Source organism: Pedobacter sp. AK013, from assembly GCF_014205835.1.
Lineage (GTDB): Bacteria > Bacteroidota > Bacteroidia > Sphingobacteriales > Sphingobacteriaceae > Pedobacter.
In genome coordinates this window covers 1-57,671 of record NZ_JACHCQ010000021.1, presented here as the reverse complement: position 1 = coordinate 57,671, position 57,671 = coordinate 1, and the positions used below count along the sequence as shown (strand labels likewise).

The window sequence follows — 57,671 nt, the reverse complement described above, 5'->3', positions numbered from 1 at the left end:
GCCCCATCCTCCGTTTGGGAATGCAAATATAGCGCTATAAAACTGTTCTGCAAATCTTTTTTTCTTTTTTTTCAACTTAACAAAGTTTCGAGGATTTTGTGCGATTGTACTACCCCGAACGAGGCCGTATGTAAGGTATAGAAAACCAACACCTTATCTAACAAAAATCGACGCTGTATATTACTCATTTTTATTTCGGAAATTTTTTCGAGTGGGGTATGAAAAAGCGAAATAAACCCGATAGCATCTTCCAATTGCAGGTAATTGGAATGAATGGGTAGTCTGGAAGTAAACTCTCCCTCTTGCAGATCGAAATAAATCTGGTCATTTCTTCTTTTCTCGTTAGGAGAAAAACCTAAAAACCGAGTTAGTTTTAATAAAAACGACAGGTGAAAATTCGGATTGATCTCTTCAACTTCATCAAACCAGGCGATAGCATTAAAAATATAATCGAATAAATTCTCATCGGCCGATTGCTGTCTGATACTTTTATACAGTACTTCATTTAAAAAAATAACAATACTGGTTTTAATCATATCATAGGGGATACTTTTAAAAACTGGCGTTTGCCTAACTTCCGATACCCTTTGGATGTTAGTATTTGCTTTATGATAAACCACCATGTCCAACAAATGGAGCGATTGCAGCATATTCATCTTAATTTTCGCCTTTGGTTTTTTAACACCATTGATGAGGTAAGACTGCATGCCAAATTTATCGGTAAGCACCTGCACCACCACACTGCTTTCGCTGTAATTGGTGGTCTTTAAAACAATGCCCCTAACTTTGTGCAACATCCGATTAAAACATTTTTTTCAAAAGTATGTTATTTGTGCAAATTTAATTGTGCAAAAAGTAATCACGTTTTACAAATAAGATTAGTTTTGCCATTAATATTATTAAAACTAAGCTGCACATGTGGGTTAAGCTATCGAGATTTATTCTTCAGAATCGTATCGCAATCATCGTATTTTTCGTATTAGGAACAATTTTCATGGCTTATCAGGCCAAAAATGTAAAACTCTCCTACACCGGGAGTAAAATCCTGCCTGTTACCGATAGCGCCTTCATTAAATACAATGCCTTTAAAAAAACTTTCGGAGAAGATGGAAGTGTGATGGTGGTGGGGATACAATCGCCTGATATTTTTAAAAAAGAAGTTTATAACCAATGGGTTCAGCTTTCGAACGATATCCAGAAATTAAAAGGCATTAAACAGGTTTTATCCTCAGGAAGAATTTTTCAACTGGAAAAAGATACCGTAAACCAAAAATTTATTTTAAAACCGCTACCTGGTGGCCTGGTTAAAACCGATGCTGAGATGGATTCGATCAAGAATACCATTTATAGCAATCCTTTTTTCGAGGGGCTGGTTTACAACCGTCAGAATGCCACTTTAATGGCCATCACTTTCGACACTAAAATTTTAAATACTGCCCAACGTAACCCTATTTTAAAAGAGATTGAAGCAAAGGCAAAGGCTTTCCAGGCATCGACCAAAATACAGGTACACATTTCGGGCCTACCTTATATCCGCACTGCTGTAAGTAAACTGGTAAGTAACGAGTTTGTGTTGTTTTTAGGCTTATCGATCTTGGTTTCTGCCCTGATCTTATTGTTTTTCTTCAAGAAGTTTTACGCTGTGTTCTTCCCTATCCTGGTGGTAGTAATGGGTGTAATCTGGAGTATCGGTACATTGGTACTGTTTGGTTTCGAACTTACTATTTTAACAGGGCTGATTCCACCACTTATTGTAATTATCGGTATTCCGAACAGTATTCTGTTGCTAAATAAATATCAGAATGAGCTCAGAAAGCATGGCGATAAACAAAAAGCTTTAAGCATAACCATCGAGCGGATTGCTATTACCACGCTGATTGCGAACATTACTGCGGCTATCGGATTTGGGGTATTATATTTTACCGGAAGCGAACTTTTGATGCAATTTGGTAGTGTAGCCTCTATTAATGTAATGGTTACCTGGTTAATGTGTTTATGTTTGATCCCGATTATTTTCAGCTACTTACCAGCGCCCAAGCTCAAGGCACAAAACCATGTTGAAGAAGGCTTTTTGCATAAATTATTAGTCAAAACCGACACACTTGTTCAGCACAAAAGTGGATTGATCTATATCGGAACGATTATCATCTCTATCATTGCCTTTATTGGCGTGATGAAAATCAATGTTAATGGCTATGTGGTTGATGACCTACCTAAAAACTCCGAAATTTTAACTGATTTAAAGTTCTTTGAGAAAAATTTTGAGGGTATTTTGCCCTTAGAAGTAAGCGTAGATACCAAGAAAAAGAATGGTGTTTTCAATTTAACCAATCTGAAAAGAATGGAGAAACTGGAAAAGATGATTTCTGCCTATCCCGAGTTTTCGCGTTCTATTTCGGTAAATATGGGCTTAAAATACGCTACTCAAGCCTTCTACAATAACGATTCTACCTTTTTCCGTTTGCCAGATAATTTAGAAAAGAATTTTATTTTGGCCTATATCGCTAATGGCGGCAAAGGAAACGCAAGTTTGTTAACCAACTTTATCAGCAAAGGAAATCAAAGCACGAGGATCAGTTTTCAAATGGCTGATGTTGGCTCGAAACGTTTAGACGCCATAATGGCCGAATTAAAACCACGTATCGATAGTATCTTGCCTCCATCTAAATTTGATGTAGAACTTACGGGTTCGAGCATTATCTTCTCGAAAGGGACAGATTATATGTTAAGGCATTTGGTAGAAAGCATTGCACTTGCCATTGTATTAATCTCTCTTTTAAGGCTCGCACAGTTTAAGAGTTTGGGCATTATGTTTATTTCGCTATTGCCCAACATTGTTCCTTTAATTATTACCGCAGGGATTATGGGCTATTTTGGAATTTCTCTAAAACCTTCAACAATATTAATTTTTACCATTGCCTTTGGTTTAGCATCCGATCAGACTATTTATTTCTTAACGCGTTATCAGCAAGAATTAAATCTGACCAATTTCAGTGTACCAAAAGTAATTACCGATACCATTACCGAAACAGGTGTAAGTATGACACACATCGCCTTAATCTTATTCTTCGGCTTCGGAATTTTTACAGCTTCTACTTTCGGAGGAACAGTAGTATTGGGCTTGCTCCTATCCATAACCTTATTGGTTGCTTTAATTTTTAATTTAACTTTATTACCAGCGCTGGTATTATGGTTAGATAAAAAGAAAGTAAGAAAAGTGATTTCTGATGAGGAATCGGCGAAAAACGTAGGGGAGTTTGACCATTAAGCAATTGGGGGTTTTCAGTTGGCATTTTAGATTTTAAATCCTATAAGGTTTTAAAAACCTTATAGGATTGTTAGGAGTTATAAAACCACCAAGCCCACATTCCAACCCAACCAACCTGTATATCTTAGATCTTTAAAGGTAAAATCACGATGTTTTTCCTGCAACAGTCCAAAATCACCAATTTTCGTATTTTGTTTGGTATGGTACACATTAACCGATGGCCCGCCTTGTATAGCTAGCCATTTATTTAACCTGATGTTTATCGGGAGTTCAAATTTACTCAACAGATTAACATAATCCCAGCTGCCTTGATATACAAATTGGCAGCTGATTTCGGGATTTAAGGAAACGCTACTGAACAATTTCATCTCTTTTCCAAAACCCAATCCACCGGTGTATATTTTTTCGGCAGATTTTTTATTCATACCGAACATCAATATATTGTACAAACGTTTACTACCTCCTTTGTAAGTAAAGCTGTAAGTGGTACTTTCATTGGTACCAACACTAAATTTGTGATAACCCTTTAATGCAACATTAATTAGCCCAATTGAATAGCCATCATTTTGATTTGAAATATTAAAAACCCCAAGCTGAACACCTTTTAAATTTTTAGCGTAATTGAATGTACCTGTTTGTAATCCACTTGCGGTATTTGCAGTATAGTTTCCGAGTCCCGCTATATTTAATCCATTAGATTCTTTATTTAAGTTGGCTATGCCGGCAATCTGCATACCACGCGATTTTCCGTTTACTATATTGCCAGCAAGCCCAACCTGTAAACCCTCCTGTTTTTTGGGAATAAGGTTCAGCGTCCCAATCTGAAAACCGTTAAAATTTTTGCCGATATCATTTAAGCCCAGTGATACCTGCATGCCCCTGAAATCCTGCTTTACTTTATTGTAAATTCCACCTAGCTGAAAACCTTCAAAACTCTTACCTACACGGTTATAAGCTAAAGCAATCTGAGCCGCTCTAACATCGCCAATTACATCATTAAAAAAGCCAGCTATCTGTGTTCCCCGTACATTTCCCCCAACCAGGTTAAAAGCACCGGCAAATTGAAAATATTGGACATTGCTTTTGTTGATATTAAAAATAAAACCAATTTCACCGCCGTCTACCCCTGCGCTATAAGCTCCAATAACATTAAGCGAAAATTTGTTCACCACCTGTCCGCTTAACGAACCGTGTGAGTTTAAACCCGGAATAAGCGAAAATTGAAACGGCGCCTTTGAAATAAAACCACCAATGTTAATCGACTGGATTTTCTGTTGTGCCGTAACCAAAGTATTACCCAACCAGGTTTTTTCTACATCGCCCAAATTGCCACTCAAAAATCTTTCACTGGGCTCTGCCTTTCTATTGGTAATGTTCACTTCAGCCAGGAAATGAGTAACGGTAGACTTATAATTTTCTTTACTTACCGTTAGTGATATAGGCTGTGTGATGTTTTTTAACCGCATCAAAAAATAACCATTCCCATCCGATATTTCGGAAACCAACAGGTTTCGCTCGTAAATACTGGCATCTTGGATTGGTTTATTGGTCTGTTTATCTACAACCTGGCCTGTAATGGTATAATGCTCGGGGTTACCAACCGATTCGTTAACCAACAAAACCAGTTCGAGCGGCGCATACCTGATAATCACAAAATTACCCGATTGGCGGTATTCGAACCTATGATTTAATATTTTATCGAGCGTTTCGGCAATATTTAAGTTGTTTTCGTGAATACTGATCAAACTGTCTACAGGTAATATATTGCTATTGTAAGAAAATCTGAATCCGCCTCGCTCCTCTATCATCGCCAGTACTGAACCTAGTTTTTGCTGCTCGATATTGAGGGAGATATTTCTTGATAAATTGGATTGTGCTTTAATGATGGAACTAAAAAAAAGGAGGAAAATAACAGTGATTTTGAGCGTACGCATTGGTTTTTACTTAAGTTTAATTATGCCCTGTCCATATTCTACCTTGATCTTAAAAGTTTCGGCAATTACATTCAGGATTTCTTTAAGCGATTCGTTTTTAAATGTTGTACTGATTGGAAGCGACTTTAATGCAGGATTTACAATCACAATATTGGATTTAAATTTTTCATTAAGCACAGCCACAAGATCGTTAAGCGGCGTTCCATCGCAAACCAATTCATTCGAATAATAGTAATTGTACAGTTTGCCCTGATTTTCTCCCTTAGATAAATGCCGTTGATCTTGACTAACCTCTACCCGCTCTCCAGCAGTTAAACGCACACTATCATTTTGATTGTTGACCTTAACGATCCCACTTTCTACAATTACTACAACAGCTGCCCCGTTACTTTTCACATTAAACGCCGTACCTACAACAGTTACCCGAACATCGTTAACGCTGATGATAAAAGGCTTCGATTTGTTGGCACTGACTTTAAAAAAAGCCTCTCCTTTTAATTTCACATCACGGGTTTTATTAAAAAATCCTCCCACGAAAGAAAGTGCAGATTGTTTATTCAGTATTGCGGTAGAACCATCAGGCAATACTTTTATTAAAGTGCTTTCGCCACTATTTATATTTATTTTATTACCGATTAAATTGTTGTAGAAAAACAAGCCGGTACTAAAAAATATAAATACCACAGCTACCCAACGTAAAATAAATGTATAGCTGATCGTTTTTTTTTCAGTTTCTAAACGAGCATTTAATCGCGCTAAAGCCTGATGTTCGTCAATTTCAGGATCGATCTGAAGTTTGCTTTTCTCCAGTATTGTCTTAAAATCCTCCAGCTGCTTACGGTTATCCAGGTTTGATGTTGCCCAAGCTTCAACCTGCTCAATTTCGGGCACAGTAGCCTCTCCAAGCAAGTATTTTGCCAGCAAATCATCGTTAATATTTGTATAATTTTTATCCATAAGCTTATTTCAATAAAATAAAAATGAGGATCAGAAAATCTACTACCCTAAGGCGCAAAATCTTTAAGGCTTTCCCCATCTGGTTTTCTACCGTTTTGATAGAAATATTTAGTGCATCAGCAATTTCCTGATATTTCATCTGGTCGAACCTGCTCAACTGAAATACATTTCTGCATTTTTCGGGCAGCTCGTTTATTGCCGAATGGATATTCTTTTCCAGTTCTGTTGCCATGATTTCAGTATTTAAGTTTCCAGTATCATTTTTTATAACATCGGCATAATGAACGTTAAAATTCGATCTCACTTTTTGATGTTTCAAATAATTTAGACTTTCGTTATGCACCGAACGATAAAGAAATGGTTTTAAAAACCCATCCGTTTTAAGTTGCGCTCTTTTCGTCCAGATGCGCACAAATACATTCTGTACAATCTCTTCAGCATTGTCTTTTTCTTTAATTATGGTAAAAGCATAAGCATGCAGGCTTTTGAAATGTTTTAAAAACACTTCATCGAAAGCCTGTTTATTACCGCTTTTAATTAATCCGATAAGATGGGTATCGTTATTTTCCATACTATTAAACCTGCAAGTTTTTATCAAAAACCTTACAGGTCCGGGTTAAAATCTAAGTTGTTAAAATCGATTTCAATTTACGTCTAATTATAATTTCTTTTAAAAAGCCCGGTATAATTTTATCCAACACCAATAAAAAACGATTGGCGAAACCGGGTATAATTTCTTTCTTGCCTTTCAGCATACCGTCCATGGCTATCAGGGCTACGTAATCGGCTTCCAAAATTGTTGCTTTGGCAAAACCTTTCAGCTCATTGTTCATCACCAATAATTCTGGTTTGGTATTAATTCCACCTGGACTAAGCAAACTGATATGCACATTAGTGCCACTTAATTCAAGCTGTAAACAACGGGTAAAATAACCGATAAAAGATTTGGTAGCGCCGTAAACCTGTTTTTTGGGAACGATAAAATGTCCGCCTAAACTACCTACATTTAAAATATAGCTTGCCTTACTTTTATCGATATGGTTTAAAAATAACCGTGTAAGCGAAACCGTATTGGTAATGTTAAGGTCGATCTGTGTTCGATAAAAATCGACATTTTTATCTTCAAACCAGCTCCAGTTTCCTAAGCCTGCATTGTTGATCAAAACATTAACCTCGATCTTGTTTGCCTTTAATTTCTCAAATATTTCGACAGCAGAAGTACTTTTAGTTAAATCTATTTCGATACAGAATACCTTACTGTTAAAGTTTACACGCAGATAATTTGCTAAATGTTCCAGTCCACTATTAGGCAAGGAGACTAATACCAAGCCAAGTCCGCGTCTGGCAGATTCTATGGCGAAAGATTTGCCCAGGCCCTCGCTTGCCCCGGTAATCAATACTGTTAATTGTTTCATTTTTACATTTTTATATCGCTGTCGTTTGTAACGAGGACGATAATTTTAACCTAATTAGATTTAAAGTGATTAATGGTTTTACCCAAACCTATTGCGAAAGGTGTTATCCGATAATTTAGTTCGGTAATGGCTTTATTGCTCGAATATTGTTGATTGCATTTCAACCTATCGGCAAACTCTGGCAGAAAAAATGGAGTAAGATTAAAGAGTTTCGATTTTAAATATTCAAGCAAACTATACGTTTTTATAATGCTTACGGGAATTTTATACAAATTTCTTTTTTTGCCAGTAATCTGTCTTAATGCACCAAAAAAACTATTAAATGATAGATCAGCACCACCCAAAATGTATCGTTCGCCATTCCTGCCATATTGCATGGCCGCAATATGCCCATCCACCACATCATCTACAAAAGCATAGTTGGCAATTGCTTTTCCATCGCCCGGAATAAAATGCCAGGTACCCTTTATATAACCCGTAACCATTTTACTCACCGTATTGCTGTCCGTAATCGGCCCATCGCCATATACCCTTGATGGGTTTACAATCACCACTTCCAGACCTTTTTTCACGAACTCTTTTACCTCTAATTCGGCCAGGTATTTTGTGCGTTCATAACTAATGGGAAAACCAACCGCCCTTGGGTCGTTTTCCGAAACCGGTAAATTTAATGTTGGGCCCCATACACCGCAGGTTGAGGTATGTACTACCCTTTCTACGCCTACTTTTAATGCACAATTGAGCACATTTCTTGTCCCAATTACATTTACATCATAGAAATCCTGTTCGTTTCTGCACCACATTTTAGCCATTGCCGCGGTATGATAAACCTGGTAACAATCTTTCATTGCTTTTTCTAAGCTCTCAGGATTTAAAACATTGCCTTTTACAAACTGGATATTTCGGTGCGGAATAAGAAACGGATGATTTATATCTCTACAAAGGGCCACTACATCATAACCCATTTCTGCCAGGGTAAAACTTAATTTACGGCCAATAAAGCCTGATGCACCTGTAACCAAAACCCTCAGGTATTTATTTGCTACTGTTTCCATATTAAACCCTTTCCATTCTAATGGTGTACAATGAATGATTTACAACAACCAGTTTGCATATTCCATTTTCGAAATAGTAATCGTTATAATTCCCATCTGGAAGATTGACCCTGTACTGGTGGGCTCCATTTTTTTGAATGGGAATAAAACACTGAAAATTATCTGAATAAATTTCGGGGATATTAACAGGTTCTTTCACATATAAGAGCATCATATTATAACTGATGGGCTGGGTTATTATACTGGCTCTATCGCCTGTTTTAAGCTGATAAACACTATTTACCCAACTTGTTTTCTTAGTTTCTTTAGCATTGCCATTTACCACCCTGTTTACATTTGAACTGAGTAGCTTCCCATTCTTAAAATGTGCTAAATCTTCTGTTTCTACATTAATTTTGAACAGAAACCGGGTTTGAACCTTTGAAGTTATTTTGAGATAAACATTATCACCTTCATCTTTCTGCTGAAAATGCATCTGACCAATTACTTCACCATTGCGCTTAATGTTAAATTTACTTTGCTGTGCAAAAGCCGATGAAAACGAACAAACTATAAAAAGAACTGTGGCAACACTTTTTGGATTGACCAGGCTCTTGGATGAGTATGTTTTGTAGGTTTTTGGAGCAAGATATTTCTTGCAGAGCCAAATAATTAATGCAGGAATCATTTTATCTCTATTTGTTAATTTAGAGCTAATACAACTCACAGCAAATTTACCCCTATGCAGATTTTATTTTTTTAAAACATTTAATTGACTTTGGAAAGGAGTACCTTTATTTCCTGCACAGGCCCAAGTAACCTAAACCTCCTATGGTAGTGAACATCCTGATCCTTCATCAGGATAAGGCGTACAGCAGGACGAACATTAAAATAAAATCATTCCAGGCCTTGCTTTCCAAAACCTTTCTCAAACCACATAAGACATTTAAGAACATGTAAGCTCAAAGAATCCTGGCCATTTTGAGAAGATTATTCAGTTGCAGGCTTTTGATCTTCTTCATCTACCGGAACTTCGACTGTTGGATCAGTAATGATTTCTGCATTGCCATCGTTATCTTTTTTGGCAAATAAAATTGGATATAACAGCCACAACGCCCCAACAATAATCAGTACACCAGCCAGCGTTTGGAAATATATACTACCCTTAACCTCGTTGGCATCCAAAATTTTGTAGGCGATAAAAGAAAGTACGCCCGCGATGAGAACGAAAACGGCTTTCTGCAATTTCAACAACTTAATCATGGGTTCTTTCTTTTTAGTGTTACAATATGGATTAAAACAAAAATAAGCCCAATTAGTTCGAGCAAGCCGCAGAAATAAAAAGCATAAAGTACAAAATCCCGGTCTGAAGGATTTATTACCGCAACAATTGGTAAGGCAATTACGGCAACAATCATTAGTGTAAGCCCGATATTAAATAATTTCACATTAAAAGTATTTACATCAAAACTACCAAAATTCAGTCAATTCTGTTAACTTTGCAACCTTAATTTTTTGAGGTACTTGATTGATGTATAGCGAATTTAAACAACTGGAGCTTGCCAAAATAGGGCAAGAAATATTAGATTTTTGGAAAAAGGAAAACATCTTTGAAAAAAGCATTTCTTCGCGTCCTAAATCTAATCCGTTTACTTTTTACGAAGGTCCACCGTCTGCCAATGGCATGCCAGGAATCCACCATGTAATGGCGCGTGCAATTAAGGATATTTTTTGCCGCTATAAAACTTTAAAAGGTTACCAGGTTAAACGTAAAGGTGGTTGGGATACACATGGTCTTCCGATTGAGCTTGCTGTTGAGAAAAAACTGGGCATTACAAAAGAGGATATCGGTAAAAAAATAAGTGTAGACGAATACAATGCGGCCTGCCGTAAAGAAGTAATGCGTTATACCGATGTTTGGAACGACCTGACCGAGAAAATGGGTTACTGGGTTGATCTGGAAAATCCGTACATCACTTACGAAAATGAATATATCGAAACCCTTTGGTGGATCTTAAAACAACTTTACGATAAAGGATTTTTATATAAAGGCTATACGGTTCAGCCCTATTCGCCTGCTGCCGGAACAGGCTTAAGCTCGCATGAGCTCAACCAGCCGGGCACCTATAAAGATGTGAGCGATACCACTATTGTTGCGCAGTTTAAAGCCATTAATGAAACTTTACCCGATGCCTTAAAAACATTTGGTACAATCCACTTTTTAGCCTGGACAACTACCCCCTGGACTTTGCCAAGTAATACGGCATTAACCGTAGGACCGAAAATTGATTATGTACTGGTTAAAACTTTTAATCAATATACTTTCGAGCCGATCCAAGTTATTTTGGCCAAAGCTTTGGTAGGCAAACAGTTTGCCGGAAAATATTTCCTGGCTGAAGGAGATGAAGCTTTCAGCAATTACAAAACAGAAGATAAAAAAATCCCATATACTGTTTTGGCAGAATTTGTTGGTGCTGATTTAGTTGGCATCAAATACGAACAATTGCTGCCGTATGCGCTTCCATACCAAAACCCTGAAAATGCTTTTAGAGTAATTTCTGGAGACTTTGTAACTACCGAAGATGGTACAGGTATTGTGCACACCGCACCAACTTTTGGTGCTGATGATGCAAGAGTAGCTAAATTGGCTACACCTGAAGTACCACCAATGCTGGTTTTGGATGAAAAAGGGAACGCAGTTCCTTTGGTCGATTTACAAGGGAAATTTATTGCCACTTTAGGTGGTAACTATGGTGGTAAATATGTTAAAAACGAATATTACAAAGACGGCGAAGCACCAGATAAATCTGTTGATGTTGAATTGGCCATCCAGTTAAAAGAAGAGAACAAAGCCTTTAAGGTTGAAAAATACGTCCATACTTATCCGCACTGCTGGAGAACCGACAAACCAGTTTTATACTATCCATTAGATAGCTGGTTTATCAAAACCACTGCGGTTAAAGATAAAATGGTAGAACTGAATAAAACCATTAACTGGAAACCAGAATCGACAGGAATCGGTCGTTTTGGAAACTGGTTAGAAAACCTGGTGGATTGGAATTTATCACGTTCTCGCTATTGGGGTACACCATTACCGATCTGGCGTACGGCTGATGGAACAGAAGAAAAATGTATCGGTTCTATCGCTGATCTGAATGCGGAGATTGCAAAATCAATCGAAGCTGGTTTTATGCCTGCAGGTTTCGAACTAAAAGATATGCACCGCCCTTATGTTGACGATGTAATTTTAACTTCATCAAAAGGCGAAAAAATGACACGTGAAACCGACTTGATTGATGTTTGGTTTGATAGCGGTGCCATGCCTTATGCGCAATGGCACTTCCCGTTTGAGAATAAAGAGGAATTCGAAAATGCCTATGCTGCCGATTTTATCGCAGAAGGTGTTGATCAGACCCGCGGCTGGTTCTTTACCCTGCATGCCATTGCTGTAATGCTTAGCGAGGCTAGTGATGAGATTAAAGCCGTAAATACGAAAGTGGGCAACCCTGGTGTAGCTTTTAAAAACGTAGTTTCGAACGGATTGGTGTTGGATAAAAACGGCAACAAAATGTCTAAACGTTTAGGCAATGCGATTGATCCTTTTACGACTATCGAAACTTACAGTGCCGATGCTACCCGTTGGTACATGATCAGCAACGCATCGCCTTGGGATAACCTTAAATTCAGTTTGGAGGGCTTAGATGAAGTGCGCCGTAAATTCTTCGGAACACTTTACAACACTTATGCTTTCTTTGCCCTGTATGCCAATATCGATAAATTTGAAATCGACAAAAATAATTTAAGCAAAGTTGAAGACAGGACGGAGTTAGACCGTTGGATTTTATCGTTGTTGCAGAATTTAATCAGCGAAGTTGATGAAAGCTACAATACCTACGAGCCAACTAAAGCCACACGGGCGATACAAACCTTTGTTGATGAGCACTTAAGTAACTGGTACATCAGGTTAAGCCGACGCCGTTTCTGGAAAGGTGAAATGACTGATGATAAACGCGCTGCTTACGAAACACTTTATACCTGTTTAGAAACCTTAGCACAGCTAATGAGTCCTGTTGCACCTTTCTTTGCCGATTGGTTGTACAGAAATTTAACCGTAACTGATGCCTACGCAGAAGAATCGGTTCACTTAACGCTATGGAAAGAAGCTGATCAGAATTTAACAGACAATGCACTAAACGAAAGAATGGTTTATGCCCAGGATATTTCTTCAATGGTTTTATCGCTGCGTAAAAAATCGGGTATTAATGTGCGTCAGCCTTTAGAAAAAATCTTAATCCCTTCTTTAAATCGCGATTTTGAGCAAAAGATTGCTAAAGTTGCCGATTATATCCTTTCTGAAACCAATGTGAAACATATCGAGTTCATTACCGATACACATGGCATCGTAAAGAAAAAGCTGAAACCAAACTTTAAATCATTGGGTAAAAAAGTGGGCAAGGATATGAGCATCGTAAAAAAAGCGCTGGAGAATATGAATCAGGATGATATTCAGCGTTTAGAGCTTGATGGCTACATTAACGTTTTCGGCAGCAACAACATTCAACATGCTATCGATTTAAATGATGATGTAGAGGTTTTTGCAGAAGATATCCCGGGATGGCAGGTAACCAACCTGGGCAGTTTAACCGTTGCTTTGGATGTTACCATTTCAGAAGAACTAAAACAGGAAGGCATTTCGCGCGAATTGATTAATCGTATCCAAAATTTACGTAAAGAATTAAACTTTGAAGTAACCGATAGGATTAAAGTTTCGTTACAAAATGATAACTTGGTGGCCAGCGCAGTTGCTAAAAACAAAGATTACATTTGCGCAGAAATATTGGCCGATGAATTTGAATTAACAGATACTGTGAATAATGCAAACAAAATCGTTATCGACGATGTTGAGTTAAGCATTTCAGTAACTAAAATATAAATCCATATATTAGAAAACTAAATTAAAAACATGGAAAACAGTAATAAAACACGCTACTCAGACAGTGAACTTCAGGAATTTAAAGAGTTGATCCAAGATAAATTGCGTATGGCGAAAGAAGAACTTAATGCGCTTACCGCATCATTAAGTAATCCAAATGCAAACGGAACAGAAGATACTTCAGGTGCTTACAAAACACTTGAAGATGGTTCTGCAACAATGGAAAAAGAGCAGATCAATCAATTGGCTGCCCGTCAGAAAAAATTTATTGATAACCTGGAGAATGCATTGGTGCGCATCGAGAACAAAACTTATGGTATTTGCCGCGAAACTGGCAAATTAATTCAAAAAGAGCGTTTACGTGCTGTACCTCATGCAACTTTAAGCATGGAAGCTAAATTAAAGCAGAGTTAATGAAAGGCTATACAAAACCTTTAATTGTTATCTTTTTAGTTTTACTGGCCGATCAGCTGGTTAAAACCTGGGTTAAAACACATATGTACCTTGGCCAGGAGTTTCATATTATTGGCAAATGGTTTATTATCCATTTTACCGAAAATAATGGGATGGCTTTTGGAATGGAGTTTGGTGGTGAATTTGGTAAATTAGCCTTATCACTTTTCCGTATTGCCGCCGTTGCAGGAATTGGTTATGGCTTACATTATCTGATAAAGCATAAATTCCACCGCGGATTGATCTTAAATGTAGCTTTGATTTTTTCGGGCGCATTGGGCAATATCATCGATTCGGTTTTTTATGGCAAAATTTATGGCTATGAAAGCTGGTTCCATGGCCGTGTAGTCGATATGTTTTACTTCCCAATTGCCGAAGGACATTTCCCTAGCTGGTTCCCGATTTGGGGCGGCGAAGAATTTGTTTTCTTCAGACCTGTTTTTAACCTTGCAGATGCTGCTATTTCAGTTGGTGTGATACTCATTCTCATTTTCCAGAAAAACTACTTTAAAGAAGATGTAAAGGATGATGTAGGCATCAACAGTGAGATTGTAGAAGATTAAATAAATAACTCATCGTGCTGAGTTTCTTTCAGCATTTTTGCCTATAATATAAAAAAGCCCGTTTCAACTAAGGAATGGGCCTTTTTATGTCCCGTTTGATCATTGCCAGGAGGAAATAAGCGCATCGTTACCGTTTTTCAACTTTTTAAAATATCTTTGAGAAAACCAAATATCATGAAATTTAATTACGCCCTTTTATTACTTATTACATTGAGTACGTCAGCAATAGCGCAAAAAAGCCTTTTTAACGGAAAAAACCTAAATGGCTGGCATGTAGATGTACCTGCAATGGACAAAAAACCTGATACCATTAATCCGTTTATTGTACGCAATGGTATGCTGGTGAGTTTAGGTACGCCAGGTGGGCACTTAATAACCGATAAAATTTATAAAAATTACCAATTAACTGTACAATACCGCTTTGCTGGTAAGCCAGGTAATTGCGGCGTTTTAGTTCATGCATCAACACCAAGAGCATTGTATGGCATGTTTCCAAAATCGCTGGAAGTTCAGATGCAACATAAAGATGCCGGCGATTTCTGGTGTATCGAAGAAGATATTACAGTACCCGATATGATTGCCAGACGTGGCCCTAAAGAAAACTGGGGTATAAATGGAAATAAACTCCGCCGGATTAAAAATTTAACAGATGACAGTGAAAAACCTGTTGGCGAATGGAATACCATGATCATACAATGCCTAAATAACGAAGTTAAAGTTTGGGTAAACGGCACATTGGTAAACTATGGCACCAATTGTACAGCTAGTAGCGGGCAGATTGCCTTACAGGCAGAAGGTAGCGAGGTAGAATTTAAGCAGCTTGATCTAAAACCAATTAAAGCATTATCTAAATAGACTGACCAGCAAGTAAATGGGAGATATCTCATCTCAATCTTTAAAACACAAACAGATCAGGTAACCTACAAAATAAGCGAGCAGATCATAAACGCTAAAAGAAGTACCCAATATGGTGCTCATTAACTTGTTGTTTTCCCAACCAAACCAGGAAACATAATTTGCCTTTTGGAGGAATTCGATTACAAAAGCAAAAATTAAGATGCCTAAAGCTAACTTCTTATTATCGGTTTTAAGGAAAATCCTAAAAAATACGTAAATCAAGATCACAACCAATACATCGCCACCAAATGGACGAATAAATGCATCATGAAAATATTTTGCAATTAAGATTTCAGTTAAGAATATCGCAAGAAAAATAAAGAGGAATTTTGAGTTAAACGTTAATTTCATTTTTCGAGTATAAAAAAGAAGTCAAGTTTTTATAGCACATTAGCTATTAAAACCTGACTTCCTTATAAACATATCTAAGTCTCTTTAGAGACTTAGAAGTCTAGACGCCTAATAATAATCTCGCTGGATCTTCTAAAAGCTGTTTCACACGAACCAGGAATCCAACCGACTCACGTCCATCAATAATTCTGTGATCGTAAGATAAAGCAACGTACATCATCGGACGGATTACTACCTCACCTTTTTCAGCTACCGGACGCTCAACGATGTTGTGCATACCTAAAATAGCCGATTGTGGCGCATTAATAATCGGAGTCGACATCATCGAACCAAATACACCACCGTTAGTGATGGTGAATGTTCCGCCAGTCATTTCTTCGATGGTTAATTTGCTATCGCGTGCTTTTAAAGCTAATTCTAAAACTGATTTTTCAATCTGAGCTAAAGTCATGCTTTCTGCATTGCGGATTACCGGAACTACCAAACCTTTTGGTGCAGAAACAGCAATCGAAATATCAGCAAAATCATTGTAAACCAATTCTTCGCCTTCGATACGACCGTTAACTGCAGGGAAATCTTTCAAAGCTTCGGTAACTGCTTTAGTAAAAAAGCTCATGAAACCTAAACCAACTCCAAATTTTTCTTTAAACTGATCTTTATATTTTCCGCGTAAATCCATAATTGGTTTCATGTTAACCTCGTTAAAAGTGGTTAACATTGCGGTTTCATTTTTAACGGCAACTAAACGTTTTGCAACGGTTCTACGTAGTGGAGACATTTTCTCACGACGCTCGCCACGGCTACCTGCAGGGGCAGCAGCTACAACCGGAGCACTCGCTTTAGGTGCTTCTGCTTTTTTACCAGCCTCTGCTTTAACAGCATCATCTTTGGTAATACGGCCATCAACACCGGTACCTTTTACAGCACTGGCTTCGATGCCTTTTTCTGCAAGAATTTTACCAGCCGCAGGTGAAGGTGTTCCTGTAGCATAAGAGTCTTTAGAAGCAGCTGAATCTTGAGCCTTAGGTGCTTCAGCTACCGCAGCCGGAGCCTGTGCGTCAGACTTAGGACTTTCTACTTCTGACTTAGGACTAGCAGCTGCGCCACCGTCCTCAATTTTACAAACTACTGCACCAATGGCTAAAGTATCGCCTTCGGCTGCTATAGTTTTTAAAGTTCCAGCTTGTTCTGCAGTTAATTCGAATGTCGCTTTATCCGATTCTAATTCGGCAATAACTTCATCCATTTCAACAACATCGCCATCGTTTTTTATCCATCTTGATAAAACAACTTCGGTTATCGATTCACCAACAGGTGGAACTTTTATCTCTAAACTCATAATGTAATATATATCTTATTATCTTCTAATGATCAAATTTCAATAATCAATTATCAAACGCTATGCGCCAAACGCATGGCCCTATACTCTTAATCTATCTGAACTAATTTTTTTGTTGCTTTTTTGGCAATATCCTTTACATCATCCGTTACCGAAATCTCTAAAGCTTTTGCTAAAATATAAGCCTGTTGATTAGCATGTTGTTTTGCAAAACCTGTTGCGGTACTGCTGCTTTCTCTCCTCGAAATTACATCAATGCCCTTTAAAGCCGTTTTGTACAACTTGCGGAACAGATATGGCCATGCACCCATGTTCTCTGGCTCTTCTTGTACCCAGAAAACTTCTTTAGCATTTTTATATTTCTTCTGAATGGCCTCCATCTGATCAACCGGAGTTGGGTACAATTGTTCTACACGAACCAAGGCTACGTGTTTCAATTTATCAGCCTGTTGTTTCTCCAATAACTCGTAGTAAATTTTACCACTACAGAAGACAATACGTGTTACATCTGCAACTTTAACATTTACATCGTCAATTACTTCTTTAAAACCGCCTTCGGTAAATTCCTCTAATTTAGAAACGCAAGCCGGGTGGCGTAATAAACTTTTAGGTGTAAATACAACCAATGGTTTACGGAAATCGCGTTTAAACTGGCGGCGTAAAACATGGAAGAAGTTTGCCGGAGTTGTACAGTTGGTTACCTGCATGTTATAATCGGCACAAAGCTCCATAAAACGCTCAATACGTGCTGATGAGTGCTCTGGTCCCTGACCCTCGTAACCATGAGGCAATAACATCACCAAACCGTTTTCGCGTTGCCATTTGGTTTCGGCACTAGCAATATACTGATCGACAACAATCTGTGCCCCGTTAAAGAAATCTCCAAATTGTGCTTCCCAAATGGTTAATGCGTTCGGGTTTGCCATGGCATAACCATACTCGAAACCTAAAACACCGTATTCTGATAAGTGTGAATTGTAAATATCAAATGATGCCTGTTGATCAGAAATGTTGGCCAATGGTACGTATTCTTCCTCGCTATCTTCAAGCGTTAAAACAGCATGACGGTGAGAGAAAGTACCACGTTCCACATCCTGACCGCTTAAACGAACGCGTTTACCTTCTGATAACAAAGTACCATAAGCCAACTGCTCGCCCATTGCCCAGTCGAAAACATGCGTTTCGTTAACCATTTTGGTCCGCTCAAGAAATAATTTTTCAATTTTCTTGAAGAACTTTTTATTTGATGGCAACGTAGTAATGCGCTTGCCAATTTCCAATAAAGTAGATTTTTTAACCGCAGTAACAGGTGAAGATTCGAAATCTTTAGGTGTAGCCATACGCAAATCTGCCCATGCACCGCCAAATTTAACTTCGGCATTACCCGCAACAAATTCTTTAGCTTCGTTTAAACGTTCCTGCAAAATACCGCGGAAATCTTTTTCCATTTCTTTTGCTAAACCGGCTTCCAACTTACCTTCTTTGGTTAACTGATCGATATAGATTTCCCTTGGATTAGGGTGTTTTTCGATGGTTTTGTATAATAATGGCTGCGTAAACTTAGGCTCATCAGACTCATTGTGACCGAAGCGACGATAGCAAAGGATATCAATAAAAACATCGTTTTTATATTTCTGACGGTATTCCATTGCCAGGTTAATTGCATAAACCAAAGCTTCAGGATCATCACCATTTACGTGGAAAACCGGAGATAAAGTTACTTTAGCAATATCAGTACAATAGGTACTGGTACGGGCATCTTTATAATTGGTGGTAAAACCAATCTGGTTATTGATCACAAGGTGTATTGTTCCACCGGTTTTGTAACCTTCAAGACCTGCCATCTGAATTACTTCGTAAACAATACCCTGACCTGCAACTGATGCATCACCGTGAATCAAAATTGGTGCTAAGCGACTGTTATCGCCTCCATATTTGAAATCGATTTTAGAGCGGCTCATGCCCTCTACCACACCGTCAACCGTTTCTAAGTGCGATGGATTAGGACATAAACTTAAGTGAACGCTTTTACCTGAACCGGTAGCAACATCTGTAGAATAACCTAAATGATATTTTACGTCGCCTCCAAATGGGGTATCTGGGTTGTAGCTTTTACCTTCAAACTCAGCAAAAATATCTTTATATGTTTTTTGCATGATATTGGCCAACACGTTTAAACGACCGCGATGCGCCATACCAATTACAAATTCTTCAATTCCCAGTTCAGCACCTTTTTCAATTACTGAATCTAAAGCAGGAATTAAAGCTTCTGCACCTTCTAATGAAAAACGTTTTTGGCCCAGAAATTTTGTACCTAAGAAATTTTCGAAACTTACCGCTTCGTTTAATTTCCGAAGAATACGTTTTTTCTCATCGATCGAGAAATTAGGGGTATTACGCGCACTTTCCATTTTTTGCTGAATCCAGTTCAACACTTCAGGTGTACGTAAAAACTTAAATTCGGCTCCGATAGAACCTGCGTATGTTTGTTTTAAAAAGGCTACAATATCCTTCAATTTTGCTGCACCGATACCAATTTCCACACCAGAGTTGAAAACGGTTTCCAAATCCGCATCTGATAATCCAAAATTTGCCAGATCTAACGTTGGTAAATGTTTACGTCTTTCGCGAACCGGATTGGTATGCGTAAATAAGTGACCGCGGCTACGATAGCCATCAATCAGATTTAAAACATTAACCTCTTTTAAAAATTGTTCAGGAGTTTCTGCTGATACTGCAGGAGCTTCCGATCCTCTTCCAAAATCGAAACCTTCGAAAAATTTTTGCCAGCCAAATTCAACAGACTCAGGATCTTGTTGATATGATTGATATAAAGACTCTATATATTCGGCGTTTGCGCCATTAAGATAAGATAATTTATCCATTATTAACTGTTTACTATAAGCATTACAAAATTAGAATTTTACCTTATATAAATGGCAAAAATCTCGATTAAAATAAATGAGCAGATTTTATATTGAAGAATGAGAGAATGGCACAACTTAACAGATAAAAAATGGGCAAACTTCGTTAAAATTTAATTACTTAAAACGCCGTCATCCAATCCTTCCAAACCAGCTCACTCAACACTCCATCATTCTACCATTCGATCCTTACAATTATGATGCCCAGGTTAGGGAATAATTGCCTTTTGGGTCGAGATTTTTGATATTTTTATCAAGGTCGAAAACACTTTTTGATTTCTGATCGTTACCTACACCGGCTACATTAGCCCAGTTCCCCCAATTACTTGCCGGATTGTAATCGATCAGCTTTTCCTCGAAATATGCTGCACCAAAAACCCAGCTTACCTCTAAATTATTAATCAGATATAAAGCTGCAGTTTGCCTGGCGATATTCGAAATGAAGCCGGTTTGATTTAGCTCTGTCATCACCGCATCTACCACAGCAAAACCTGTCTGCGCATTCTTCCATTTATTAAAGTTATCCTGCTCATTTACAACATCAATCAGCCCCTGGCTGCCAAATCCGTCCGGACTAAAAAAAGTATTGCCATATTTCTTAAACATGAAACGGAAGTAATCTCTCCAAAGCAGCCCTAATAAAATATGATTGAACATAGCCTTGGTATTGGGCACACCTTCCATCTTTTTAATTTCCCAGTACACTTTTCGTGGCGATAAACTGCCCATGGCCAGCCATGCCGATAGTTTTGAAGCCAGAATTAAATTCTTTGTTGTTGCAGCCTGTTGCATGGCCGCAATCACCTTTTGAAGATGGGCCAAACCCTCGGCCTCGCCACCAACAAATTCAAAATCAGCACGCTGGTCTTTTTGTTGCGGCAAAAGATTAAGTTCTTCTAACGATGATAATACCCCCCAATCAATCACTTCAGCTACGTTAATCCGGTCGGGTGCTGCAAAACAAGGTTTGATCATCGAATCGCGCTCAATCTTTTTCTTAAACTGGTTAAAGGCATCAGGAATATCTTTGATCGGAAAAGGTAAATCTTCTTTATTATATAAGGTATGGCCAATAAAATGTTTCAGATTGATGCGCAATTTCCAAAGCGCATTTTCTACCAAAGTTGAAACATGCGTTTCTTCCCTTGCCACTTCCCTGTGATGGTAAACTTCGGTAATCTCATATTCCTGAGCGAGTTGCGGAATAATATCTTCAGGATTACCTTCAGCGATAAGCAAGTTACCGCCAATCTGCTTTAATGAACTGCGTAAACCTAAAACACTTTCTAAAATAAACTGCGCTCTAATATTACCCGTTTTTAGCGTACCGTATTTTGTTTCGCCAAAAGAACGGCGATCGAGAATGTAAACAGGTAAAATCGAATCAGATTTAGCAATCGCCTCAACCAGCATTTCGTTATCATGCAAGCGAAGATCATTTCTAAACCAGACTAAAATTTTTTTGGACATCTTTTATCGAAAAGGGTGTAAGAACGCGTTTACAAATTTATCTTATTTTTCCTCTTCATCAAACCCCTGAATAATTCTTTACAAATAGGTAACAAAAGAATTAGAACAGAATTAATATCGTTTTAAATGGCACCATAAAAACCCTTTTGTATCTTTAGTGTTTTAAAAAGATGGCAAAGAAAATTCTTATTACCGGGGCTACAGGACTTGTGGGTACTGCATTGAAAAAGCATTTGCTAAGCAAGGGCTACGAGGTGAATACACTTTCCCGAAAGAAAGATAATAATCCGAATAATTTTGTGTGGGATGCTTACAATGGAACAATTGATGCTGATTGTTTGAATGGTGTAGATGCCATTATCCATTTAGCGGGAGAACCAGTGGCAGATAAAAAATGGACCGATGAACGCAAAAAACAGATTATCGATAGTCGCGTAAAATCAACAGAATTACTCTTTAAAACCATTAAATCCAAACCCGATCATCAGCTAAAATCGTTCATTTCTGCTTCTGCAGTTGGTTTTTATGGCGATTGTGGTGATGAAATTTTAACAGAAGAAAGTCTAAACGGTTACGGATTTTTAGCCGAATGCTGTAAACTTTGGGAAGATGCTGTAGATCAGGGTAAAAAACTAAGCCTCCGGATTGTAAAACTCCGTACGGGAATCGTTTTAAGTAATCATGGAGGGGCTTTACCACAGCTTGATAAACCGATAAGGTTATTTACCGGAGCCGCTTTAGGTACGGGTAAACAGTGGACGCCCTGGCTGCACATTGATGATATGGTAGAAATGTACATTGAGGCCATTGAAAATCTTAAAATGGAGAATTCATATAATGCTTGTGCGCCTTTTCCGGTCACCAATAAAGCGTTAACCAAAGCCATTGCCAAAAGGCTGCACCGACCTTTTTGGCCTGTTAAGGTCCCTAAAAAAGCATTGGAATTGTTATTAGGAGAGCGTGTTGAAGCCGTATTAATGAGCAATAATACTTCAGCCCAAAAAATTCTTGATGTGGGATTCAAATTTAAATTCACACATTTAGAAGATGCGTTGAAAGATCTATATAAGCAGGGTTAACTGGTTAATTGTTCAAATTGGTTAATTGTTGTTAACTGCCAATTGAAAACTGTATTATTGATTAATCAGTTAATTGACGCCAAACGCCCGGCTCTAAACGCTTAAAATCATCCAGATTCTTTAACAACCTGTACATAAATGATTCCAATATCCATTCTCTGGTTCCGCCGCGATTTACGTTTAGCAGATAATGCTGCTTTATACCATGCGCTAAAAAGTGCCTATCCCGTTCTACCCCTTTTTATTTTTGATAAAAACATACTGGATAAACTGCCAAAAGATGATGCCCGCGTAACTTTCATTTACCAAACCATTGAAGATTTAAAGAAAGAACTTCAGCAGCTGGGATCAGATTTATTGGTAAAATACGGCGAACCGGAAAAAATATGGCCTGAAATTTTAAAGCAATTCGACGTTAAAGAAGTATACACCAATCACGATTATGAGCCTTATGCCCGCGAACGCGATGATAACATGGCCGAATTTTTAACCAGCGAAAAAATAATCTTCAAAACATATAAGGATCAAGTTATTTTTGAAAAAAACGAAATCCTAAAAGCCGATAAAACACCTTACACTGTTTTTACTCCTTTTTACAAACAATGGCATGCCAAGCTGAATGATTTTTATATAAAGGCTTACCCCACTAAAAAATACTTCAAAAATCTATTGCAATGCAAGCATATACCCCACCCAAGTTTAAATGAAATGGGTTTTGAAAAAAGTAAGCTGGATTTTCCGAAAATCAGTTATAAAAACAAGCTTGATAATTATGCAAAAGAACGCGATTTCCCGGCAGAAGATGGCACTACCCATATTGGTCTGCATTTACGTTTTGGCACTTTAAGTATTAGAAAAGCAGTGCGCGATGCTATAAACGCGAAATCAAACGTCTGGCTTTCGGAACTGGCCTGGCGTGAATTTTATATGATGATACTATGGCATTTCCCTTACTCAGCTTCCAATTCGTTTAAAAAACAATACGATAAAATAAAGTGGCGCAACAACGAGGATGAATTTAAGGCCTGGTGTGAGGGCAATACTGGTTACCCTATTGTAGATGCCTGCATGAGGCAGCTCAACCAAACCGGCTGGATGCACAACCGCGTACGCATGATTGTGGCAAGTTTTTTAACCAAACATTTACTCGTCGATTGGCGCTGGGGCGAAGCTTATTTTGCAGAAAAGTTATTGGACTACGAAATGGCCAGTAATGTTGGCGGCTGGCAATGGGCAGCAGGATCGGGAAATGACGCCGCTCCATATTTTAGGGTATTCAACCCTGAACTGCAGACCAAAAAATTTGACCCAAAATTTGAGTATATTAAAAAGTGGGTACCCGAATTTGGAACAAAAAAATATGCCCAACCTATAGTTGAGCATACTTTTGCAAGGGAAAGGGTTTTAAAAGTTTTTAAAGAGGCTTTAAGTTAAATCGACTAATTAACATTAAAAGAAGGAGCATTAGGTACGCCACCTGAGAAAAAGCGGCCTGTGCCAAAAATCCCAAGCGCGACACCTTCCTGCGTTCCAATATCTATAATAATTGGACCTGTTGCATTACCCACGCTATAACTAGGCAAATTAAAGTTGTATGATGTTGGAGTTGGGCTTACAAAGCTCTTGAAGCTATAAGTGTAATTTAAATTACTAAAATAATAATCCGTCTCGTTTGTTCTCCATCCACCAAAGGTTTTTTTTAACTCCTGTCGAGAGGTAAAATAATAATGGACTATTGATGGCAGTTCTGGCGGTGTCCAAGAACCGTCAGTTCTTGGGGTATTTTCTTTCCACAAGTCCACAAACAACCTCCTTTTACCATCTTCATTATAATACAATTCAGATTTTATAGCAGTGGTTGTAGTTGGTCCATAAGTATTCTCTGTAGTCGCAACAGAAATTTTATTCAAAATATCAGATACAAATACTCCCTGTTTAGCATCTGTAGTTTTAATATTATTAACTTGTTGTTCATTCTTATGATTTCCTTTATAAGAAACCATTCTCTGATCTTTTGTATAAACCGTTGTAAAATCACCAATTTTTACCTCTCCATATCTATTAGTAAATAAAGCAGAAAGTGGTGTTCCAAATTTATATGTTAGTGAGCTATCGGATTTAATAGCTACAAGATCGATATATTTATCCTTAAAATCATTAAATGATTTGCTGCTATTTACAGCCTCATATTCTTTTTCTATTTCAAGAAAGACATCTTTATAAGACTTAAAGTTTTGTAATTCTTTTGGTATCGAATTAAGATTTCCAGGTTTTATAAGAACACTGAGTAATGAGTCAAAAGCTTTTTGATCTCTGAATTTTAGATATCCGTTTTCTATAATCACAGCATTTGACAAGTTTTTTTCTTCTGGATTTCCAATATTGGGTTCCTTTTTACATGAAGTAATTGAGACAACACCTAACACAAGTAGTATTAAGCAGCGTAAATTGATTTTGTTTTTCATATATTAGTTGTATATTTTTCCCTACAAAACAAACATACAACTAAAAATTAAGTTAAAAAAAACAATTATAATTTATTATCACTGAGGGCAAATTTATAGTAAAAAAATGCCTAACTAATTAGTTAAGCATTTTTTGATATTTTCATTTTATCTAATTTGTAACCTTTACAATTTCTATGTCGAAATCCAATATAGCGTTAGGCGGAACAGAACCTCGTCCACCGGTTCCATAAGCGAGATCAGAAGGAATGAAAAGTCTAATTTTTGTTCCCTCTTTAAATTTAGTAAGCACCCCCCATCCGGCTATTACACCATTCAATGTTGTTGAAAAGGTTCCATCTGTTGAAGAGTCAAAACTGGTACCGTCTAAAAATCTTCCTGTATACTTAATTATGAGTGTACTTTCGTTAGTGATTACATCCGAACCTGTCCCTTGGGTTCCTACAATATAGTACACTCTGCTTAAATCTTTAGTTGCTGTTAGATTTTTAGCAGTTAAATAACTTTGTATTTTCGAATCATCAAATAACCATTGCTTACGGTATGGATAAGTTTTAATTATAAAATCAAGATTCTCGTTTGAAGGAATCGGGCCTGTGCCATTTCTACCAAACCCCAAATATGATGGCAACAAAACCCTAGCTGTACCTCCTGGTTTTAATTTAAGTACAGCTGTTCTTAATGCAGGTATATTATAGGTAATAGTTGTTGATAAAGACGATTGAAAAAAACTATTTAAATATCCAACATAGGTACCTAAATTACCATTTAACGGAGACTGGAGATAAGTTGTTCCATTTGTCATAGATTTAACTGTAACATCATATAATACTGAATCTGTATTTAAGAAAAGTGTACCATCAGTAGGATTTGTAACCTGATAATAAAATCCAGTTTTAGCAGAATCAGGTACCATTTGTGTTAAATTATTCTTTGATATATATGCCTTTATAGCCGCATCGTCTATAGTTTGAGCAGTATCGTACTCTTTTTTACATGAGCTAAAGATTGTAGTAGCCAGTAAAATTGCGAATAGGCTAAGTTTAGTAAAATTGTTCATTTATTATTGTACGTCTGTAAGTGTTATAGTAAAATCGAGTATTGAATTTGCTGGCACCGAACCTGCTGCACGAGTTCCATAAGCATAATAAGATGGAATAATTAATCTAATTTTACCACCTTTTTGTATCTTCTGAATTCCGATCTGCCAGCCTACGATCACATTTCCCAATGTAAATGATATTGGAGTACCATTAGTACTATCGAAAACAGTACCGTTTAATAACTTACCTTCATAATCGGAAGTAATTTTTGTAGATGCTGCGTATACTACGCTTCCTGTTCCAGGTGCTAATATCTGATAAAATATACCGCTGGCATCTTTCGTAGCCTGGATATTATTTGTCTTCACAAAAGCGCTTATTGCAGCAGTATCGGCCTTAAATTGTGGCGTAGGATCGTAATCATCTACAGGCACATTTTTTTTACAGGCTGCTAAGCATCCTGCAAGGCATATTATAAGTATAAAATATTTAAACTTAACCATCATCCGCAAAAATAAGCTTTTAATACGGATGCTACAATTTTTAACCTATTTTAACAATTTTAAGGAGCCTAAAGATAAAAGTAAAAAGACTAAAGAAGCAGTTTGACCTGGAGGATTTAGCCTTTAATCTTAAAACTATCGCCTTCACGCTTATTGAGTGTTAGACAGCTGTATGGTAAAATCTAATACAGAGTTACCAGGGATAGGGCCTACGGCGCTACTTCCATAACCCAGGCTTGGTGGAACGATCAACCTGATTTCACCACCTTTTTGAATTTTAGGAATACCTATCCTCCAGCCTTCAATCAACTCAGCAAGATTAAATGTTTGTTCTTTGCCACCGCCATTATCAAATACACTACCATTTAATAATTTTCCCTCATATTTAATGGTGATTTTAGTATTGTTCGGATAAGTAAACGAACCCGAACCGGGTTTAATGATCTGATAATATAAGCCAGAGTCGTCTCTAACGGCATTAATATTATTTTTTTTGATAAAATCTGTAATTTGTTTTTCGGCATCTTCATCTTTTTTACAAGATGAAACAACAGCTACACATAAAAAGAGTATGGTAAGGAGTCTAAATTTAATCATCTGCGAAAATAAGATTTTAATGCTGTAAAGCGCTAAAAGTTGTGTATTTTGAATCTGTCATGCTGAGGCACGAGGCATCTTTACTATTGATTGCAGATGCTTTGTATCTACATATATCCTAAAGAATGGTTGTCTTTGCGAGGAACGAAGCAATCTTAATGCGCCTACTAATAGCGATCGTTGCAAGATCGTTTCGTCAGCTGAAAAGTTCTCAGCAACGACGATTATTCGAGAATTTTCATCATGTATTTCGACAGGCTCAACATGACAAAATGAGATAAAAACAATTATGTATTACAAACCAAAAAAGGTTTAGCGCTTGAGTTAATGCACTCAAACCCTAAACCTTAAGCTCTACACCCTAAACCTACCTTAAAAAATGTATTTATTAGCTTCAATAAGCTGTTGCGCAACTCTTTGGCGGGCATCCTTAACATTAAATGGCTCCACTTTTGTAAAGCGGCGTAAACCAACCAACATCATACGCTGCTCATCTCCTTCGGCGAAAGCCCAAAGTGCTTCTTTACCAGCTTTAGCAATACCATCAACAGCCTCTACCAAATAAATGCGTAATAAATCCAGCTGACCTGCTGATGCTTCTTCACCATGGGTGTGTACTAACTTTTCTGTCCTTAATAAAGCCGATTCAAGCACATAAACATAACTGGCCATATCGGCGATGTTCATTAAAATTTCCTGTTCTTTGCTTAAGGTCATCATCAATTTTTGAACCGCAGCACCAGCCACCATCAGCGTTGCTTTTTTCAAATTAGAAAGGACCTTTTTCTCTGCAGCAAATAAGGTAGTATCTTCTTCGCCAAAATCAGGAATGCTCATTAATTCGGCAGCAACTGCTGTAGCTGGGGTCATTAAATCCAGTTCGCCTTTCATGGCACGTTTCAACATCATATCAACCGTTAACAAGCGGTTAATTTCGTTCGTACCCTCAAAAATCCGGTTGATACGTGCATCGCGGTAAGCCCTGTCCATTGGCGCATCGGCACTAAAGCCCATGCCACCGTAAATCTGCACCCCTTCATCCACAGTATAATCTAAAGCTTCAGAACCCCATACTTTTAAAATGGCACACTCTACCGCAAATTGTTCAACAGATTTTAACCTCGCTTTACCAGATTCCATTCCACCTGCAACCAGTTGATCGTAAGTATCATCAATATTTTGCCCCGCACGATAGTTTGCTGAATCAACAGCGTAAAGCTTGGCGGCAATTTCCGCAATTTTAAAACGGATAGCACCGTATTTAGAAATCGGGCGGCCAAATTGAATCCGTTCGTTCGAATAATTAATCGCCGTATTTAAAGTTGCTTTTGAAGCCCCAATAGCTGCCGCTGATAATTTGATACGGCCAATATTTAAAATGTTAACCGCGATCTTGAAACCGTTTTCCCTATCACTCAACATATTCTCAACAGGTACCGGGCAATCGTTAAAGAAAACCTGACGGGTTGAAGAACCTTTAATACCCATTTTATGCTCTTCCGGATTCATGGTGATGCCGCCGAAATCTTTCTCCACAATAAATGCAGTTAAGTTTTTATCATCATCAATTTTTGCAAAAACAATAAAAACATCGGCAAAACCACCATTGGTAATCCACATTTTCTGTCCGGTAATGATGTAGTGTTTACCATCGTCACTTAACTTGGCCTTCGTTTTACCAGAGTTTGCATCCGAACCGGAGTTTGGCTCGGTTAAGCAATAAGCAGCCTTCCATTCACCCGAACCGAGTTTAGGAATATATTTTGCTTTTTGTGCTTCATTACCATAATATAAAATCGGTAACGTCCCAATTCCGGTATGAGCGGATAGTGCAACGGCGAAAGAGTGGCCTGCACCTACTACATCTGCAACCAGCATGGAAGTATTGAAGTTTTTACCAAAACCGCCATACTCTTCCGGCACCGAAACGCCTAAAATACCCAGTTCGCCAGCTTTGGTTAAGAGTGTTGGCATTAGTTCAGGATCTTCCTGCTTGTCAATTTTATCTAAATTGGGATAAACCTCAGCCGCCAGAAAATCGCGACAGGTTTGTGCAATCATCTGCTGTTCTTCATCAAATTCTTCAGGGATAAATACTTCCTGATAAGTGGTGTCCTTAATTAAGAATTCACCACCTTTAATTGTCTTTTTTTCAGTTGTTTCCATTGTTTTAGTATCTAGTAGCGAGTATCAAGATTTGAGTATCGAGACATCAGTATCAAGACAAAGTTTAAATCAGAAATTTTCATTTTACATTTCTTATTGTGCAATTCAATCTTGATACTTGATACTCATATCCTTCTTCCTAATACCCACATCAAATTAATTTTCTTTCCAGGGCATAAATCATCTTTTGAACCTCAGTAGTTTTTTCAATCAGATCAATAGTAAGCGGATCATCCAATAATCCCAGTCTATTTGAAATAATTACCTGAGTTTCCAGTTCAAAAGCAGAGCCCTGACTTATGGTTAAAAAATATTTAAACTGTGCACTGGTTCCCCTACCGGCCCCCTCAGCAATATTGGAGGGTATTGAAACAGAGCATCTTTTCATTTGAGAAATCAAACCGTATCTCTCATCAACAGGCAAAAACGAACTAGCCTTGTAAACATCAACTGCCAGATCAATTGATTTTTGCCAAACCTTTAATTCTTTAAAATTGTGCATATATTATTAGTATTAATGATTGAGTAATATGTCGGGATGACTTTATAACCTGGTTTATTCACCTGCTATTAAATCTTGATACTACATACTCATATCTTGATACTAATTTAAAGCAACTCAAATATCCCCGCAGCGCCTTGCCCGGTTCCTACGCACATGGTTACCATTCCGTATTTTTTGTTTTGTCTTTTAAGTTCGTTCATAATTTGCACCGTCAGTTTTGCACCTGTACAGCCCAGTGGATGCCCTAATGCAATTGCACCACCGTTTACATTAATTACTTCAGGATTCAAATCCAATGTTCTGATTACGGCTAACGATTGCGAAGCAAAAGCTTCATTAAGCTCAATTAAATCGATATCTTCTTTTTTCAAACCAGCTTGTTTCAATGCTTTTGGAATCGCCTCAATCGGACCAATCCCCATAATGCGTGGCGGCACACCTGCAATACCATAACTTACCAACCTGGCAATGGGTTCTGCATTTAATTCTTTCATTTTCTTTTCAGATACCACCAAAACAAAAGCTGCTCCATCAGATGTTTGTGATGAGTTACCCGCAGTTACACTTCCAACCGCATCGAATACGGGTTTCAGTTTCGCCAACTTATCTAAGGTAGTATCTGCCCGCGGACCTTCATCAGTATCAACTATGTAAGAACGGGTTTTCTTTTTCAGGTTGGCATCAAGATAATTTTCGTTTACCGTGATTGGCAGAACACCATCTTTTAAATGGCCATTTTTTATTGCGTGAATAGCTTTCTCATGAGATTTTAACGAAAAAGCATCCTGGTCTTCGCGGCTCACATTATACTCTTTAGCTACTGCTTCGGCGGTTAAGCCCATGCCCCAATACCAGTCTGGATTGTTTTTTGCAACTTCTGCATTCGGCACGAGTTTCCATCCGCCAAAAGGCATTCCACTCATTACTTCTACACCACCAGCAATAATACAATCGGCCATGCCTGCTTTAATTTTAGCAACTGCAGTGGCAATGGTATCTAAACCCGACGCACAATAGCGGTTTACGGTAACCCCTGGTACTTTATCGGTATCCAAGCCCATCAATGAGATCATACGGCCAATATTCAGCCCCTGTTCTGCTTCTGGTGTAGCATTACCTACAATTACATCATCAATTTGTTCGTTATCTAAATTCGGAACCGAAGCCACTAAAGCCCTGATTACTTCTGCAGCTAAATCGTCGGCCCTTGTGAAACGGAATACACCGCGGGGTGCTTTACCCACTGCTGTACGGTATCCTGCTATTATATATGCTTCCATTTTTTTAGTATTTTTATGGCAATGGCCAATATTATCTTTTTAATTTTTCGCGTTCGTCATGCTGAACCTGTTTCAGCATCTATCCTGTAAAGACCCTGAAATAAATTCAGGGTGACGCCCTGCAGAAATTCTATTAGTTCCTCAATGGTTTCCCTTTTGTAATAATACTCTGAATCCGCTCTAACGATTTCCGCTCACCTGCGAGTGATAAAAATGCTTCTCTTTCCAGATCCAATAAATATTGTTCGGTTACTTCTGTTGGAGCGGATAAATCGCCGCCGCACATTACATAACCTAATTTCTCGGAGATTTTTTTATCATGCTCAGAAATGTAATGCCCGGCATACATGCTATTTGCACCTGCATAAACAATTCCTAACCCCTGCTTCCCTAAAACTTTGATATCGTTCCGTTGTACAGGTTTTGTATAACCGGCATCAGCCAGTTCTATTGCTTTCGCTTTTGCGTCGGCTAACAAGCGGTTCCGGTTCATCGAGATCGAGAATTTATCTTTTTGCAGATAACCCAGCTCATATGCTTCGTAACCCGAAGTCGAAACTTTTGCCATTCCAATGGTTAAGAAACGGTCTTTCAAAGCATTTTGCACAATCTGATCATCTTTATATTCATCAGATGCACGCAAAGCAAACTCTTTGGTACCACCACCACCAGGGATAACGCCTACACCAAATTCAACCAAGCCCATATAGGTTTCGGCAGAAAGCTGAACGTGATCGGCATGTAAACTGAACTCGCAGCCACCGCCTAAGGTTAAATTATGTGGCGCAACCACCACCGGAATAGAAGAATAACGGATGCGCATTGAAGTATTCTGGAACATTCTGATCGCCATGTTCAATTCGTCCCACTCCTGCTCTACCGCCATCATAAAAATCATCCCCACGTTAGCACCGGCAGAAAAATTTGCCCCATCGTTGCCGATTACCAGACCACGGTAATCTTTTTCTGCCATATCAATTGCTTTATTGATCCCCGAAATCACATCACCGCCAATGGTATTCATTTTGGTGTGGAACTCTACATTTAGAATGCCGTCGCCCAGATCTATAATCGAAACACCTGAATTTTTCCAAAGGGTTTTATTTTCGCGAAGGTTATCCAAGATGATAAACTCATTGGTTCCGGGTAAAGCTTTATAACTTTTAGAAGGAATATCGTAATATTTTTTAACGCCATTTTCTACTTGATAGAACGAAGTATTTCCGGCATCGAGCATTTCCTGCACCCAGGCTGCGGCTTTATTGCCATACTGCTCCATTCCTTCGATAGCTTCTTTTACGCCAACGGCATCCCAAAGTTCGAAGGGGCCAAGTTCCCAGCCAAAACCCGCTCGCATAGCATCATCAATACGATATAGTTCGTCAGAAATTTCAGGGATTCTATCTGATACATATTCAAATAAACCAAATGAAGAATGGCGGAACAATTCGCCTGCCTTATCTTTTCCTTTGGCAAAAATCTTCATACGCTCACGAAGATTCTCCACCGGCTTGGTCATTTCTAAAGTAGCCGATTTTACTTTTTGCTGAGGCTTATATTCCAGGGTTTTTAAATCTAACGCCAAGATTTCGGTTTTACCATCGGCTGTTTTCGTTTTTTTATAGAAACCCTGCTTGGTTTTATCGCCAAGCCATTTGTTCTCTTCCATTTTTTGCACGTACGCAGGAAGTTTAAACAAATCGTGTGCTTTATCATCCGGACAGTTGTCATAAAGCCCTTTAGCCACTTTAATCATGGTGTCTAAACCTACCACATCCGATGTGCGGAACGTAGCAGATTTTGGTCTACCCAATGCTGGCCCTGTAAATTTATCAACCTCCTCTACAGTTAAATCTAATTTTTCGACCAAATGCAAAAGTGCCATAATCGAATAAACACCTACCCTGTTTGCGATAAAAGCTGGGGTATCTTTACATAAAACGGTTGTTTTTCCTAAAAATTTATCGCCATACTGCATCAGGAAATCGACAATTTCTGGCTGTGTATATGGCGTAGGAATAATTTCCAATAATTTTAAATAACGCGGTGGATTAAAAAAATGTGTTCCACAGAAATGTGATTTAAAATCTTCACTTCTTCCTTCAGCCATTAAATGAATAGGAATACCAGAAGTATTTGAAGTGATTAAAGTACCAGGCTTACGGAATTGCTCTACCTGTTCGAAAACTTTTTTCTTGATATCAAGATTTTCGACCACGACTTCAATTACCCAATCATAACCAGCAATTTTCGACATGTCATCGTCGAAGTTTCCAGTTTTGATTTTATTTAGTACTTTTTTGGTATAAACCGGCGATGGATTTGTTTTCACAGCCGTTTGCAAAGCTGTATTCACAATCCGGTTTTTTACAGCTGGGTTATCCAGTGTTAATCCTTTTGCCTGCTCTTCAGGGCTTAAGTCTTTTGGGGCAATATCCAACAGCAAAACCTCTACACCAATATTCGCGAAGTGGCATGCAATACGCGACCCCATAATACCCGAACCTAAAACAGCAACTTTATTAATGCTTCGTTTCATTACTTTATATATTTTTCTTTAGGCCTGATTAAACCTGTACAAAGTGAATTTATTTTGCCTCAGATTACATCCTGATTAATCAACAGTATAGGCTACCGTGATCTCATTTAGTTTTATCAATAGATTAATGAATGTTTCTTTTTCTTTTTTGGTAAAGTGCTCATCCAGATATTCATTAAATTTTCGAACAACCCCTTTGGCCAATTGTTTTTTCTCTTTACCAAAATCAGTCAGGAAAACTTTTACCGAACGTTTATCACCTGCAGATGTTTCACGGTAAATGAGGTTAGCCTCTTCCATATTGTTTAACATACGGGATAAACTGGTTGCCTTAACTCCAAGCAAGCCAGCTAAATTTGAAACTGCAGTTCCCTCGGCATCATCTATATTAATAAGCATGTAACCAATGGCCTGTGTAATCCCAAAACCCGATGCCATTTGATTGTACTTATTGAACATATTTTGCCAGGCAAACTTAACGTGGTAATCTATGGTTTGTTGTTGTTTCATTTTCGCTAATTTATTATGCTTGCATAACAAAGCTAATGAATGTATTTTGTTAATGCAATAGAAAAATTCAAAATATTTGTCAAATTTTTCTTATCATAGTCATACACAAAATGAAAACACTCGATATGTTAACAGTAAAACAAATACTCTTGTTTAGTCTATTTATTTCATGGGCTATGATTTGCCAAAGTCAGGTATCGTATTTCGGGGCTGCCCTTTTAAACAGTCAAAAATTAGAGGTTTTCAAAAAAACAACTACCTTATTTACATTACAGTATACTGATTATGCCGAATTGGAGAAGTTTGATCAAGCCATTAAAAAAACCTGGACAGTTACACCTTATAAAATTATTAAGCCCGAAGAGCTTGCACGTTACGACACAGTAAAAAATTATTCTTTTTTTTATTTCGACAGTTATGCAGAGAAGTTAGATAGTACAACCAACGTAAATGTGGTTTATGCACTAAAATTAATAACCCCATCTAAAAAACCGAAGCTAAAAGAAGAAAGTATATTGGCAACAGTTGCACTTTTTGCTGACCCTAACACCAATCTACTGGTCAGAACGCAAGATCAACAATATGGCACCAAAAGAAGTGTAAGAAACAATATTTTATCGTATTTCTATAACAAGTCTAATTTCTTCAACTGGTCGCCAGGCTTTTTAACAGGTTATTTAAAACAGATTAATGATGGATTGCTTGCAAATGAAAATTGCAATGTAGACTACCAATTTTATAATAAGGTACGCCTGCCCGAGCTGGCTAAGGAAACGCTATATATACCTGAATACATTAAACAGGTGTTTTCTTCGAGATTAGCACTTTTGCCACAATCGGGTATAATTTCCGAACCTTATAATTACAAACTCAAATTTGTATCATACAAAGTACTCGATAGTTTAATTCTGAACAAAGTCACAAATGTTAAATATGTGGTTTACACCCAACGATCTGGCGATAAAATAATCAGTGTATATGATAGTAAAGACGATAAAATTATTTACCAAAGGTTTTATCCTCAATCACCAAATTTTGAAATGAATGATTTAAGCGAAATTAAAAAGGTAATTGTTTCTATTAAATAAGGTTTTTTATAGGGGGATCATCCCGATTTGCGAAAAAAAAGTCGTCATCTCGACTGGAACGCAGTGGAATGGAGATAACTAGCTCGAGATAGATCTCTCGGCTATGTTGCACTTCGCTCGAGATGACGTATCGGGGGATTTAGCTTAATTTTGACCCCTTTGCCAATAATATTGACTTTTTTTAATAAATTATTCCTCGAAATAACGACAGAGGTCCATAAACCAAAAGTCCCGATTTTCATCGGGACTTTTTGGTAATATATTTAAAATAGACTAGTAAAGTGTAAACTCTACACGACGGTTTTGTTGACGACCGGCCGCTGTTTTGTTAGTAGCAATTGGTTGGCCCATGCCATAACCTGTTGCCTCAATACGTGATGCATTTGCACCTTGAGAAACTAAATAAGCTTTTACAGATTCTGCCCTATCTTTTGATAAACGCAAGTTTAATTCTTTTGAACCTGTATTATCTGTATGACCAGCTAGTTTTAAGCTAAAGTTTTTCTGAATCAACAATGCTGCAACTCTATTTAAAGAAGCATAAGATTTAGAACGGATGGTTGCTTTACCTAAATCGAACTCTAAGTTTTTAATCGCTTCGTTAACAACTTTACGATCTTCTTCTGTTACGATTACTTTTTCTACAACTTTTTCTGGAGTTTTTAACGGACAACCAGAACCATCAACAACAGTACCTGCTGGTGTATCTGGGCATTTATCTAATTTATCTGCAACACCATCACCATCTGAATCTTTTAAGATATCATTTAGTTCTGAACGTAGTTTTGCATTATCGGCTTTTTGGGCATTTAATTCAGATTTTAAACCTTCTGCAGTTTGTTTTGCTTTTAAAGCTTCATCGTAAGTTAAAGCTACAGGATTATGGAAAGCCAATTGTTTTCCGCTACCTAAGGCAAACTCTAAACCAGCATAAGCGTAGTTGTATTTATCGTTTCCGTTTCTGTAATAACCATCTAAATTATCACCATCAACAAAGTTGATAGTCCAACCTAAATCGAAATTAACCGCATCAGAAATTTTAAATTTTGCACCTAAACCTACAGGAATAATTAATTCGTGGATGTTATCGCCACCACCAAATTTTGAAGTTCCTGCTGCTGTAGTAATAGTCGGTTTATAGGCTGCAATACCTGCTCCGGCAGAAGCATAAAGCTGTAAAGTGTTCTCTTTTTTAAACATATCGATGTTGAACATGTTTACAACAGCATTTAAACTTCCTGAATAAGACAAATCTGTATCGAAGGCTTTTACTGGAGAATTGTTTACCACTCCGCTTTCATAAGGCTCGGTATTATCTCCTTTTAATTTACCACGAACTCCATCTAAACGAAGAGAGAAATAAGGCGTAAATTGTTTTTTAATGTAAAGGCCATAACCTAAACTTGATTTGTTATTACTGAAATCATTTTTTCCACCTAACGGAGACAGTGGAGTAAGTACACCGGCGTTTACACCGATAGACCATGTTCTTAATGTTGTTGATGAAGTTGCCGGGCTTTCCTGAGCTGAAGCAACCGACCCGATGAGTAAACCAGCGAGTGCAACCGGGAGTGTTTTAAATAGTTGTAATTTCATAAATTTTCTATTAACGTTGAATAAGCGTTTTCCAACTAATACAATAGCCATACCAAAAATACAGGCTTGTAAAAATACTTATCAACTTTTCAACACTAATACCTGACGTAAACACCTGAAAAACTAAAAAATACGTTATAGCATAGTAAGCGCATCTCTTTTTATCCGTTTAAGCTCATTCTTCCAAAATCAGAATTTTTAGGCTTGGGCTTCAATATACTTTTTCATGTTAATATTTGTGAATGAAAAAATTGTCAGTATTGCTCTTTAAAATAGATCAATGCCAAGTTATCAGATTAGATAAGCCCTTCTTGCAAATCATGGGAAAAGCCCTCCTTTTTGATCATCCATTTGCTAAGGTTACAAGCACATTTGCCCAATATTATACTACTTAATATCTCCGGCGAATTTCCAGCGGGTGCTGAAATTTTCTGACAATATTTGGTTGGTTAACAAGGCTCTTACCATTTCTACAGGCATGTTATTTTCGTGCAATATGCGATTGTGAAACTGAATATTCGTCATCTTGCCGCTTTCTACCAGCTCTTTGTGCAATGCCCTAAACTGCAATCCACCCAACATGTACCCAATTTGATACAATGGGCCATAACCTCCGGTAAACGACCTACGAACCTCTGCTTCTGCGTTAGCACGCTCAAACCCCACCCGATCTACCAAAAAGTCTATACACTGCTTGGGTGTCCAGTTCCCTAAATGGTAGTTCAATGAAAAAATAATACGCGCACAACGGTGCATGCGCCAAAAAAGCATTCCAATTTTATCTTCCGGAGATTTCGCGAAATTCTGGTCCCACAATAACATCTCCCAGTACAACGACCATCCCTCTGTCCAGAAAGGTGTACCAAATACTTTGCGGTAAGGTTTGTAGCGGCTTTGCATAAAATATTGAAGGTTATGTCCTGGAATAAGCTCGTGAAAAACTACAGCTCTGGAAAAATGCCTGTTATTGCCTCGTAAAGTCATCATTTTGGCCTCCGCTGTCATGTCTTCTGTTGGATAGGCAATTAATACCGATTCACCACCCAGAAAAAATGGTGCAAATAATTGTTCCTGCGGACTTAACATCCGCATACGCCAGCCTTCTTTGGCAAGGGGCGGAATAGCGATGAGTTTATTTTTCTCTACAAAATCTATGGCCTCATTGGCTAATTCATAAACCAGTTCGGGCTGTTTTCCCAATTCAGGGTAATCGGTTTTAACCTTTTCTAATGCTTTTTTCCAATCGTTGCCAAAGCCCATTTGTTGTGAGGCTTTAAGCATTTCGGCATCACACCAGGCAAATTCCCGCATGGCAATAGCTTCAATCTGCTCAGGCGTATAGGCAATCATTTCATCATTTAAATTGCTCAGCAAGGCAGTTCTTCCTATCGGATTACCAATAATGCCACTTCCATCGTCTTTCGCAGTTGATGGTTTAGCTATTTTGCCCAGTATAGCAGCATAATCCTTTATTGCACCTACTACATCGGGGTAAACTGCTTTTGTGGCTTTGGTAAATTGCGGATCATAACCATCATAAAACTTATAGGCCTCGGTAAATACAGCCAGGTATTGATTAACAGTTTGTTGTGCCCAGGAAGCCTGTACTGGTGTAACAGCTAAATCTTTGTTTTCTACTGCCTTTGCGGTTTTCTGAATATTCTCTTTAAGCTGTTCGAATTGTTGTTGAGTGATTTTACCATCTTGTTGCTGGCCAATTCTGCGCTTTGCCTCAAAATCTAATAATGTTTTGGCAAAAGGCAGCGTAAAAATGTTGTTTTTAAATTCGGCGTATTGCTGTTGTAAACTTGCAGAATCTGACCGGATATCACGTTTAAGCAAAATATAATCTACCCTTTCATTTACAGTTAGCTTGTTAAAAGTCAATGCCTTTAATTGTTTTTGCCAATCTGTATAAAAGCGTTCCATCCGTTTAAAATATTCCTCAGATCGCTTGAGTGTATATTTGCGGTTAAGCATAGTCTCGTCCGATTGGTACTGATTAATCATGGGACTTACGAGGCTGGCTTCATTAGTTTGAGCGTGTAATTGTACTGTAACTGTTAGCAACAAAAACAGCGAAAATAGTTTATACATAGCAATTGGGGCATTTGAATTAGTTGACGCAATATAGCTAACCGTTAAGTATTTGCCGTAGGATACCTGTGTAACTTATTGAAGATATTAGATTAAAGGTAGCTTAATTAAATATTTATAAAATAGTTAAGCGCAATGCCTTTAATCCACTTAACCCCTGTAAATCTTCCAAATCAAGATCCTCGGTTTCTGGCTTCAATACCCCTGTTTCCTGCAGATATTTTACAAATGGAAGGTAATCGTCAATATCTCTTTTATTGAAATAAATCAAGGCCAGTTTATCAGGTTGGGTAAGGCGCTCCTGTGAATTGCGAACAAGTATCTTATCAATTCTTTTTTTAATCATCTGATACCTGATATTGTAAGCGCCTTCCACATCAAACTTTCGTTCATCGATCCTAAAACTAATATCGATTGGATGATTATGAATAAAGATGAGTTGTGTGGTGGCCAGCTTAACGGGCATATCGGGCTGGAGCAGCTGTACCATTTTGGCAATCTCGGCCATTGACGACAGCTGCCATAATCTTAGGTTTTTGAGATGAAAGTGATTAAAAATCCGATCGGGTGCAATAGACTGCCCAATATAAATATCGTATTCAACACCATCTGTTCTGAACTTCTCAAAATAACAGGGATAAGAATCTTGTAGTTTTTCGCGCTCAGCTTCAAAATAATTGTTAATGGCCGTATTAATTAGCTGCATGGATGTTTCCAAAGCCTGCCGGTGCTTATATACCTCACCATGAGGTGCTGAAATGCGATCGAGATAGTTATAGATTATCTTTTGAGTATCAGGATGCGATTGGGAAATGAGCCTTAGGTAATCACTGGTTTCTTCTTTAAGGAAAATATTAAGGCTGTTTTCATCAGTTGTATTTAGCTCGTCGCCCTGTAAAATATTGCTCCATTTATTGCAGTTATAAATAATTTCCACCAGCAATGCATCGCTATAAGTTTTACCCAGCTCTTCTAGCGTTTCACGAAACAGGCTTAGGTGAAAGCTTAGATCGGCCTTACTGGCTACATTGCGTTCTGCAGTAGAATTTCTAATATCTATTGCGCCATAAAAAGGGTAAACATCCGCAAAACTGATATCCTCATTACGCTGTGGCAAATTCCTTTTCTTATTATAAAGATGATGCCAGGCTGCTTCATTAAACTTCCACTGTACAGCTGGTTGGATAGAGGTATATTTTTCTTTAATGATGTTTTCGATCTCGAGATTAAACTCATCTATATAGACCTGTAACAGTTGGGCAATAGGTGCTAAAACAGGTTCCAATAAGGTAATTTTCTTTTCATCGAAAGTTTCTCCAACCCAGGTATGCATGCCCAATACACCAACTAAAACCTGGTTATGGAATACCGGTATAAGCGCCATCGATTTTACGTTTAACTCCCTAAACCTGTCCAACCAGGGAAACATTTCTTTGCTTTCTGCCCAAATATCGGGCGAGTAAAAAGAATTAGGATTTGCGGCGTAACCTTCGGCAATCTGCTGAAAGGCTTCGGGACTTAAGGTTTCTTCGCCCCACACGGAAAACAGTATGCCACTGCCTCCTTTTACGTAGCCATAAACCATTTTATTATTTACCCTTACAAAAGGGAAAAGGTCGAATTGAATATTGGCATTTTGCACCAGCACTTTAAGCGCTTGTATCACTTCTCCATAAGCAGTACCCTCGTCGCCAGGCACACGGCTCAACCTTACACTTTTAATATTTTCTACTGCCTGTTTAGCAGTAACATCGGTAATGGTAAGCACAGAAATACCACTCAGCTCAAAAAGCGATAATGGCAATACCTGTTGAAGTTTATTCAATCCAGATTCTTCACTCAAATATTGCTGTAACTCGCGATAGCTAAGATCTGGTAAGGGCTGCTTCACCTTAACTTCGATGAAACTGGCGTTTACACCAATATGGAAATAACCCGGTAAACCGGTATCTGCATTGATACCTGAATGGTATTTTTCTTTTAAAGGTGAGTGGAACGCGTATAATTCAGTAAGAATGAAGGAATAGATAAAATAAAGGCGTTCATATTCATGTTGTTCCAATGTTTTTGAACCAACAAAACTGCTCTGGTCTTTTTCTTCACGTTCTAGTAACTCATACATCAGCTCCGTTCCATAAAAAGTAATGGGCTGCATTGGTGCACAGAGCCCCCAAGCCTGATGATCTTCTGTTAAAAGCGCTGGCGAAAGGCAGGCATACATATGCTCCAGCAGCAACTCGTGCTGGTCAATATCATCTATAGCGATAGCCTGATCACCAATTCCCTGTTTCTTAAATTCTTTTAAGGCATTCTTATAAAGGATTGATTTTACTGTCTGTTCTTCTTTAATTTTTCGTTGCAGGTATTTGATAAAAGGGCCAAAAGAGATTGCTGAATTTACCTTTGGTAAATCTGGATAATTTTGGGCAAGATTAAATATGCGCTTCTCCATCTCTTTAAACTTTGAATTAGAAAAACTAATTGAATGGCAAAAGATTGACTACTGCTAAGATAAAAAATAGATTGAGAAATTGCTACCAGCCGATGGCCTTATCATCCCCCCTTGGGTCGGCGCCCCCTTGATAATTGCCCCATTTAGTTTTTAAGATGGCATCTACCCTACCTATTGGGCCTCTAGGTACTATTTTATAGCCTTTTGCTTTTAATTTTTCTATTGATAAGCTATCAATGGCATCTTTTTCTATATATACTTCATCTGGCAACCATTGGTGATGAAACTTTTTAGCCGCTACCGCCGACTGCATAGACATGTCAAAATCGATTACATTAATGATGGTTTGAAATACAGATGTTATGATGGTTGAGCCGCCCGGTGTACCTACCACCATAAATAATTTTCCATCTTTCTCTACAATACTTGGTGTCATAGAGCTTAACATTCGTTTATTGGGTGCAATGGCATTGGCTTCGCCACCAACTAAACCGTACATATTAGGTGCACCAGGTTTAACGGAGAAGTCGTCCATTTCGTTATTCAACAGAAATCCAGCTCCCTTTACTGCAACTAATGATCCGTAAGAACCATTTAAAGTAGTGGTAATTGAAACAGCATTTCCATCGCGGTCTACAATAGAGAAATGCGTGGTTTCTTCGTGCTCTGCTACTTTTATTTCGCCAGCCAAAACAGTACTACTTGGTGTTGCTGCAGCCCAGCTAAAGTTTGCCATTCGGTTTTTATTATAGTCGGCATTCAAAAGCTGTTGTTGTGGAACAGCATAAAAATCAGGGTCGCCTAAATGTGTTGCCCGATCGGCATATACTCTTCTCTCGGCTTCTACAAGTACCTGAACTGTTGAATCTGCATTATGCCCCCATTTTTTTAAAGGATAAGGCTCTACAGACTGGAGCAATTGGATCAGAGCAATACCTCCACTTGAAGTAGGTGGCATGGTAATAATTTTGTAGCCCCTGTAGTTACCTGTTATGGGTTTACGCCAGGTTGCGTGATAATTTTTTAAGTCTGCTCTTGTAATAAGCCCTTTGCCCCGCTGCATTTCTGCTACAAGCGAATCGGCCACAGCGCCTTCGTAAAAACCTGCCCTGCCTTTCTCCTGGATCAGTTTTAACGTATTGGCCAACTCTTTTTGAACTAAAAGGTCATTTTCCTGCCAGGTACTTTCTAAATTTACGAAAGCCGTTCCATTTGGATTAAAATCCATAAACTTTCTGTGCAGGCCATTCAGCTCGCCAGCTTGCCGTTTGGTAATTTTAAAACCATTTTGCGCTAAATTTATTGCTGGTTGCAATACCTGTGCCCAAGAAAGCTTTCCGTATTTTTTATGAGCCTCTACCATACCATCTACTGACCCAGGCACGCCTGCAGCTAAATGGCCATAAAGGCTTTTATCAACAATTGGATTGCCAGCAGCATCCAGATACATATCTCTGCTGGCCGCCGCTGCTGCTTTTTCTCTAAAATCTAAGGCACTTATTTCGCCATTTGTACCACGATATACCATAAAGCCGCCCCCACCAATGTTCCCCGCATTAGGATAAACCACAGCAAGCGCAAACTGAACCGCAACAGCAGCATCAACAGCATTCCCACCCTTTTTTAAAATATCTATTCCTACTTGCGACGCTTCTGGATGGGCAGAAACCACCATTCCATTTTTATATTCGCCACTGTTGTTTTTTCCCAATTGTCCGGTTACGCAACCTGCCAATAACAGTACAACATTTAAGTATATTAACGATTTTTTAAGGTTATTGAGGGACTTTATAGTTTTCTGCATCTTTATATATTTTTTCGATTACCTCATTATTTTTTTCGGTAATCAATTTCTTTTTAAGGTTAATTTAAAGATAGAAAAACACTTCTTTCTGGCAGCTATAAAAATTTACTAATTTGTGCATATAATTTTTCTTTATCACTTGGCCTTAAAGCATCTGCAACAACTAATTTTCCATCTTTTATAATTAAATAGCGCGGTATAGCATAGCCCTTTCCTTCCCACAATCTGTCAATTAAGTCTTTCTGCAAAGCATTATTTGTTCGGATATGACTACCTGAAAGTTTATAATATTTTATCATTTCTTTCCATCTTTGGTCTGCCACATCTTTATCCATAGAAATAAATAACATTTCAACACCCTTAGCTTGCAGAAATTTTTCCAGTCCTGCACTATATTCAAATTCGGCCTTACATGGCCCGCACCAGGTTGCCCAAATATCTACAAATACCGTTTTGCCCTTAAACCTGTTCATTAAACTGTCTAAGCTATTAATTTCATAATAGTTGGCCACAAATTTCTCATTGGCTTTATAATCCTTTTTTATATCCTTTTGGTAAGCCAAAATTTTGTCGGCGAATGGTTGTAAAAAAGGTGAAAAATTGCTTTTCGGGTAGCTCGACTTAAAGCTAGTAAACAAATCAACCAAAATTCTTTGATACTTACTCTGTAACATTTCATCATAAAGAAAAGTTGCCAAAAGATATTCTTTTGTTTTACCACTAAAATTATCTTCGAAGCTTTTATAGCAGTTTTTAAGGTTTTCGTCTTCGCTTTTTTCTAATGGTTTTTTCCCCTTTTTTAAAGGAAGGTAATAATGGAGATAGGTACTGGCATAGTACCTTGCATGGTGATAAAAATCAGGATAAAAGGCATCTTTAACATTATTTATCGGATGTTTCTTATATGCATCTGCCCACATCTTATCCAAGTCGCTATTTATTTTTTGCTTTGTACTTAAAATTATCATCGGGATAGCAGCTTCCAGAATTACCTCTTCAGTTGAAAAGTACCTTTTTATTTCGTTATAGAAGTTTGCCGAAATCTTTTGTTTCGAAAATAGCTCGGTGTAAGGCTTTACTGCTTCATTCTTATCATTTTCGAGTAATTGATATAAACCCGCTGTAGTGCTATCTTTTTTATAATAATCTCTGGCCCTGTATTGATAAAACTCGGTATTCCTCTTGTTAAAAAGCAACATTCCTTCGTTATTTTTGTTGCTGTGTACCAAAATGCCTTTATCGAAAACTAAACGTGTAGTACCTGGTTCTATTAATACTGTATTATTGTTAATTCTTAACCAGGCAATTTTGTTAATCTTTAAAGAATAGTTTACCGTACTGTCAGCATCGAATTTAATTTCCTTTTTTGCAGGATAAAACCATGCGCCATCTACAGGAATTTGGATAACTACTGTATTATTTTTAGCATTTAAACTTTTGATATTAAGTTTTGCTTCTTGCGCAAAAGAATTTATTCCAACTGTAATTAGTAAAATAAATAAAATTATCCTTTTCATAATTTTGACTGGTATTAAAGCCGTTTTGTCTTCAGCTAGCCTTATTTAGAAACCTTTTTACGGCTTATAGCCCTCTGCATCTTTATATATCTTTTCTATTATTTCGTTGTTTTTCTCGGTAATTATCTTTCTTTTCAAGCTTAATTTTGGCGTAAGTTCGCCGCCATCTATGCTCCACTCTTTAGGTAGTAGCGCAAATCTTTTTACCTGCTCCCATTTACCGAAGCCCGCGTTGGCCGCCTCAATTACTTCGTTATATTTGGCTAAAACCTGTTCGTTTTTAATCAACTCCTCTATTGCTGAAAAACTAATGCTTTTCCGGCCAGCCCAGGTTTTTAAGGTTTCGAAATTTGGAACAATCAATGCAGAAGGGAATTTTCTATTTTCGCCCAAAACCATAATCTGCTCAATAAAAATCGATTCTTTATATTTATTCTCCAGCATTTGCGGGGCAACGTATTTACCACCAGCAGTTTTAAACATTTCTTTTTTACGATCGGTAATTCTTAAAAAGCGGCCATCAACCAATTCACCAATATCTCCTGTATGAAACCACCCTTCTTTATCTACCGCTTCATCCGTTAAATCGGGCCTGTTGTAATAACCTTTCATTACCTGGTGCCCCCGGGTTAAAACTTCGCCATCTGGTGCAATTTTGACTTCTACACCTTTAATTACTTCGCCAACGGTACCGAACATGGTTCCGCCGAAATGATTAACCGTAATTACAGGTGAGGTTTCGGTAAGTCCATACCCCTCAAAAACAGGCATACCCGCAGCCCAGAAAATTCTGGCTAAACGTGGATTTAGCGCCGCACCGCCAGATACAATCACTACGATTTCGCCTCCCAAAGCTTCCTGCCATTTTTTGAAAACCAGTTTACGGGCTATCCCCAGTTTGAAGTTATACCAGGCACCCGCATCAATGGTATATTTTTCAGCTAAAGCTACCGACCAGAAGAAAATTCCTTTTTTAATGCCTGTTAATGCTTTCCCTTTCTCCATTATCTTATCGTACACTTTTTCCAGAAGCCTTGGAACGGTAGAAAATACATTGGGTTTTACATGCTGAATATCGGCTACAATGGTTTCCATACTTTCGGCATAATAAATTCCTGTATAATTAAACAGATATAAATAAATGATCATCCGCTCAAAAATGTGCGAAAGCGGCAAAAAGCTTAAGCCTTTTTTAACGCCTTCGGGTATTACCACAGCAGAGTTAACAAAATTTGCAACCAGGTTATGATGTGTTAGCATTACACCTTTTGGCGTACCTGTAGTTCCAGATGTATAAATTAGGGTTAATACATCTTCAGGGGCAACTTTAGCACGATGTTCTTCCAAGTCAATATCTGTACTTGCTTTGCCTAATTCAATTAATGTATTCCAATTTTCGGCTTCTGTAATTTCATTAAAACTGTAAATCTTAATGGCCGGATTAACTGCATCGGCACAAGGCTTAATTTTTTTATACAAATCTTCGTCGGCTACAAAAATAATGGCGATTTCTGCATCTTTTAGAATAAACTGGATATCGTGCTCGGCCAAGGTTGGATATAAGGGAATCTGGTAAGCGCCAATCTGGTTGGCTGCAAAATCGGCAATATTCCATTCAGGCCGGTTATGCGACATTACCGCAACCCTGCCCCCTTTGCCTATGCCTTGCTTAATTAATCCACGACTTAGGTTATCTACAGCGGCACAAAAATCGGCTGTACTATAATTTATCCATTTTCCGTTAATTTTTCCGCTGATGAATTCTTGCTTAGGATTTTCGAGGCTGTATTTCAAAAGATCAAAAACCCGTTTAATTTCTGCCGCCATATGAATTGTATATTATTTGGTTAAGTTAAAAAATCAAACATAAAGATTAACATCTATATGCCTTTTTAATGAAAATAATACCTCGTAGTTAATAAAACGCTGTATTTACTTTCTGTAAAAAATATTTAAATAAACTTAGTGATTACAAAATTACTATGCAAGCATTGTTTTTTTATCCTAGCAGATTTTTACCCAAAAAACAGAAACGGCATTAAAGTTGTTAGGCTGATAATTATTTTACAAAACATTTAAATTATGAAAAAGTTATTTACAATTTTAGGATGCATTGCATTGTTTGCCCTTACTACAACAACCGTTAAAGCTCAAAACTATAAAACCGGACTTGGTTTAGGTATTGACTTTGGTGATGGCGCTACCTTTGTTGGTCCTTCTATCAGACACCACTTTAGCCCAAAAGGTGCTATTCAAGGAGATGTATTATTTGGTGGAAACTCTACCCTTATCCAAGGCTTCCTTCAATACAACTCATCAATTCCAGGTGCCAGAGGTTTAGATTGGTATCTTGGTGGTGGTCCGTCGATTCAATTGTATAAAGGAGGTTCTAACTTTTTCCTGGTTCCGATGGTTGGCTTAGATTATAAATTTAGTGGTGCGCCATTGGCTTTGGCTTTTGATTGGAGACCAAGAATTTATTTAGGTAGCAACGATAGCGATTTTAACGCTGGAAGATTCGGCTTAGGCTTTAGATATACTTTCTAAGCGGAGGGCGTAGAGTGCTGAAAGACTAAAGTCTAAAGCGGAAAGACCAAAGCTAAAATATCAGGCACAAAAAATCCCGTAAGAAATTCATCTTACGGGATTTTTTGTGCCTGAACTATAGACTCAAGACTGAGGACTTAAGACTCCAGACTTAAATCCCCGTCCATTTTTTTAACACTGATTTTTGAACTGGTGTTGCATTTTCGTTCACAGTTGCTTTTAAGCGTACACTTGGATTTTCTTTCAAGCTTAAAGAAATTTCTTTTTCAAGTCCATCGCGAATTACCTTAACGGTTAGCTGATCGCCGATTTTTTTATCGGTAATGATCGGTAAAATATCTAATGAAAACTTAGGTTCTTTTAGTTTCACACTTTTTAAAGCATCACTCAATGTCACCCCATCAATCAGTACAATTACGTCATTAACATTTAAACCACTTATCCAGGCGGCCGAGTTTCTGGTAACTGAAGTTACTTCTAAGCCTTTGGTAGCCAACTGAACTGCTGCACCAGTAACCGGTTTACCCGGAGTTGCATTTTCTGTAGAAACATCAACACCTGCATATGCGAAATATTTTACATAGTCTACATCATCCACGCCGTTAACATACTTTTCCCAAAAGTTAGTAAAGCTAATTCCTGATATTTTTTCAACCATTGCCTTAAATTCTGCATCGGTATAACCGCGTTTTAAGGTTTTGCACTGCAAATACATGGCTTTCATTACGTCATCTAAACTTTTAGCACCTTTGGTGGCATTTATGATTTCGAGATCCATTAAAATACCAATCACTTCTCCTTTATTATAGTAAGAAATGGAATTGTTTTTTGAGTTTTCATTCGGACGGTAGCCGATAATCCATGCATCATAACTAGATGAAGCAGCAGACTGATATTTAGCCCCAGGGGTATTTAACACCGTAGCCACTCCACTGGCCAGGTCTTTCAAAAATTCGTTTACATCAGTAAAACCGGCTCTATGCAAGTATTTATTTTCGTAATACGAAGTAAATCCTTCTGCTACCCAAAGGTTGGTCGTGTAATTTTCGTTATCATAATCAAAAGGGCCTAATGCTACGGGGCGCAAACGCTTAACATTCCAAAGGTGATGATACTCGTGTGCAACCAGACCTAAGAAGCCTTTATAACCTTCGGCAGTATTGTAAGCATTTCTTGTAGCACCTAAAGTTGTAGAGTTTAAGTGCTCTAAACCACCGCCGCCTTTTAAGAAATTATGAACAATGAAGAGGTAATATTTATTAGGATTTTCGCCATAAACCGCAGTTTCTTTTTCTACAATCTTAGCCATATCAACTTTTAGCTTCTCTTTATCGTAATTACCCCCACCGTACATGGCTACTTCATGGCGAACGCCAGCAGCTGTAAATTCGAAAATATCCTGATTACCCACTTCAATAGGGCTATCGTAAAGAATATCAAAATCGGTAGCTTTATAGGTAAACTGCTCACCGGCAACCGCGGTTAAACCGGTAGAAACCTTACTCCAGGTATTAAAAGGAACAATTTTTACAGTACTTGGCGATTTGATCATGCCATCGGGATGCATAAAAATTCCAGTTGGAGATAAAAAAGCATGAGATTCGTCGATAAAAGGTGTACGCACCGAAATTTCAAACGCATAAACACGGTAGCTGATCTGGATATTGGCTGCCTTTGCTGAGAAAATCCTCCAGGTATTTTTCCTTACTTTTTCAACTTTTACGGCTTTACCTGCAGCAGTAGCCTTAAATTCTTCTACACTTTTTTCAAACTCACGGACCAAATAAGAACCCGGCGTCCAAACTGGCATTTTTACATCTACATAATCTTTTACCAAGCCAGAAATATTCATCTGAACTTCAGCATAATGTGCCTGCGGTTCTTTAAAAGAAACCTCAAAGCCTATTTTTACCTGCGCTTTCGCCATAATACACGTTAGTAGTAAAACTAAACTTAAAATTGTTTTTTTGTTAAACATATTGATATTGACTGTGTTTTGCTGCAAATTTAGGTTTATTGATGGTGTTTTGGAACAAAATGGCTAAATGTGGTGTAAAATAGTTGTTTCCGTTTTATTGGTTCATTGCTTGATGGCTAATGGTTTTTACGCCAACTAAACACTAAAAATCAATTTGCTTTAGCATCTTTAATTTAGTTATGAGGATATAAAAGCTAATTATATTGTATCTTCAGGTAGATTCGCTAAAAATTGAAAACTGCCCACTCCAAACTGAAAATCGGTAACATCCTTAATACAACAAATTTAGGAATAAACTATTTGAATATTTTTACGCTCTAATTCTGAACATTAATTTCATTTTAATGTTGGAATACGCACAACACAAATAATAACATGAAGAAAAGGTATATTATCTATGCTGTTTTAGCTATAGGCTTAGCTTATTTAGTCTATTACAGAATTAACGCAAATAAAAAACTCGAAGGAAAAGGTGGCGCATCTGCCGGGGCAGGAAAAGGCAAAGGTGATGGTAAGGGAAGCGCTTCTGCTCCATTGGTAGTTGATGGAATTATAGTAAAACCAGTATCGTTTGATAACGATTTAGAAGTAACCGGCGCTATTGATGCCAACGAATCGGTTGTATTGAAAAGTGAAGTATCGGGATTGGTTACCGGAATTTATTTTCAGGAAGGTACAACAGTATCAAAAGGAAGTGTATTGGTAAAAGTAAACGACAGAGATATACAGGCACAATTACAAGATGCATTAACCAAGCAAAAACTTTCATCAACAAACGAAAATCGTGCAAAACAGCTTTTGGCCAAAGGAGCGATTAGCCAGGAGGAGTATGATACCGCTCTTGCTGATCTAAAATCGTTACAAGCGCAAGCACAATTAATTCGGGCGCAACTTGCCAAAACCACTATACGTGCACCTTTTACCGGTAGAGTGGGCTTACGTAGCATCTCTGCCGGAACTTATTTAACACCAGCAACGATAATAGCCAACCTGGTAAGTACCAATCCGGTTAAAGTTACTTTTTCCGTGCCTGAGAAATATGCTGGACAGATTAAAGTGAATTCAGAAATTATATTTACTACCGATGGCTCTTCCAAAGAAAATAAAGGAAAAGTTTATGCGATAGAACCAGGGATTAATGCCGCTACCAGAACGTTACAGATTAGGGCTTTGGCACCTAATGCTGATAACGCTTTATTACCAGGTTCTTTTGCCAAAATTAAACTGGCTTTAAATACGGTACAAAATGCCATATTAATTCCTAACGAAGCTGTAATACCGGTGTTAAAAGGCAAAATTGTTTATGTACAAAGAGACGGAAAAGCGCAGGAAGTTAAAGTAGAAGCAGGTACCCGCACCGATGAAAATATTGTGATTACTTCAGGATTAAAGGTTGGCGATACGGTGTTAACCACCGGATCGATGGCGCTAAAAAAAGATGCTCCTGTAAAAGTTCATTTGACTAAACAATAATTATGAGTATCTCCACCACGAGTATAAAACGGCCAGTTTTGGCCATTGTGATGAACCTATTAATTGTTCTTTTCGGAATTATAGGTTATACTTTTTTAGGTGTTCGTGAATACCCTTCAATTGATCCAACCGTAGTATCAGTCCGAACCTCTTATCCTGGGGCCAACTCCGATATTATCGAATCGCAAATTACCGAACCTTTAGAAAAATCGATCAACTCCATTGATGGGATCAGGAATATTTCTTCATCAAGCAACCAGGGAACAAGTAACATTACGATAGAGTTTAACCTCGATAAAAATATAGAAGAAGCCGCCAATGATGTGCGTGATAAAGTATCGCAGGCTGCCCGTACCTTACCAAAAGATATTGACGGTTTACCGGTAGTAAGTAAGGCTGATGCCAACTCAGACCCAATTTTGTCAATGACTATCCAGAGTGATAAACGCAATACACTGGAGTTAAGTGATTTTGCTGAAAACGTAATTGCCGACCGTATCCAAACCATTCCGGGGGTAAGTAGTGTACAAATCCAGGGTCAAAGGAAGTATGCCATGCGTATCTGGATGGACCCAAATAAACTAAGTGCTTATGGCTTAACCTCGCAGGATATTGTTACTGCATTAGATAATGAAAACGTAGAGCTCCCATCAGGAAAAATCACCGGGGCTACAACCGAACTAACGGTTAAAACCCTAGGAAAACTGACCAACGAAAGCGAGTTTAATAATTTAATCTTAAAGGCCGACAGCAATCAGGTAGTTAAACTAAAAGATGTAGGTTATGCGGTTTTAGGGCCAGAAAATGAAGAAACCATTCTGCGCGAGTCGGGCAGGCCAATGGTTGCCATCGCTATTATTCCTCAACCTGGAGCCAATTATCTCGATATCAGTAAGGAATTTTATAAACGTTTTGACAAGTTAAAAGCCGATATCCCTCAAGATATTAAACTGAAGGTAGCATTAGATAATACCCTTTTCATCAAGCGTTCAGTAACCGAAGTTGCCGAAACTATTGGCTTATCACTGGTATTGGTAATTTTGATCATATATCTCTTTTTCAGAGATTGGGCCATTGCTTTTAGACCGTTAATCGATATTCCTGTATCGTTAATTTTTACTTTCTTCATCATGTACGCCTTCGGCTTTTCAATCAACGTATTGAGTTTATTGGCTATTGTACTGGCTACAGGATTGGTGGTAGATGATGGTATTGTGGTTACCGAAAATATATTTAAAAAGGTTGAAGAAGGCATGTCGCCTTTCGAGGCAGCCATTAAAGGATCAAATGAAATCTTTTTTGCGGTAATTTCGATTTCCATTACCCTTGCAGCCGTATTTTTACCAGTAATTTTCTTACAAGGCTTTGTGGGCCGATTATTTAGAGAGTTTGGCGTGGTAATAGGTGCCGCAGTACTCGTATCTGCCTTTGTATCACTTACTTTAACGCCAATGCTAAATGCCTACCTGATGAAAAAGGGTGGACATAAACCATCCAGATTTTACAACTGGACAGAACCCTATTTTATAAAATTAAATGATGCATACGAATCAAACCTGAACAAATTTTTGGATAAGAGATGGCTTTCCATTCCAATTATTGTGGTGTGTATGGGGCTTATTTTCCTATTCTGGAAGGTTTTACCAAAAGAAACCGCCCCTTATGACGATAGAAGTGCAATAAACATCAGCGTATCTACACCAGAAGGTGCCTCCTTTGCCTACACCGATCAGTTTATTATGAAACTAAATCAGTTGGTAATTGATTCAGTTCCGGAAAAAAATGTAAACATTACCATTACTTCACCAAGTTTTGGTGGTTCGGGTGCAGTAAACTCTGGTTTTGTAAGAATGGGTTTAACAGATCCTGAAACGCGTAAACGTTCGCAAAAAGACATTGCCGACATGCTCACCCGGGTAACAAAAAAATATACCGAAGGTAAAACCATAGTAAGCCAACAGCCTACCATTTCAGTAGGTCGCCGTGGCGGATTACCCATTAGTTATATCATCCAGGCACAAAATTTCGAAAAACTAAGAGAGAAAATTCCTTTGTTTATGGATGCGGTTTCGAAAGATCCAACATTCACGGTATCAGATGTAAACCTGAAATTTAATAAGCCTGAAATTAACTTAACCATCGACAGGGATAAGGCCAAAAATTTAGGTGTTTCTATATCTGCTATTGCACAAACCTTAAATTTAGGATTAAGTGGTCAAAGGTTTTCATATTTCTTCATGAATGGAAAACAATACCAGGTAATTGGTCAGTTCGATCGTGGAGACCGGAAGGATCCATTAGATTTAAGCTCTGTTTATGTACGTAATGATAAGGGCGACTTGGTTCAGCTAGATAATGTGGTTACTGCTAAAGAAGAAAGTAGTCCGCCACAACTGTACAGGAACAACCGCTTTATTGCGGCAACTGTTTCAGCAGGTTTAGCCCCGGGAAAAAGTATTGGCGAAGGTATAGATGCGATGGATGCCATCTCTAAAAAAGTATTAGACGAGACTTTCTCTACCGATTTAAGTGGAGAATCGCGGGATTTTAAAGAAAGCTCTTCAAATACCTTCTTTGCATTCGGTTTGGCCCTTCTTCTGGTCTATTTAATTCTTTCGGCACAGTTTGAGAGCTTTAAAGATCCGATCATTATTATTTTAACTGTACCTATGGCTGTTGCTGGCGCATTTTTATCGCTCTGGTTATGTGGCCAAAGCTGGAATATCTTCAGTCAGATCGGTACCATTATGCTCATTGGTCTGGTAACTAAAAATGGTATTTTAATTGTTGAGTTTGCCAACCAGCTAAAAGAAAAAGGGATTCCGATTCCTCAAGCTATACGTGAAGCTGCTGTTTCGCGTTTGCGCCCAATTTTAATGACCAGCTTGGCCATTGCGATTGGAGCTTTACCGATTGCCCTTGCTTTAGGTGCCGCTGCAAAAAGCAGAATGAGTATGGGAACCGTAATTGTAGGCGGAACATTGTTCTCTTTGGTTTTAACCCTATTTGTAATCCCAGCCATATACTCTTACTGGGCCAAACCGTACAAACCGAATAAAGAATTAAAAGAAGCCCATCGTTTTGAACAAGAAGCTTTACATACAGAAGAATAAGATGAGCAAGAAATTAAAAATATTTATCCTGTTGGTAAGTTTATCCCTTTCGGGCTTTGCTCAAGAAAAGCTGAGCTTACAGGAGGCGATAACCGTTGCTTTACAGAATAATTACGACATCAAGATCAGCAAAAACCAGATCGATATCGCAAAAAACAATGCCAACATTGGCAATGCGGGTATGTTACCCAACCTAACTGGAAGTTATACCAATGGTGGAAGTATCCAGAATACCAGGCAAACCCCTGCAACTGGTCCTGATCGGGTAATTACAGGCGCAAAAAGTACCAATAACAGTTATGGTGCCGAATTAAACTGGACTATTTTTAATGGTTTTAGCATGTTTGCCAATTATGATCGCTTAAAAGAGTTGCAAAAACAAGGCGAATTAAACGCCCGGTTAACCATTTTAACTACAGTTGCTGATGTAATTACTGCTTATTACGACATTGTAAGGCAACAGCAATTGGTTATTGCAGCCGATAGTGCAATGGACGTTTCGGTATTGCGTACCAATATTGCGAAAACAAAATTACAACTTGGCCGTGGCTCTAAATTGGATGTGTTAACCGCACAGGTTGATTACAATACCGATACATCAAACTATCTACAAACCAAAAATGCCTTACAGGTAGCTAAAGTCCGGTTAAACCAATTGATGGTGAGAGATATCGGCACTTCGTTTTCTGTAGACAATCGCATTGATGTAGATAAAGGTATCCAGTTCAGCAAAATGGCCGAAATGGCCGAGCAACAGAATCCTAATGTGCAGAATGCATTTATTAATCAACGTATTGCTTCCTTAAATTTAAAATCTATCCGTGGGGCAAGGTATCCATCTGTAAGTTTAAACTCTGGCTACAGCAGGGCAAACAGTACCAGCCCTACTGGCTTTAACCAAAAATTTGCAGCAAATGGATTTACTTACGGCGTTACGGCGAGTATAAATTTATTTAATGGTTTTTTACAGCGGCAACAAGAGCGCAATGCAAAAATAGAGATCGATAACTCGGCCCTTAATCTGAACAAAACCAAGCTGGATGTAAATTCACAATTGCTTACTGCTTATCAAAATTACAGCACCTACCTGGATCTGATTAAATTAGAGCAGCGAAATGTAGATATTGCAAAAGAAAACTTAGATATTACCCTAGCAAAATACCGTCTGGGCAGCATAGCCCCTTTAGAACTAAGAGAAGCACAGCGTAATGCTATTGATGCGCAAAACCGTTTCATCGAAATGCAATACCAAGCGAAAATAGCCGAAACTACACTGAAAGAAATCAGTGGAAATATAAATTTATCTAATTAATCTTTATATTTAGTCCATGATACTTGTTGCAGATAGTGGCTCATCGAAAACCGATTGGATGGGCTATCATAATGGCGAAACCATTAAATTTAGCACTCCTGGAATAAACCCTTATTTCTTAAGTGAGCAAGAAATTACAAAGCTGATTTCTAAAAATGAATCCTTATTACAATATGCTGATCAGGTAAAAGAAATCTACTTTTTTGGAGCTGGTTGTTCTTCGCCCGATAAACATGAAGTAGTCTCAAATGGCTTGTCGGCCGTGTTTGGTAATGCTTTTATTTCAGTAGACCACGATCTTCTGGGCTCGGTATATGCTACCTGCGGAAATGCCGAAGGCTTAAACTGTATTTTAGGTACCGGATCGAATATCTGTTATTTTGATGGAAAGAAAATCCATGATGGGCATCATGGCCTGGGCTATGTTCTTGGCGATGAAGGCTCTGGTACTTTCTTTGGGAAAAAAGTACTTTTAAGCTATTTGTACCATAAAATGCCATCAACCTTAGCTGCAGAATTTAAAAAATCTTTCCCTGCAGAAAAAGAACAGATTATTACCAATGTTTATCAAAAACCTTTCCCAAATATCTATTTAGCAGGCTTTAGCCGCTTCATGGCCAGCCATAAAGACCATCCATTTATTCAGGACATTTTAAGAACAGGCTTTCAGGAGTTTGTAGATACGAATGTTAAAGATTATCCTAAACACAAAAGTGTTCCATGCCACTTTGTAGGTTCTATAGCCTATTATTATCAGGAAACATTAATTTCAGTGTTATTAGAAAATGGCATTGAACCCGGAAAAATATTACAGAAACCTATTGAAGAGCTATTTAACTTTATTTTAAACAAAGAAGGGATAGTACCAACTAGCGAATTAAAATCGAAATCTATTTTTTAGCTACTATAAATTTATTGTTAAAATATTCTTAAGATTGTAAACATAACAACATAAACTTTTGTTATATTCTTAATTGCATATAAATGCACGCACATATGAAGAGAATACTGGTAGTAGATGACGATATTGAGGTTTTAGAAACCATACAATTAATACTGGAAATCGGAGGGTTTAAAGTTTCGGCACTGAGTGATGGTGAGGAGATTTTTAACAGAATTGAAAAATTTAGCCCTGATTTAATCTTACTAGACATTTCTCTGGGGCACATTGATGGGCGTGTATTATGCGAACAGTTAAAATCGATCGAAAGCACTTCTAAAATCCCGATTTTGCTTATTTCTGGTCTATATGATCCAAAAGATTTTACAACCTTAAACTATGGCCAGGACGATTTCTTATCAAAACCATTTCAAATGGATATATTGCTTAAAAAGATCACTAAAATTCTTTCGCTTGAAGAAGATAAACCAAGTTTTCTTTTAAATTAATTAGCCAAGAAGACCTTTAAATTTTCTTGGCTTTTTTTATTTTCATAAAAAAGCCTCCCTACCGAATAGATTAATTATAATGATACCAAGCAATGAATGGTTAAAAACCTGGAACGAGAAACGTGTTTTATTAGCCTGTCCCAATAACTTGAATGATTATTTTGAGGAAACAACAGTAGCTGGTAAAAAGATAGATCACCTAGAATTGGGAAGTGTTTCTATTCCAACAGGAGAAATTTTGGTTAGAGATCCGCTTGTATATGTCCAAAAAGATGCTGAGCCCTATTTAATTAAAGTTCCTAAAGGCGAATTTCCGGTAACTGCGGCTGTAGTTGTTCCTGACGATGAAGATTGTGCCAGGTATGCTGCCGTTAAAGTACAATTTACAGCTTATGATGCCATACGCTTTGAAGAGGCATTAATTGGTACTGAAGATCTTGTTAATTTTAGCAAAGGAGAATTTTTTGGTTTTAATGTGGATGCAGGACTAGCTTGTGTACTAGATAAAGAAACCTTAAACCATTTTTGTGCATTTCAAGAGGCATTTATTAAAGAGCATCCGGGCAAAAACCTGTATGATGATTATTTCGCGGCACTTTTCGCAAGTAATTATGCTGAAAATCCCGATTATCAACGTGAAGGTGGCGACTGGATTAACTGGAAAATACCAGGAACCGATTACCATATTCCATTTTTTCAAAGTGGTTTTGGCGATGGGACCTACCCGGTTTATTATGGCTTTGATATTGAGGGCAGTATCTGCTCGCTGATTATTCAGTTTATTGATATTGAACTGGCTTACGGAGCGGGAGAATAGTTAATGATTATCAGGTGGTCTGTGAGGACACAGACAACGGAATCAAAAAAAGGTCTTCGACTCCGCTCAGACTGACAACGACTGCGCTTAATTTAACAACATACAGAACATGGAATAAGCGCTATGAGTGGAAACAAACCTATCCTACTGGCACAGCACTACCTGACTTAAACCTCCTATGAATAAAACCCTTTTTCAAGCAGCTTAGGAAGCTTTTTCTTTTTTTATGGGCAAAAGATGTTCCCTGTCCTGAGAATTGGCGG

The 57,671-nt window shown here is 37.9% G+C and carries 44 protein-coding genes; 15 read left to right on the top strand and 29 right to left on the bottom strand.

Translation table 11 applies throughout. The annotated features are described in order from the left end of the window. Positions 1-71 precede the first annotated feature (71 nt). Complete coding sequence (gene recO, locus HDC90_RS14790; protein ID WP_184467655.1) at positions 72-797, bottom strand: DNA repair protein RecO; 726 nt, start codon at positions 795-797, stop codon at positions 72-74. 119 nt (positions 798-916) lie between these two features. Between recO and HDC90_RS14785 the strand changes: the two genes are divergently transcribed. Further along, positions 917-3,268 (top strand): RND family transporter, encoded by a 2,352-nt coding sequence (locus tag HDC90_RS14785; protein ID WP_255497684.1) that lies wholly within the window; start codon positions 917-919, stop codon positions 3,266-3,268. 77 nt (positions 3,269-3,345) lie between these two features. On the opposite strand, the gene HDC90_RS14780 is transcribed toward HDC90_RS14785, so the two are convergent. The 8 genes from HDC90_RS14780 to HDC90_RS14745 form a co-directional block, all read right to left on the bottom strand. After that, positions 3,346-5,202 (bottom strand): STN and carboxypeptidase regulatory-like domain-containing protein, encoded by a 1,857-nt coding sequence (locus tag HDC90_RS14780; RefSeq protein WP_184467653.1) that lies wholly within the window; start codon positions 5,200-5,202, stop codon positions 3,346-3,348. A 6-nt stretch (positions 5,203-5,208) separates the two neighbouring features. Further along, positions 5,209-6,159, bottom strand: a complete 951-nt coding sequence (locus HDC90_RS14775) for a FecR family protein (RefSeq protein ID WP_184467651.1) — start codon at positions 6,157-6,159, stop codon at positions 5,209-5,211. Positions 6,160-6,163: 4 nt separating this feature from the next. Next, a complete protein-coding gene (locus HDC90_RS14770) occupies positions 6,164-6,730 on the bottom strand; it encodes an RNA polymerase sigma-70 factor (protein ID WP_184467649.1) in 567 nt (188 codons plus the stop codon). Between the two features lie 52 nt (positions 6,731-6,782). Further along, positions 6,783-7,574 (bottom strand): SDR family oxidoreductase, encoded by a 792-nt coding sequence (locus HDC90_RS14765; protein WP_184467647.1) that lies wholly within the window; start codon positions 7,572-7,574, stop codon positions 6,783-6,785. 50 nt (positions 7,575-7,624) lie between these two features. Then, positions 7,625-8,629, bottom strand: a complete 1,005-nt coding sequence (locus HDC90_RS14760; RefSeq protein ID WP_184467645.1) for an NAD-dependent epimerase/dehydratase family protein — start codon at positions 8,627-8,629, stop codon at positions 7,625-7,627. Between the two features lies 1 nt (position 8,630). Next, positions 8,631-9,296 carry a DUF6134 family protein gene (locus tag HDC90_RS14755; protein ID WP_184467643.1) on the bottom strand — a complete coding sequence of 222 codons (666 nt, stop codon included), beginning with the start codon at positions 9,294-9,296 and terminating at the stop codon, positions 8,631-8,633. A gap of 302 nt (positions 9,297-9,598) precedes the next feature. Beyond that, entirely contained in the window at positions 9,599-9,871 is a 273-nt protein-coding gene (locus HDC90_RS14750; RefSeq protein WP_184467641.1) for an isoleucyl-tRNA synthetase, read from the bottom strand. Next, positions 9,868-10,056 carry a hypothetical protein gene (locus HDC90_RS14745; protein WP_131031924.1) on the bottom strand — a complete coding sequence of 63 codons (189 nt, stop codon included), beginning with the start codon at positions 10,054-10,056 and terminating at the stop codon, positions 9,868-9,870. Before HDC90_RS14745 ends, HDC90_RS14750 begins: the two co-directional genes overlap by 4 nt. Before the next feature lie 83 nt (positions 10,057-10,139). On the opposite strand from HDC90_RS14745, the gene ileS reads away from it, so the two are divergent. From ileS to HDC90_RS14725, 4 genes are all read left to right on the top strand, one after another. Beyond that, on the top strand, positions 10,140-13,541 hold the full coding sequence (gene ileS / locus HDC90_RS14740; protein ID WP_184467639.1) for an isoleucine--tRNA ligase: 3,402 nt from the start codon (positions 10,140-10,142) through the stop codon (positions 13,539-13,541). A 30-nt stretch (positions 13,542-13,571) separates the two neighbouring features. Beyond that, on the top strand, positions 13,572-13,955 hold the full coding sequence (locus HDC90_RS14735) for a TraR/DksA C4-type zinc finger protein (protein WP_090984197.1): 384 nt from the start codon (positions 13,572-13,574) through the stop codon (positions 13,953-13,955). Continuing rightward, on the top strand, positions 13,955-14,557 hold the full coding sequence (locus HDC90_RS14730) for a lipoprotein signal peptidase (RefSeq protein WP_184467636.1): 603 nt from the start codon (positions 13,955-13,957) through the stop codon (positions 14,555-14,557). Before HDC90_RS14735 ends, HDC90_RS14730 begins: the two co-directional genes overlap by 1 nt. A 174-nt stretch (positions 14,558-14,731) precedes the next feature. After that, complete coding sequence (locus tag HDC90_RS14725; RefSeq protein WP_184467634.1) at positions 14,732-15,412, top strand: DUF1080 domain-containing protein; 681 nt, start codon at positions 14,732-14,734, stop codon at positions 15,410-15,412. Positions 15,413-15,445: 33 nt separating this feature from the next. Here HDC90_RS14725 and HDC90_RS14720 read toward each other — a convergent pair whose 3' ends face one another. From HDC90_RS14720 to HDC90_RS14705, 4 genes are all read right to left on the bottom strand, one after another. Next, positions 15,446-15,805: a DUF2809 domain-containing protein gene (locus HDC90_RS14720; RefSeq protein ID WP_184467632.1), complete on the bottom strand. Its 360-nt coding sequence runs from the start codon at positions 15,803-15,805 to the stop codon at positions 15,446-15,448. A 100-nt stretch (positions 15,806-15,905) separates the two neighbouring features. Then, positions 15,906-17,144, bottom strand: a complete 1,239-nt coding sequence (gene odhB / locus HDC90_RS14715) for a 2-oxoglutarate dehydrogenase complex dihydrolipoyllysine-residue succinyltransferase (RefSeq protein WP_184467630.1) — start codon at positions 17,142-17,144, stop codon at positions 15,906-15,908. An 89-nt stretch (positions 17,145-17,233) separates the two neighbouring features. Further along, positions 17,234-20,029: a 2-oxoglutarate dehydrogenase E1 component gene (locus HDC90_RS14710; RefSeq protein WP_184467628.1), complete on the bottom strand. Its 2,796-nt coding sequence runs from the start codon at positions 20,027-20,029 to the stop codon at positions 17,234-17,236. A 234-nt stretch (positions 20,030-20,263) separates the two neighbouring features. Then, positions 20,264-21,538: a DASH family cryptochrome gene (locus HDC90_RS14705; RefSeq protein ID WP_184467626.1), complete on the bottom strand. Its 1,275-nt coding sequence runs from the start codon at positions 21,536-21,538 to the stop codon at positions 20,264-20,266. 170 nt (positions 21,539-21,708) lie between these two features. On the opposite strand from HDC90_RS14705, the gene HDC90_RS14700 reads away from it, so the two are divergent. Together HDC90_RS14700 and HDC90_RS14695 are read left to right on the top strand one after the other, a co-directional pair. Next, positions 21,709-22,617 (top strand): TIGR01777 family oxidoreductase, encoded by a 909-nt coding sequence (locus tag HDC90_RS14700; RefSeq protein ID WP_184467624.1) that lies wholly within the window; start codon positions 21,709-21,711, stop codon positions 22,615-22,617. A gap of 138 nt (positions 22,618-22,755) precedes the next feature. Beyond that, positions 22,756-24,051, top strand: a complete 1,296-nt coding sequence (locus tag HDC90_RS14695) for a deoxyribodipyrimidine photo-lyase (protein WP_184467622.1) — start codon at positions 22,756-22,758, stop codon at positions 24,049-24,051. Between the two features lie 5 nt (positions 24,052-24,056). Here HDC90_RS14695 and HDC90_RS14690 read toward each other — a convergent pair whose 3' ends face one another. From HDC90_RS14690 to HDC90_RS14650, 9 genes are all read right to left on the bottom strand, one after another. Then, positions 24,057-25,082 (bottom strand): hypothetical protein, encoded by a 1,026-nt coding sequence (locus HDC90_RS14690; RefSeq protein WP_184467620.1) that lies wholly within the window; start codon positions 25,080-25,082, stop codon positions 24,057-24,059. A 151-nt stretch (positions 25,083-25,233) separates the two neighbouring features. Beyond that, the gene (locus tag HDC90_RS14685) at positions 25,234-26,142 is read right to left on the bottom strand and encodes an FKBP-type peptidyl-prolyl cis-trans isomerase (protein ID WP_184467618.1); all 909 of its coding nucleotides are present in this window, start codon (positions 26,140-26,142) and stop codon (positions 25,234-25,236) included. Positions 26,143-26,145: 3 nt separating this feature from the next. Further along, positions 26,146-26,631, bottom strand: a complete 486-nt coding sequence (locus HDC90_RS14680) for an FKBP-type peptidyl-prolyl cis-trans isomerase (protein WP_255497682.1) — start codon at positions 26,629-26,631, stop codon at positions 26,146-26,148. 147 nt (positions 26,632-26,778) lie between these two features. Further along, positions 26,779-27,225 carry an FKBP-type peptidyl-prolyl cis-trans isomerase gene (locus tag HDC90_RS14675; RefSeq protein ID WP_184467616.1) on the bottom strand — a complete coding sequence of 149 codons (447 nt, stop codon included), beginning with the start codon at positions 27,223-27,225 and terminating at the stop codon, positions 26,779-26,781. 372 nt (positions 27,226-27,597) lie between these two features. Continuing rightward, entirely contained in the window at positions 27,598-29,391 is a 1,794-nt protein-coding gene (locus HDC90_RS14670) for an acyl-CoA dehydrogenase family protein (protein ID WP_184467614.1), read from the bottom strand. Positions 29,392-29,542: 151 nt separating this feature from the next. Then, positions 29,543-29,893 carry a four helix bundle protein gene (locus HDC90_RS14665; RefSeq protein WP_184467612.1) on the bottom strand — a complete coding sequence of 117 codons (351 nt, stop codon included), beginning with the start codon at positions 29,891-29,893 and terminating at the stop codon, positions 29,543-29,545. Positions 29,894-30,000: 107 nt separating this feature from the next. Next, on the bottom strand, positions 30,001-31,176 hold the full coding sequence (locus HDC90_RS14660) for an acetyl-CoA C-acyltransferase (RefSeq protein WP_184467610.1): 1,176 nt from the start codon (positions 31,174-31,176) through the stop codon (positions 30,001-30,003). Positions 31,177-31,309: 133 nt separating this feature from the next. Then, complete coding sequence (locus HDC90_RS14655) at positions 31,310-33,715, bottom strand: 3-hydroxyacyl-CoA dehydrogenase/enoyl-CoA hydratase family protein (protein WP_184467608.1); 2,406 nt, start codon at positions 33,713-33,715, stop codon at positions 31,310-31,312. A 75-nt stretch (positions 33,716-33,790) separates the two neighbouring features. After that, on the bottom strand, positions 33,791-34,225 hold the full coding sequence (locus HDC90_RS14650; RefSeq protein ID WP_167297109.1) for a MarR family winged helix-turn-helix transcriptional regulator: 435 nt from the start codon (positions 34,223-34,225) through the stop codon (positions 33,791-33,793). Between the two features lie 110 nt (positions 34,226-34,335). Here HDC90_RS14650 and HDC90_RS14645 point away from each other — a divergent pair, with 110 nt between their 5' ends. After that, a complete protein-coding gene (locus HDC90_RS14645; protein WP_184467606.1) occupies positions 34,336-35,313 on the top strand; it encodes a hypothetical protein in 978 nt (325 codons plus the stop codon). Positions 35,314-35,586: 273 nt separating this feature from the next. On the opposite strand, the gene HDC90_RS14640 is transcribed toward HDC90_RS14645, so the two are convergent. The 6 genes from HDC90_RS14640 to HDC90_RS14615 form a co-directional block, all read right to left on the bottom strand. Then, positions 35,587-36,909, bottom strand: a complete 1,323-nt coding sequence (locus tag HDC90_RS14640; protein ID WP_184467604.1) for an OmpA family protein — start codon at positions 36,907-36,909, stop codon at positions 35,587-35,589. A gap of 387 nt (positions 36,910-37,296) precedes the next feature. Next, the gene (locus tag HDC90_RS14635; protein WP_221451859.1) at positions 37,297-39,006 is read right to left on the bottom strand and encodes a DUF885 family protein; all 1,710 of its coding nucleotides are present in this window, start codon (positions 39,004-39,006) and stop codon (positions 37,297-37,299) included. A gap of 115 nt (positions 39,007-39,121) precedes the next feature. Then, on the bottom strand, positions 39,122-41,458 hold the full coding sequence (locus tag HDC90_RS14630; protein WP_184467601.1) for a GAF domain-containing protein: 2,337 nt from the start codon (positions 41,456-41,458) through the stop codon (positions 39,122-39,124). Between the two features lie 82 nt (positions 41,459-41,540). Next, a complete protein-coding gene (gene ggt, locus HDC90_RS14625; RefSeq protein ID WP_184467599.1) occupies positions 41,541-43,262 on the bottom strand; it encodes a gamma-glutamyltransferase in 1,722 nt (573 codons plus the stop codon). Between the two features lie 95 nt (positions 43,263-43,357). Beyond that, a complete protein-coding gene (locus tag HDC90_RS14620; protein ID WP_184467597.1) occupies positions 43,358-44,779 on the bottom strand; it encodes a TlpA disulfide reductase family protein in 1,422 nt (473 codons plus the stop codon). A gap of 57 nt (positions 44,780-44,836) precedes the next feature. Continuing rightward, positions 44,837-46,606, bottom strand: coding sequence for a long-chain fatty acid--CoA ligase (locus HDC90_RS14615; RefSeq protein ID WP_184467595.1), 1,770 nt, complete (start codon positions 46,604-46,606; stop codon positions 44,837-44,839). A 255-nt stretch (positions 46,607-46,861) separates the two neighbouring features. Here HDC90_RS14615 and HDC90_RS14610 point away from each other — a divergent pair, with 255 nt between their 5' ends. Continuing rightward, a complete protein-coding gene (locus tag HDC90_RS14610; protein WP_184467593.1) occupies positions 46,862-47,326 on the top strand; it encodes a hypothetical protein in 465 nt (154 codons plus the stop codon). A gap of 151 nt (positions 47,327-47,477) precedes the next feature. Here the strand turns inward: HDC90_RS14610 and HDC90_RS14605 are convergent, their stop codons facing one another. After that, a complete protein-coding gene (locus tag HDC90_RS14605) occupies positions 47,478-49,253 on the bottom strand; it encodes a M61 family metallopeptidase (RefSeq protein WP_255497678.1) in 1,776 nt (591 codons plus the stop codon). 426 nt (positions 49,254-49,679) lie between these two features. Between HDC90_RS14605 and HDC90_RS14600 the strand changes: the two genes are divergently transcribed. The 6 genes from HDC90_RS14600 (at position 49,680) to HDC90_RS14575 (ending at position 57,408) form a co-directional block, all read left to right on the top strand. Next, positions 49,680-50,777, top strand: coding sequence for an efflux RND transporter periplasmic adaptor subunit (locus HDC90_RS14600; protein WP_184467589.1), 1,098 nt, complete (start codon positions 49,680-49,682; stop codon positions 50,775-50,777). 2 nt (positions 50,778-50,779) lie between these two features. Continuing rightward, entirely contained in the window at positions 50,780-53,890 is a 3,111-nt protein-coding gene (locus tag HDC90_RS14595) for an efflux RND transporter permease subunit (protein ID WP_184467587.1), read from the top strand. A 1-nt stretch (position 53,891) separates the two neighbouring features. After that, a complete protein-coding gene (locus tag HDC90_RS14590) occupies positions 53,892-55,202 on the top strand; it encodes a TolC family protein (RefSeq protein WP_184467585.1) in 1,311 nt (436 codons plus the stop codon). Between the two features lie 16 nt (positions 55,203-55,218). Then, a complete protein-coding gene (locus HDC90_RS14585) occupies positions 55,219-56,103 on the top strand; it encodes an N-acetylglucosamine kinase (RefSeq protein WP_255497677.1) in 885 nt (294 codons plus the stop codon). A gap of 95 nt (positions 56,104-56,198) precedes the next feature. After that, positions 56,199-56,591 (top strand): PleD family two-component system response regulator, encoded by a 393-nt coding sequence (locus HDC90_RS14580; protein ID WP_184467583.1) that lies wholly within the window; start codon positions 56,199-56,201, stop codon positions 56,589-56,591. Between the two features lie 79 nt (positions 56,592-56,670). Beyond that, positions 56,671-57,408, top strand: coding sequence for a DUF4241 domain-containing protein (locus tag HDC90_RS14575; RefSeq protein WP_184467581.1), 738 nt, complete (start codon positions 56,671-56,673; stop codon positions 57,406-57,408). Positions 57,409-57,671 lie beyond the last annotated feature (263 nt).

Coding starts and splice junctions, on each gene's coding strand:
- HDC90_RS14640 (WP_184467604.1), bottom strand. CDS start 36,909: ATGAAATTACAACTATTTAAAACACTCCCGGTTGCACTCGCTGGTTTA.
- HDC90_RS14765 (WP_184467647.1), bottom strand. CDS start 7,574: ATGAAACAATTAACAGTATTGATTACCGGGGCAAGCGAGGGCCTGGGC.
- ileS (WP_184467639.1), top strand. CDS start 10,140: ATGTATAGCGAATTTAAACAACTGGAGCTTGCCAAAATAGGGCAAGAA.
- HDC90_RS14645 (WP_184467606.1), top strand. CDS start 34,336: ATGAAAACACTCGATATGTTAACAGTAAAACAAATACTCTTGTTTAGT.
- odhB (WP_184467630.1), bottom strand. CDS start 17,144: ATGAGTTTAGAGATAAAAGTTCCACCTGTTGGTGAATCGATAACCGAA.
- HDC90_RS14685 (WP_184467618.1), bottom strand. CDS start 26,142: ATGAACAATTTTACTAAACTTAGCCTATTCGCAATTTTACTGGCTACT.
- HDC90_RS14720 (WP_184467632.1), bottom strand. CDS start 15,805: ATGAAATTAACGTTTAACTCAAAATTCCTCTTTATTTTTCTTGCGATA.
- HDC90_RS14660 (WP_184467610.1), bottom strand. CDS start 31,176: ATGGAAGCATATATAATAGCAGGATACCGTACAGCAGTGGGTAAAGCA.
- HDC90_RS14700 (WP_184467624.1), top strand. CDS start 21,709: ATGGCAAAGAAAATTCTTATTACCGGGGCTACAGGACTTGTGGGTACT.
- HDC90_RS14595 (WP_184467587.1), top strand. CDS start 50,780: ATGAGTATCTCCACCACGAGTATAAAACGGCCAGTTTTGGCCATTGTG.
- HDC90_RS14730 (WP_184467636.1), top strand. CDS start 13,955: ATGAAAGGCTATACAAAACCTTTAATTGTTATCTTTTTAGTTTTACTG.
- HDC90_RS14725 (WP_184467634.1), top strand. CDS start 14,732: ATGAAATTTAATTACGCCCTTTTATTACTTATTACATTGAGTACGTCA.
- HDC90_RS14755 (WP_184467643.1), bottom strand. CDS start 9,296: ATGATTCCTGCATTAATTATTTGGCTCTGCAAGAAATATCTTGCTCCA.
- HDC90_RS14610 (WP_184467593.1), top strand. CDS start 46,862: ATGAAAAAGTTATTTACAATTTTAGGATGCATTGCATTGTTTGCCCTT.
- HDC90_RS14705 (WP_184467626.1), bottom strand. CDS start 21,538: ATGTCCAAAAAAATTTTAGTCTGGTTTAGAAATGATCTTCGCTTGCAT.
- HDC90_RS14695 (WP_184467622.1), top strand. CDS start 22,756: ATGATTCCAATATCCATTCTCTGGTTCCGCCGCGATTTACGTTTAGCA.
- ggt (WP_184467599.1), bottom strand. CDS start 43,262: ATGCAGAAAACTATAAAGTCCCTCAATAACCTTAAAAAATCGTTAATA.
- HDC90_RS14580 (WP_184467583.1), top strand. CDS start 56,199: ATGAAGAGAATACTGGTAGTAGATGACGATATTGAGGTTTTAGAAACC.
- HDC90_RS14650 (WP_167297109.1), bottom strand. CDS start 34,225: ATGAAACAACAACAAACCATAGATTACCACGTTAAGTTTGCCTGGCAA.
- HDC90_RS14710 (WP_184467628.1), bottom strand. CDS start 20,029: ATGGATAAATTATCTTATCTTAATGGCGCAAACGCCGAATATATAGAG.
- HDC90_RS14600 (WP_184467589.1), top strand. CDS start 49,680: ATGAAGAAAAGGTATATTATCTATGCTGTTTTAGCTATAGGCTTAGCT.
- HDC90_RS14620 (WP_184467597.1), bottom strand. CDS start 44,779: ATGAAAAGGATAATTTTATTTATTTTACTAATTACAGTTGGAATAAAT.
- HDC90_RS14605 (WP_255497678.1), bottom strand. CDS start 49,253: ATGGCGAAAGCGCAGGTAAAAATAGGCTTTGAGGTTTCTTTTAAAGAA.
- HDC90_RS14785 (WP_255497684.1), top strand. CDS start 917: ATGTGGGTTAAGCTATCGAGATTTATTCTTCAGAATCGTATCGCAATC.
- HDC90_RS14585 (WP_255497677.1), top strand. CDS start 55,219: ATGATACTTGTTGCAGATAGTGGCTCATCGAAAACCGATTGGATGGGC.
- HDC90_RS14670 (WP_184467614.1), bottom strand. CDS start 29,391: ATGGAAACAACTGAAAAAAAGACAATTAAAGGTGGTGAATTCTTAATT.
- HDC90_RS14655 (WP_184467608.1), bottom strand. CDS start 33,715: ATGAAACGAAGCATTAATAAAGTTGCTGTTTTAGGTTCGGGTATTATG.
- HDC90_RS14690 (WP_184467620.1), bottom strand. CDS start 25,082: ATGAAAAACAAAATCAATTTACGCTGCTTAATACTACTTGTGTTAGGT.
- HDC90_RS14760 (WP_184467645.1), bottom strand. CDS start 8,629: ATGGAAACAGTAGCAAATAAATACCTGAGGGTTTTGGTTACAGGTGCA.
- HDC90_RS14770 (WP_184467649.1), bottom strand. CDS start 6,730: ATGGAAAATAACGATACCCATCTTATCGGATTAATTAAAAGCGGTAAT.
- HDC90_RS14775 (WP_184467651.1), bottom strand. CDS start 6,159: ATGGATAAAAATTATACAAATATTAACGATGATTTGCTGGCAAAATAC.
- HDC90_RS14750 (WP_184467641.1), bottom strand. CDS start 9,871: ATGATTAAGTTGTTGAAATTGCAGAAAGCCGTTTTCGTTCTCATCGCG.
- HDC90_RS14630 (WP_184467601.1), bottom strand. CDS start 41,458: ATGGAGAAGCGCATATTTAATCTTGCCCAAAATTATCCAGATTTACCA.
- HDC90_RS14675 (WP_184467616.1), bottom strand. CDS start 27,225: ATGATTAAATTTAGACTCCTTACCATACTCTTTTTATGTGTAGCTGTT.
- HDC90_RS14635 (WP_221451859.1), bottom strand. CDS start 39,006: ATGTATAAACTATTTTCGCTGTTTTTGTTGCTAACAGTTACAGTACAA.
- recO (WP_184467655.1), bottom strand. CDS start 797: ATGTTGCACAAAGTTAGGGGCATTGTTTTAAAGACCACCAATTACAGC.
- HDC90_RS14590 (WP_184467585.1), top strand. CDS start 53,892: ATGAGCAAGAAATTAAAAATATTTATCCTGTTGGTAAGTTTATCCCTT.
- HDC90_RS14615 (WP_184467595.1), bottom strand. CDS start 46,606: ATGGCGGCAGAAATTAAACGGGTTTTTGATCTTTTGAAATACAGCCTC.
- HDC90_RS14665 (WP_184467612.1), bottom strand. CDS start 29,893: ATGCACAATTTTAAAGAATTAAAGGTTTGGCAAAAATCAATTGATCTG.
- HDC90_RS14575 (WP_184467581.1), top strand. CDS start 56,671: ATGATACCAAGCAATGAATGGTTAAAAACCTGGAACGAGAAACGTGTT.
- HDC90_RS14680 (WP_255497682.1), bottom strand. CDS start 26,631: ATGATGGTTAAGTTTAAATATTTTATACTTATAATATGCCTTGCAGGA.
- HDC90_RS14735 (WP_090984197.1), top strand. CDS start 13,572: ATGGAAAACAGTAATAAAACACGCTACTCAGACAGTGAACTTCAGGAA.
- HDC90_RS14780 (WP_184467653.1), bottom strand. CDS start 5,202: ATGCGTACGCTCAAAATCACTGTTATTTTCCTCCTTTTTTTTAGTTCC.